Here is a 57,671-nt window from a genome sequence, read left to right on the forward strand (position 1 = left end):
AGACAGCCCTGCCAGGCGTCAGATACGCAGACGAGTCAGAACCCCGCGACACACCAAGGCAATCACCGATACGCCCGTTGCGCGGGCTACTCGATCAGCAGGGGACGCGGTGCCGCTGCGCAGGTGTGGGGGGGGTGGTGATCATGCTGGTCGAGTAGCCCGCAGGGCGTATCGAGACCCGCCATCGCCAGGCCGAGGGTCCTCCGCTTCATGCGGGTCGAGTAGCCCCGCAGGGGCGTATCGAGACCTTCCCCGTCGGCGCAGTGCCTCCTCCACAGCCCCAGTTCGGCCCCCGATCGTCCCTTTGCGCCCTTGAGCCGGCCCGCGTGTCGGTAGTCCTTGATTCAATACTCGTATGACGGATTTCGGATCGACAGAGGCAGTGCTCGCGCACCTGCGCGTGCTCAGCGACCGTGCCGCCGCGAACGCCCGCGCCGCAGCCCAGCCGCGTCTCGCCGAGGCCCGATACCTCTACGACTTCCATCGCACTGCACTCGCCCATCCCGACGCCTTCGCCCGCGGCGCGACCCCCAGCGAGACCCGCGACCTCGTCGAGCGCTCCATCCGCGCGGAGCTCGCCGTCGCGGAGGGCTTGTCGGAGCAGGTGATCGCCCGGCGTCTCGAGAACGCGCAGCTGCTCTTCGAGCACCTGCCACTCATGCGCGCCCTGCTCGCGCAGGCGCGCCTGCACTGGGAGGAAGGGGAGGCGATCTGCTCGACCGCCAGCAGCCTCCCCGAGGGGTCCCGCGCCACTCTCGATGAGCGCGTCGCGGAAGCGGCGCCGTCGATGACGCTCACGCAGCTGCGCCGAGCCCTGCGCCGCTGGCGGGAGGAGCTGCACCAGGAGTCCCTCGCGGCGCGGCACGCCCGCGCCCGGACGGACCGGGCCGTGTGGGTCACGCCGGACGTGGACGGAATGGCGACGCTGTGCGTGTACGGGCCAGCCCCTGCGGTGATGGGGGCTTACGACCGCGCCGACCGGATGGCCCGTTCTCTGCGCGATGCGGGAGATGAGCGCACGCTCTCGCAGCTTCGCGCGGACGTCGCCGTGGATCTCCTCTGCGACGGCGACATCATCGGCACCACTCCCGACGCCGAGGACCGCCCCGACCCGACGTTCGTTCCCGGTGTCCGGGCGGAGGTGCGGCTCACGCTCGCGGCGTCCACGGCCGTGGATCTCGATGACGAGCCCGCTGAGTTGGACGGCTACGGCCCCGTCCCTGCCGACGTCGCGCGGGAGCTGATCCGGACGGCGGCGTCGTTCACCCGGGTGCTCACCGAACGGGACACCGGTGCCGTCGTCTCCGTCGGCCGGACCCAGCGCGTCCCGCCGTCACGGATGCGGCTGCACCTGCAGCTGCGGGATCAGACCTGCCGCTTCGCCGGCTGCTTGCGCACCGCCGCACGCAGCGAGGCCGACCACACCCTCGAGTGGCGCAACGGCGGCGAGACCTCCCTCGAGAACCTCGTCTCGCTCTGCACGGCGCATCATCACCTCCGGCACGGCGACCGATGGACCTACACGAAAGGTGACGACGGAACGATCGTGTGGACGACGCCGACCGGGCGGCGCGTCAGCAACCGGCCGCCCCCGCTGCCGGGGCGGCCGCCGGACCTGCGGCCGCGACCGCATTTCGTCGACACACCGCCGCCGTTCTCACGGTGGTGGATCTCGATACGCCCGCGATGCGGGCTACTCGATCAGCATGCAGCTCGCGCAGACCACTTCGGGCGGTTCGGCACGGGCTCGCGCTTGCTGGTCGAGTAGCCAGCGGGGCGTACGAGGCCCACCGCGATCGGGCGCGCCTCCGCCGAGGCGCACAGGGGAACCCCAGAAAGGTGCCAGGCGGCGCATCGGGTCGGAGCCGTAGGCTCGGTGCGTTCTGAAACCGCTCCCACACCCCGGGGCGGCGACCCCCACGACGCCAAGGACGACGCCGATGAACCGCATGCCGAGCAACCGCACCACCGTGATCACCGCGCTGGCCTGCGGCCTGCTGCTCTCGACCGGAGTGGCCGCCCAGGGCGCCGCCGCCGACACGGCCGCCGCGTCGCTCGAGGACCACCTCGGCCCGGACAGCGCCGCGGGCGACACGCTGCTGGTGAACGGGCGCGCGTACCCGCTGCAGTAGCGCGGACCACGGGGCGATCCGGCTCATCGTCGCGCCGCCCAGGACGAGAAGCGATCGCTCGCGGGCGGGGGCGACGGAGACCTGATGTCTCTTCGCTGTCGGATCCTCCCGCTGTGCGCAGCTCCGTGTCCCCGGGGCAAGGACGCGGGGCGAGATCAGGGCGAGTAGTTCCGCTCTGATTCCTCCGAGAGGCCATCCGGTTCACCGCGGAACCGGGGGTTGGTCGGGGGGCACACCCCAGTAACGGCGCGGAAACAGCGGCGACCGTCCTCGAGAAGAGGACAAAACGGACCCCCCGAAGTGGGTCATTTGCGGACCCTGTGAATCTCATCACACTGAGCTGCCTTCGCAGGACCGCAGATCCATGGACGACCAGCAGGCGCAGCACCATCACCCGAATCGCCGCTCGTCTTGGAGTCCCCATGCCCTCACCTCAGCCTGCCCGTTCGCGCCTCCTGGCGCCCTTGACCGCCCTCGCCGTGGGCCTCGGACTGCTGGTCGCGCCGGCAGCCGCAGCATCGGCGGAGGAGCAGCCGCAGACGACCATCGCGGGGACGTGGCACACGGAGGGGCCTGTCGTCGCGACTCCTCCGAGCTCGTCCGCTCGCCAGACCGGCGCCGCAGCAGCTCCTCCGGTCAACGACGACCGGGCGAACGCGACGAACATCCCGTCGCTGCCCTACTCGTCCTCGGGGGCCCCCTACGACGGCGCGACTCTCGAGCCGGGCGAGGAAGCGAACTGCCGCACGACCGATCCGGACAACTCCGAGTACCCGACCGACGGCTACGACTCGATCTGGTACAAGTACACCTCCGACAAGCGCCAGACGCTGAGCTTCTCGGCCGCGATCACCGGGCAGTACAGCCTCGTCAGCGCCTACGTCGACGGACCCGTCACGCCGGCCACCCGCCTCAGCTGCAGCGAGACCGACTACCGCCGCACGAACTACCTGCAGGCTCAGGCCGGGGTGACCTACTACTTCCAGGTCAGCGCGCGCGAGTCGTGGGACGGCGATGCTCCCTCGGGCACGGCGAGCCTCACCGTCACCTCGAGCGCCGCGATCCCGAACACGACCTACTCCACTGCGACGGCCGTCACCGCTCTGCCCGCCACCATCACCACCACGAACGCGAAGGTCGACTTCAACTGGTACCAGCCCTACTCCGGCTGCGACTACAACGCGTTCATGGGGTCGCTTTGGTACAAGTACACGCCGACCAGCACGGCGTCCGTCCGCGCCGACGTCGGCAGCAGCGCCATCGAGGCGAACGTCGGGGTCTACTCCTCCGACGGCACGACTCCCGGACAGCTCCTCGAGTGCCCGGTGGGCCAGTCGGTGGAGCCGGAGGGCTACAGCTTCTCGCGGGACCGCGCGAACACGCACTTCGTCGCCCAGGCCGGCAAGACCTACTTCATCCAGGTGTCCGGCTTCGAGTTCAATTCGGGCCCCATCACGCTCCAGCTCACCAAGGTCGGGACACTGACGTCGGCAGCTCCGACGGTGACCGGGTCCGGCGCGGTCGGCGACACTCTCACCGCGGTCCCCGGCACCTGGGGACCCCAGCCCGTCGAGCTCAGCTACCAGTGGCTGAGCGGGACCTCTCCCATCAACGGGGCGACCGAACCGCAGTTCGTCGTGCGCGACAACGAGCTCTACAACGGTGAGGTCAGCGTCCGCGTCACCGGCACGAAGGCCGGGTACGCCCCGTCCGCGCGGGTCAGCGCTCCGGTACCCGTCACCGAAGGCTCGCTCACGAACTCGGTGCCGACCGTGACCGGGTCCGCTGCGATCGGCGGGACGCTCACCGCGAACCCCGGCAACTGGGGCCCCGAGCCCGTCAACCTGGCGTACCAGTGGAAACGCAACGGCACCGCGATCGCGGGCGCGACGGGGAGCAGCTACGTCGTCACCTCCGCCGACTCCGGCACCGCGCTGACCGTCAGCGTCACCGGCACGAAGTACGGCTACACGACCGCGACCCGCACGAGCTCGGCCACCCAGGTCGGGCTGCCGCTGCAGACGCTGATGCCGACGCCGACGATCACCGGCAGCACCACCGTCGGGTCGACGCTCACCGCGAATCCGGGCACCTGGGACTCGGGCGTGACGCTGAGCTACCAGTGGAAGAAGAACGGCGGCACCTACATCTCCGGTGCCACCGCGAAGACGTACGTCCTCAAGGCGAGTGATGCCGGAGCGACGCTGACCGTGAGCGTCACCGGCACCAAGACCGGGTACTCGCCCGCCACCAAGACCAGCGCGACGACCGCCGCCGTCACCAACGGCGCGGTCATCACGGGAGCCACGCCGACCATCACCGGCACCGCGACCGTCGGGCAGAAGCTGACCGCGGTCCCCGGCACGTGGACGCCCTCGCCCGTCACGCTCGCCTACCAGTGGCAGCGCAACGGCACCGCGATCAGCGGAGCCACCGCGAGCACCTACACGCTCGTCGCGGCCGACGCCGGCGCGGCGATCACCGTCGCCGTCACCGGCACCAAGTCCGGCTACACCGCCGTCACGAAGACCAGCGCCGCGGTCACCGCGAAGGCCGCGCTGCAGACGCTGATGCCGACGCCGACGATCACCGGCACGACGAAGGTCGGCTCGACCCTCACCGCCAACTCCGGGACCTGGGACGCGGGCACGACGCTGACCTACCAGTGGAAGAAGAACGGGGGCACCTACATCTCCGGCGCCACCGCGAAGACCTACGTGCTCAAGGCCTCCGACGCCGGCGCCACGATCACCGTCTCCGTCACCTCCACGAAGACCGGCTACTCCCCCGCCACCAAGACCAGCGCCACCACCGCGCTCGTCACCGGCGGCGTGCTGACCGGCGCGACCCCGACGATCACCGGGACGGCGAAGGTCGGCCAGACCCTCACCGCGGTGCCCGGGACCTGGAGCCCCGCCCCCGTCACGCTGAGCTACCAGTGGAAGCGCGGCGGAACGGCGATCTCGGGCGCGACGTCGGCGACCTACAAGACGGTGTCGGCGGACGCGGGCAAGGCGATCACGGTGACGGTCACCGGCACGAAGGCGGGCTACACGACGCTGAGCAAGACCAGCGCGGCCAAGACGGTCGTGAAGTGAGGCGCCGCGAAGTGAGCACCGACGCGAAGTAATCCCCCGGACACCTGAGGGAGGCGCGGGCGTGCGAGGCTTGATGGTCGCCGCCCGCCCCTCCTCCCTCAGGACACCGTGAACACCCCTCCGCGCACCAGCTCCAGCACCCGCACGACCTCCCCCGCAACCTTCCCCTGGATCGGCCTGCTCACGCTCGCCGGCGCCGTCTTCGTGTCGGTGACCAGCGAGTTCCTGCCGACCGGCCTCATCCCGGACATGTCACGGGACCTCGGCGTGAGCATCCCGCTGACCGGTCAGCTGGTGACGATCTTCGCGGCGACCGTCGTCATCGCGACGACGCCGCTGACGCTGGTGACGCAGCGGTTCTCGCGGAAGAGCCTGCTCCTCGTCGCGCTGTGCACGATCGCGGTCGCGAACGTGCTGGCCGCGCTCGCGCCGACGTTCGCGCTGCTGGTCGGCGCGCGCATCCTCGGCGGACTCGCGCACGGACTGTTCTGGGCGATCGTCGCCGCCTACTCGGCGCACCTCGTCGCTCCGGAGCACCTCGGCCGGGCGACCGCGATCACGGCCGGCGGCGGCTCGGCGGCCTTCGTCCTCGGCGTGCCGGTGGGCACCGCGCTCGGCCACGCGTTCGGCTGGCGTCCGACGTTCGCGATCCTCGGCGCGATCGTGTTGCTGCTGGCGCTGCTCGTCGTGAAGTTCCTGCCGGCGGTCGATCACAGCATCCCGCTGCGCACCGGCGAGATCCGGCTGCCCGCCCGCAAGGACCGCAGCCTGCCGCGCATCATCGGCGTGTGCGTGGTCATCCTGCTGGTGCTGATCGGCCAGAACACGCTCTCGACCTACGTCACGCCGTGGCTCGAGAACGCGTCGTTCTCCCCCGACAGCGTCCCCCTCCTCCTCTTCGCGTTCGGCGGCGCGGGCGCGGTGGGCCTCGTGCTCGCCGGCTTCGCGACCGACCGCTTCCCGCGCTCCGGCTTCGTGGTCGCGGCGATCGCCGTGGTGCTCGCGCTGGTCGCGCTCGGCCTGGCCGCCGGCTCGCAGGCCACGGTCGCGATCGTCGTCGCGGCGATCATCTGGAACATCGCGTTCGGCGGCATCCCGGCGATGCTGCAGACGCGGATGCTGCGCACCTCCTCGTTCCAGCTGCGCAGCCTCGCCGCGGCGCTGCAGACGACCGCGTTCAACATCGGCATCGGCGGCGGCGCGATCGTCGGCGGGCTGACCATCGACCTGAGCGGACTCGATCTGCTGCCGTGGGTGGCGATCGTGATGATCGCGGTCGGGCTCGTGGTGAGCCTGATCGTGGAGGCGCGCTCGTCGGCGGCGGTGCGGCGGGAGCAGGCCGCGGCGGTCCGCTAGGGCGAGGCGTCTCCTCCCCGCGGACGACGACCTGCCCGACGAGTGTGGGATAGCGTGAAGCGCATGAGTCAGAGCACGATCCCCGTTCCCGGGCAGCCGTACTACGGTGCTCCTCCGCTCGCCGCGATCCGGCGCTTCTTCTCGCAGTACGCGCGCTTCCGCGGCAGGGCGAGCCGCGCGGAGTACTGGTGGATCATCCTCGCGGGGACCCTGCTGAACCTCGCGCTGCAGCTGATCGACGGCTCGGAGCCGGGGCTGCAGCTGTCGTTCACGCCGTTCCGCTCGGGCGAGCTGGACTTCGCAACGCCGTGGGTGGCCGTGCTGGCCGGGGCGATCGCGCTCGGCACGCTGGTGCCCTCGCTCGCGCTGATCTGGCGGCGGCTGCACGACGTGAACCGCAGCGGGATGTGGATCTTCGCGCTGTTCATCCCCATCGCGGGCGCGGTGTTCCTGCTGATCCTGTTCGTGCTGCCGCCGCGGCCGGAGGGGACGCGCTTCGACTGATGCTCGCGGTGTCGCTCGCGCCCTCTACGGTGAGGGCGTGACTGCGCGCGGCAACGACTTCGACGCCCTGCGGCTGGTCGCCGCGCTGATGGTCGTCGTCGGGCACGGCGCGGTGCTGCTGGGCGAGCCGGCGCCGCGGCTGCTCGGGCTGCCCGTGCACTCGCTCGGGGTCTCGGTGTTCTTCTGCGTCAGCGGGTTCCTGATCGCGGGGAGCATGGAGCGCGCGCCGAGCGCGGGGCGGTTCGTCTGGCACCGCGTGCTGCGGATCTTCCCGGCGCTGATCGTCGTGGTCGCGCTGAGCATGCTCGTGCTCGGGCCGCTGGTGACGTCGCTGCCGGCCGGGGCGTACTTCTCGTCCGGGCAGACCTGGGCCTACGCGCTCAACGTGCCGCTGCTGGCGCAGTACGAGCTGCCGGGCGTCTTCGACTCGGCGGTGCACGCGCGGCCGGCGGTGAACGGCTCGCTCTGGACGCTCGGGGTGGAGTTCTGCTGCTACCTCGGGGTGCTGGCGCTGCGGTGGGTGCCGGGGCGGGGGCGGGCTCGCGGGGTGCTCGCGGTGCTGGCGCTCGTGGGGCTCGCGGTGGTGACGGAGCTGGGCGGAGCGCTCGGGTCCTCCGCGGAGCTGTGCGCGTTCTTCGCGGCGGCCGCGGCGGTGCGGCTGCTGGTGCCGGCCGCGTGGCTGCGCTGGCCGGCCGGCGTCGTGGCGCTCGCGGTGCTGCTCCTCGCGGCCGGGACTCCGCTGCAGCAGGTGGCGCTGTGGGTCGCGCTGCCGGTGCTCGTGATCGTGGTGGGCACCGGATCGCTGCCGGTGCTGCGGCGGGCGGCGCGGTTCGGCGACTTCTCCTACGGGCTGTACCTGTGGAGCTATCCGGTGCAGCAGCTCGTGCTGGAGGTGCTGGGGCGGCTGCCGATGGCGGCGGACCTGGCGCTCGTCGTGGCGGTGACGCTCCTGCTCGCGGTGGCCTCGTGGTGGCTGGTCGAGCGGCCGGCGCTGCGCTGGAAGGACCTGCGGTGGAAGGACGCGCGGCTGTCGGGGCGCTCCATGCTGATCGAGTAGCCCGCGCAGCGGGCGTATCGAGATCCGCCGGTGCCAGGACGTGAGTCTGCAGACCCGACCTGCTGACGAGGGCGGGTCTCGATACGCCCCTTCGGGGCTACTCGACCAGCATGAATTCGGCGCTGCCGTATCTTGCGCCCATCGCCCTGCGGAGCTGCTCGATCAGCGCGGAGGGCCGCCGGTGCAGGGTCGGTTCATGCTGATCGAGTAGCCCGCGGAGCGGGCGTATCGAGATCCGTCGGTGCCGGGACGTGAGTCTGCAGACCCGGCCTGCTGACGACGGTGGGTCTCGATACGCCCCTCCGGGGCTGCTCGGCCAGCAGAGAGGGCAGCCCTGCAGGGGCTACGCGCACCAGTCGCGGGAGACGCCGTTCACGCTGCGGGAGGTGTCGCCGGTGCCGAGGTCGACGAGGACGGTGGAGGTGGCGCTGAAGCCGGGGACGTCGGGGTAGTCGTCGGGGACGCCCTCGGCGGAGACGGCCTCGACGGCGGCGAACTGGCCGTTGGGCGAGAGGCAGACGCCGCGGATGCGGCCGGTCGGCGAGGTGCGGAAGATCTCGGTGGTGCCGCTCGCGTCGACGCGGACGACGGAGTACTGGGCGGTGCCGGTCTCGGGCGAGTAGTCGGCCTCGAGCTCGAGGTAGCTGGAGGAGTCCAGGAGCAGCAGCTGCACGGGCGAGGTGGTCGGGCCGACGTCGGCGGGCGGCAGGGCGAGCGTCTCGACGGAGCCGTCGGCGAGGTCGATCACGGAGCCGGAGTCGGGGTCGGCGACGACCAGCCGGTTCGCTCCGGGGACGAAGCCGCGCAGCTCGGCGTGCTGGCCGAGCGGGCTGATGGTCCCGGGGGTGAGCAGGTCGACGAGCAGCACGGTGTCGTCGAGCGAGTGGGTGACGACGGAGGTGGTGCCGGGCACGAACATCCAGTCGGTCGCGCGCAGCGGGCCGCCGTCGATGCCGGTGATCGGCACGGCCTCCGCCTTCTGGTCGGTGAGGTCGTAGGCGTAGAGCGCGCGGTCGAGCGGGCCGGTGGGCGCGGAGCCGGTGAAGGTCCAGCCGAGCACGCCCTTCTCGGGCGAGGCGTGCAGCTCGCGGACGACGCCGGGGCCGGGCAGCGGGATGACGCCCTCGGAGCCGGTGTCCAGGGTCAGCGTGCGGATGAGGGTCGTGTCGTCGGGCTCGAGCGTCACGACGACGAGCACGGGGCCGACGACGGCGTAGTCCTGGATCCGGTCCGCCGTGTAGAGGACGCGGGTGTCGCCGCCGGAGAGCGGGCGGACGCGGATCGCGTCGGGCTGGGCGGGATCGTCCGCGGTGCGGTCGAGCGTGTAGAGGTCGGGGTCCTTGGTGGTGAACGCGGCGGAGAGGTCGGACTCGGCGCCGGTCGCGGTGCCCTGCGCGTCGTCGATCGCGATCTCGTACTCGGTGGCGTAGCGGAGGGTGTCGTCGAAGGTGACGGTGAGCACGCCGCCCTCGAGCTCGGCGGTGTGCGGGGTCTCCGGAGTGATGCGCACCCGGTCGAGGGCGTCGGGCTCGATCGCCTGGTCGAGGTGCACGCGGGCGCGGCCGCCGTCGCGCTCGACGACGCCGGAGGTGCTGACCTCGAGCGAGGCGACGCGCGGGCCCTTGGCGATCGTGGCGGCGGTGAGGCCGCCGACGGCGAGGACGAGGACGGCGGTGACGCTCCAGAAGACGCGGGAGAACGCGCGCTCAGTAGACATAGGGCATCGCCGGCTCGTCGATCGGCGTCACGACGTCGGGCTCGAGGACGACCGCCTCGGCGCTGGTGACGCTCGGGTTCGCGCCGAAGCCGCCGGTCACCTCCAGCCACTCGCCCTCGGTGTACGTGTCGGCCCAGCCCGGCTGGTGGATCGGCACGCCGACCGGCTGCGCGTCGACGGCGCAGCAGGTGACGATGAAGCGGGCGACGTAGAAGACGTTCTCCGGGTCGCTCGCGTCGGGGGTGACGAAGCCGCTGACCGTCGCGGTGCGGCCGGCCAGGAACTGCTCGCTCGCGCCCTGGCGCAGGAGCGTCGCCCAGTCGCGGACGGTGAAGGACGCGGTGTCGCCGGTGGGCGCCTGCGCGGTGACCGAGGCGTCGACCGCACTGGTGTTGACCTCGCGCTGGGTCGCGGTCGAGGCGGTCAGCGCGGCGGGCGGCACGACGAGCAGCGCGACGGCGGCGCAGGCGATCACCGCGAGGCTCCCGAGCGCGGCGAGGCCGGCCCGCCAGCGGCGGCGCGGGGCGTGCTCGTGGAGGTGGTCCTCCGCATGCCCGTCGTCCTCCTCCGCCCCCGGCACGATCGCGAAGGCGCAGATCAGCAGCACCGCCGCGACGGTGGCGAGGATCACCGAGAACTCGAAGTAGCGCGGATGGATGTAGAGGCCGAGGCGGCCGGTCGCCGCGAGCCAGAGCGTCGAGACGACGCCGATCAGGCTGAGGACGACGCCCTTCCAGCGGGCGAGCAGGCGCTCAGAGCGCATGGTTCACCGCCAGGCCGAGGACGGCGGCGCAGAGGCCGACCAGCGCGGTGATCTGCACGAGGGTGCGCGCGGAGAAGGTGGTGCGCAGCAGCGCGAGCATCTTGATGTCGATCATCGGGCCGAAGACGAGGAAGGCGATGATGCCGCCGGGCAGGAACGTCGAGCCGAAGGAGAGGACGAAGAACGCGTCGACGTTGGAGCAGATCGAGATCACGAAGGCGAGCACCATCAGCGCGAGCACCGACCAGAGCGGGTCGCCGCCGAGAGTGGTCAGCACGTCGCGCGAGACGCCGACCTGGATCAAGCCGGCGATCGCGGCGCCGACGAACAGCGCCGGCAGCATCGCGCCGGTCTCCTCCGCGAAGAGCAGCACGCTGCGGCGGGCCTTGGCGCGGACGGTGCGGGAGGGCCGCTCGCCCGCCTCGCAGGCCGCGCGGAACCGCGGGGTCAGCAGCGCCATCGGGTCGGTGTGCCGGCTGAAGATCCAGCCGACCAGGTTCGCGATCACGAAGCCGCCGACGATGCGCCAGACCAGGATCCCGTCGGCCCAGCCGAAGGCCTGGTAGGTCGTGACGATGGTGATCGGATTCACGATCGGCGCCGCGAGCAGGAAGGTCATCGACTCCGAGACGGACAGCCCCTTCACGATCAGCCCGCGCGCGAGCGGCACGTTGCCGCACTCGCAGACCGGCAGCAGCACGCCGAGCAGCGAGATCACCAGGCGGCGCGGCAGGGCGCGCTTCGGCAGGATCCTCAGCAGCACCGCCTCCGGCACCCAGAGCTGCACGGCGATCGAGAGCACGATGCCGAGGAAGACGAACGGCAGCGACTCGATGACGACGCTGATCGCCAGGGTGAGGAAGTCGCGCACGGCGTCGGAGAGGACGTCGCCCGCGGCGTCGGGCGAGAGGACGCGGAGGAGCGCGGCGGCCGCGACGAGCGCGAGGCCGAGGCCGACCCGGCGGAGGAGGACAGCGCGGCGGGCGAGGACGGAGCGGTCGCTTCCGGGCGGAGTCGTTCCGCGCTCGGAGGTGGCGGTCGCCCTGTCGATCGTCATCCGGACCATCGTAGGCGGGCGGCACTCACCGCGCGCCGGGCACCGGACGCCCCGGCAGCCAGCACCGCACGGCGTCGCGGTAGCGCCGGAACTCGGCGCCGAACCGCGCCTCGAGGTCCGCCTCCTCGAGCGGGCGCACCGCGAGATTCCACACCAACGCGCCCAGCAGCGCGTAGACCACGACCAGCCAGGAGGACAGCAGCAGCCCGACCGCGACGCCCTGGCCGATCCCCGCGACCGCCATCGGGTTGCGCACCCAGCGGTAGGGGCCGGCGATCACGAGGCGGTTCGTCATCGCGACAGGCAGCGGGGTGCCGTCGCCGAGCAGCGACATCGTCGCCCCCGACCACAGCCCGAGCGCGCTCGCGAGCACGAGCAGCGCGAGGCCGACCGCGCGCAGCGGCTCCGGGAACGCGACGGCGAGCCCCCAGCGCGACTCCAGCGCCGCGACGACCAGCGGGATCACGACGAGCGCGCCGCCCCAGAACACCGCGATCTGCCCGAGCGTCGCCGCGAGGTGCGCGAGCGGCGTCCGGCCGCGGGCGGCGAGCCGGAAGGCGAACGGCCCGGAGGCGAGCCAGCGCGTCGGGATGCGCCCGAGCGTCAGCAGGCAGAGCGCCGCGACCGAGCCGCCGGACGCGGCGAGCATCAGGAGGACGCCCCGGCCGGCCTCGCCGGTGACCGTCGCGACGACGGCGAGCGCGACGGTGACGAGCAGGGTCCAGACGGTCGCGGTCCACGCCGCCCAGCGGAGTCCGAGCGCCGCGACGGCGGAGGCGCCGACGAAGAGCGGCAGATCGAGCACGGCGACCGGCACCGGATCCAGCGGCCCGAGCGTCGCCAGCCGCACCGCCGGGACGAGCGCGACCGCCAGCCACCAGGCCGCCCCGCCGAGCGCCTGCACGGTGAAGTAGACGCGCCCCCACCGCACGGCCGCCCCTCGATGCATGGCAGCAGAGTACGGCAGCGCGGTGGCGGGGCACGCGGGTGCAGGATGAGCGCATGACCCTCCTCCGCGTCCGGATGCGCCCGCGCGCCGTCGACGAGCCGCACCGGGTGTCGTCGCCGCTCGAGCTGCTCGTGGACCTGACCTTCGTCGTCGCGATCGCGCAGATCGCCGCGCAGCTCGCACACGCGACGGAGGAGGGGCACCTCGGCGAGACGGTGCTCCCCTTCGCGATGGTGTTCTTCGCGATCTGGTGGGCCTGGATGAACTTCACCTGGTTCGCCTCCGGCTACGACACCGACGACGTGCCCTACCGGCTGCTCACGCTCGCGCAGATGGGCGGGGTGCTCGTGCTCGCGGCGGGGGTGCCGACGGCGTTCGAGGAGGGCGACTTCACGGCGATCACCGTCGGCTACGCGATCATGCGGTTCGCGCTGGTCAGCCAGTGGCTGCGGGTCGCGGTGTCGACGCCGAGCCAGCGGGTCTCGGCGCTGCGCAGCGCGGGCGGGTTCTCGCTCGTGCAGGTCGGCTGGCTGTTGCGGCTCCTCCTGCCCGAGCAGTACGGAGTGGTGAGCTTCGTCGTGCTGGCGGCGCTCGAGCTGGCGGTGCCGCTGTGGGCGCTGCGGGCGGGCGAGTCGAGCTGGCATCCGCACCACATCGCCGAGCGCTACGGGCTGTTCACGATCATCCTGCTCGGCGAGGGCGTGCTCGCGGCCGTGACCGGGGTGCAGCAGGCGGTGACGGAGTCGGGGGTGAGCCTCTCGCTCGTGGTCGTCGCGGCCTGCGCGCTGGTGATCGTCTTCACGCTGTGGTGGCTGTCGTTCCTGCACCCCTCGGGCGAGCTGCTCGAGCGGCGGCGCGACCTCTCCTTCCGCTGGGGGTACGCGCACTTCGTGATCTTCGCGGCGCTCGGCGGTCTGGGCGCCGGCCTCGAGTCGGCGGTCGCGGCGACGGCCGGGCACCTGGAGGCGAGCGACACCGTGATCGGCGCCGCGGTCGCCGTGCCGGTCGCCGCCTTCCTGGTGATGCTGTGGGCCGTGCACCTGCCGCTCGCCGAGGGCCGCCCGCTCCGCGCCGCCCTCGTCCTGCCCGCCGCCCTCGCGGTGCTGGCGACCCCCCTCCTGGCCGCGCCCCTCGGCGTCGCCGCCGCCCTGACGGCGATCGCCCTCCTCTGCGCCGCCCTGGTGGCCACCGCCCTGACGCCCACGCGGGTCTGACCCCCGCCGCGCGATGCCACTTGTGCACGCGACACGCCGTGAAAGGCGTGCACAAGTGGCATCTCGATGGCCGGAGAACGAAGTCGACCCCGGATGTTCATCCACCCCCTCTAGGGTGACGTCACTCAGGACCGGTCCGCCGGCGATGGACCGGATCCGGTTGCCGCGATCCCGCGAGGGGTGCCGGCCGGCAGTCGCCTCGCCCGTTCGCGGTCGCTCCCCCGAGGCCGCACGACCGCGGCTGGAGTCAGCATGGCGCACCCCCTCACCCCCACGCAGCACCTCCCCTTCGCGCACGGCGGCGGCGCCGTCGTCGGGATGCTCTCGACCTTCCCGCCGACCCGCTGCGGCCTCGCCACCTTCGCCCAGTCGCTCGGCGACGCGCTGGCCGCGGAGCACGGCGCGACGATCCACACCGTCCGGGTGATGGACGAGCTCGCCGTGCCCGGCTCGGCCGTCGGCCGGAGTGTCGTCGCCGAGCTCGTCGCGGGCGACCCGGCGAGCATCGCGCACGCCGCGGCGGAGCTCAGCCGCAGCGATGTCGCCGTGATCCAGCACGAGTACGGCATCTACGGCGGCCCGGACGGCGACGAGGTCCTCGCGCTGATGGAGCAGCTCACGGTCCCCGCGATCGTCGTGCTGCACACCGTCCTCGAGACCCCCAGCGACTCGCAGCGCTCGGTGCTGGAGCGGGTCGCCGCCCTCGCCGACGCGGTCGTGGTGATGACGGCCGTCGCCGCCGAGATCCTCGAGCGCCGCTACTCCGTCGACACCCGCAAGGTCGGCGTCGTCGCCCACGGCGTGCCGGTCTGGACGGGCGGCGCCGAGCGCACCGCGCCGCGCGCCGACTCCGGCGACACCCCGCAGATCATCACCTGGGGCCTGATCGGCCCCGGCAAGGGCATCGAGTGGGGGATCCGCGCCACGGCGCTCCTCCGCGACGCCGGCGTCGACGCCCGCTACACGGTGTTCGGGCAGACGCACCCGAAGGTCGTGGCCTCGCACGGGGAGGCGTACCGCGAGTCGCTCGCCGCGCTCGTCGCCGAGCTCGGTCTCGGCGACCGGGTCGTCCTCGACGGCCGCTACCTCGACCCGGCCCAGCTCGCCGCCGCGGTCGCGGAGGCCGACGCGGTGCTGCTCCCCTACGACTCCCGCAACCAGGTCACCTCCGGCGTGCTGGTGGAGGCGCTCGCCGCGGGGCGCCCCGTCGTCGCGACCGCGTTCCCGCACGCACTCGAGCTGCTGACCGCGCCGCGCGGCCGCACCGTCGCGCACGAGGACCCAGCGGCGATGGCCGACGCGCTGCGGGAGGTGCTCGACGGCGTCGCGGGGGCCGCGTCCGACGCCACGGGGCCGTCCGCCACGGAGCTGCCCGCCACAGGCCTGTCCTCGGAGGCGCTGTCCTGGCCCGCCGCGGCCGGCCGCTACCTGGACCTGGTCGAGCGCCTCCGGGTGGAGCGCGCGGCGTGACCTCCCGAGCGGACGGCGCAGCGCCGGTCCTCTCGACCGCACTCCCCTACTCCCACCTCGACGCGCTCACCGACGCGGGCGGGCTCTTCGAGCACGCGCTGCTCGACGTGCCGCGGCGCGAGCACGGCTACTGCGTCGACGACGTGGCGCGCGCGCTGATCGTGGTGGCGCAGGAGCCGGAGCAGTCCGAGGTGACGCGGCGGCTGACCGAGCAGTACCTGCGCTTCCTCGAGCGCGCGACTGCCGCGGACGGCACGGTGCGCAACCGCGTCTCGGCCGAGGGCGACTCCCCGGAGGAGCCGTCGCTCGGCGACTGGTGGGGCCGCGCCGTCTGGGCCGCGGGCGTCGTCGCGGCGCGGGCGGAGCTGCCGCTCAGCCGGCACCGCGGGATGCGGCTGTTCCAGCGCCTCGCCGCCCAGCGCTCGCCGCACCTGCGCGCGATGACCTCCGCCGTGCTCGGCGCCGTCGAGGTACTCGAGGCGCATCCGGAGAGCGCTGCCGCCGCGCAGCTCGTCGCGGACGGCTCGTCGCTGCTGCACCACGCGGCCGAGGCCGACTGGCCCTGGCCCGAGCCGCGGCTGCGCTACGCGAACGGCTGTCTCCCGGAGGCGCTGCTCGCGGCCGGCGCGGCTCTCGGCGATCCCGTGCTGCTCACCCGCGGCTTCCACCAGCTGGCGTTCCTGCTCGCGCTCGAGTCCGGCGAGAACGGCCTGTCGGTCTGCGGAGTCGCCGGCCGCGGCCCCGGCGAGACCGGCGCGCTCTTCGACCAGCAGCCGATCGAGGTCGCGGCGCTCGCGGCCGCCTGCGCCCGCGCGCTGACGATCGAGGAGGACCCGCTCTGGCGCGACGGCCTGGCCGCGTGCTGGGCCTGGTTCCGCGGGGTCAACGACTCCGGGACCGTGATGATCGACCCGGTCACCGGCGCCGGCTACGACGGCCTGACGCCGACCGGCCGCAACGAGAACCGGGGCGCGGAATCGACCATCGCCGCCCTGCACACCTCGCTCGTCGTCCGCCGCGCGGAGCCCGCGCAGGCGGCCGCGGCGTGACGCCCGTCCTGGGCACTCTGCGCGTCGGGATGCTCGCGCCCGTCGCCTGGCGCACGCCGCCGCGGCACTACGGGCCGTGGGAGCGGGTGGCGAGCCTGCTCACCGAGGGCCTGGTGCGCCGCGGGGTGGACGTGACGCTGTTCGCGACCGGCGACTCCGCCACCGCGGGCCGGCTCTCGAGCGTCGTGCCGGAGGGCTACGCCGAGTCCGGTGCCGACGGGCGGGTCCAGGAGTCGCTGCACATCGCGCACGCGCTCGCCCGCTCGCGGGAGTTCGACCTCGTGCACAACCACCTCGACTGGCTGCCGCTCGCGCTCGCCGCGCAGTGGCCGGTGCCGCTGGTGACGACGGTGCACGGCTTCTCCGGCCCGGGCATCCTGCCCGCGTACCGCGAGGCGCTGCGGCACCCGCTGACCGCGAACCTGGTCTCGATCTCGGAGAGCGACCGCTCGCCCGAGCTGGACTACGTCGCCACGGTGCACCACGGGATCGACCTGTCGGAGCTGCCGTACTCAGCGCAGCCCGGCTCCGACGACCTGGTGGTCCTCGGCCGCATCCACCCCGACAAGGGCACGGCAGAGGCGGTGCGCATCGCCGCCGGCGCGGGCCTGCGCCTCGTGATCGCGGGCATCGTGCAGGACGAGCGCTACTGGCGCGAGGAGGTCGAGCCGCACGTCGACGGCGACCGCGTGGTCTACGCCGGCTCGGTCGGGCCGGCCGAGCGCGCGGCGCTGCTCGGCTCGGCGGTCGCGCTGCTGCACTCGATCGGCTTCGACGAGCCGTTCGGCCTGTCGGTGGTCGAGGCGATGGCCTGCGGCACCCCCGTGATCGCGTACCGGCGCGGATCGATGCCCGAGATCGTCGACGAGGGCGTGAGCGGCTTCGTCGTCGACTCGGCGGCGGAGGCGGTCGCCGCGGTGCCGCGCGCCCGCCGGCTCGACCGCGCGCGGGTCCGCGAGACGGCCGTCCGCCGCTTCGCCGTCGAGCGGATGGTCGACGACTACCTCCGCGTGTACGCACGGGTGCTGGGACGCTGACCCCCGCGCCCCCCGCGAGATGCCACTTGTGACGCGATTCCTCGGCGTGTCGGGCTCATAAGTGGCATCTCGCGCGGAGGGTGTCGAGGTGCCTCCGATCGCGATCCGCCCCTACGCCGAGTCCGACGCCGCCGGTACCCTGGCCGTCTTCCTCGCCGCCGTCAACGAGACGGCCGCCGCCGACTACTCCCCCGAGCAGATCGGCGCCTGGGCCGGCGAGCGCGATGTCCCGACGTGGCACGCCGCGATGCTGGCGCGGAACGCCTTCGTCGCCACCGTCGACGGCGAGCTCGCCGGCTTCTCGGACGTCAGCGCCGACGGCTGGATCGACATGATGTTCGTCGCCCCGCGCTTCCTCCGCCGCGGCGTCGCGACCCGCCTGCTCGCCGAGGCGGAGTCGCAGGCACGGGACGCGCCGGAGCTGTCGGCGGACGTGAGCATCACCGCGCGCCCCTTCTTCGAGCACCACGGCTTCGTCGCGGTCACCGAGCAGCACCCGGTGCGCGCGGGCGTGGAGCTGGTGAACTGGCGGATGGTGAAGCAGCGCGGGTGAGGCGCGGCGCGGATCAGGCGCCACCGGCCTCCGGTCGGACATCGACGCGTCTATCGTCCGTCCATGCGAGTGGGCGTCTACATCGATGGGTTCAACCTCTACTACGGAGCGCGCCGGATCTGCGGCCGCGGCACACCGGGGTGGCGCTGGCTCGACCTGCGCGCACTCGCCGCGGGCCTCCTCACCGGTCCCGGCGCAGGATGGGGTGCGGTATCGAGCACGCGCATCGTCTTCTGCACCGCACGCGTCAGCGGGGCCTCTCATCCGCAGGGGCAACGCGATCAGGACACCTACCTCCGTGCACTGCAGCGGCATGGATCCATCGACGTCCTCGCTCTCGGGAGCTACGTCTCGCGGGTAGCGACCGCTCCACTCGCGACGCCGGACCGACGCGGGCGACCGGTCCTCAGCACCCCCTCCTGGCCGCTGATGATCAGGGACCGGGACGGAGCCGACGCCCCAGGAGCCACCTTCATGGCCTCGATCGCCCGACGGGAGGAGAAGGGATCCGACGTGAACGTCGCCTCGCACCTCCTGATCGATGTGCTGGAACGCTCGGTCGACGCCGCCGTCGTCATCAGCAACGACAGCGATCTCGAGTTCCCCATCCGCGAAGCGCGTCGTCGAGTGCCGGTCGGGGTGGTCAACCCCACTCCCGCCTACCGCGCCGGCGCGCTCGCGGGAGAACCCGGCGAGGGTGCGGGCGGTCACTGGTGGTACGAGCTGACCGACCACGACCTTCGGAGTTCGCAGCTTCCCGAGCGGATCGACAGGCTCTCCCGACCAGACGGTTGGTGACAATCCGGCGCCACGTCGCCGCCCGCAGGCGGCGTTCGGCTATGCTTTTCGAATACCACCCGGCCCCTCTGGGGCCGGGTTTTCTCTTTGTCTCGAGCGGAGGACGCCGGGTCAGGCCGTCTCGGGCGCCCGCAGCGTCGGCGGCACCAGGCCCTCGGCCGCCAGCAGGCGGGCCGCGCCGAGGGTTGCGAGGTCGTCGCCGTGCGCGCCGATCAGCTGCGCGGCCAGCGGCAGGCCGGACGTCGCGCCGAGACCGATCGGGAGCACCGTCGACGGGCCCATGGCGAGGTTCGCCAGGCAGCTCCAGCGGCCGATCGCCCGGCGGTCGGCCTCGGCGAGCGGGAACGCGGGCGCCGCGAACGGCACCACCGGCGCGAGCACGACGTCCACCCCGGCGATGGCCCGCTCCCACTCCGCGCGCAGCCGCAGCTGCTCGTCCCAGTCGGCCCACACCTGCGCCACAGGGGCGCCCGGGCCCCCGGGGTAGCTGATCTCGTGCAGGACCAGCCGGTCGAACAGCGCCTCGGCCTCCGCGGTGCCGAGCACGGACGGCCCGAGATCGACCACCGTCGCGCCGGCGGCGCGCAGTCGCTCGGCGAGAGCGGCGAGCGCCGCCGTCGTCTCGTCGTCGACCGGTGCGCTCTCCTCCGCGAGCCACAGCCCCACGGTCAGCTCGCTCAGCCGGGAGAACCGCGGCTCGGGCAGCGCCAGCCGCCACGGTCCGGAGGAGACCGACCCGGCGAGCACCGCGAAGAGCGCCGCGGTGTCGTCGGCGCTCCGGGCGATCGGCCCGGCGGCGGACGCAGAGGGCTCGAGCCGGGTGCCGACCGGCGAGGGCAGGTGCCCGCGCTTGGAGATCACTCCGCTGCTCGGCCGGTGCCCGCAGACGCCGTTCCAGGCGGCCGGCACGCGGATCGACCCGGTCAGGTCGCTGCCGAGGTCGCCCCAGGACAGGCCGGACGCGACCGCGGCGGCGGACCCGCCGGAGGAGCCGCCCGCCGTCAGCTGCGCGCCCCACGGATTGACCGCCCGGCCGTGCAGCGCGCTCGCGGTGTCGAACGAGTCGAGGAACGGCGGCACCGCCGTCTTGCCGAGGATCACGGCGTCGGCGGCCCGCAGCGCGGCGACCGCCGGGGCGTCCGCGACGGAGCGGTGCACGCTCTCGGCGGTGCCGACGCTGCCGTCGAGCCCGGCGACGTCGAACGAGTCCTTCACCGTGAGCGGGACGCCCGCGAGCGGCCCGAGCGGCTCCCCCCGCCGGCGGCGCTCGTCGACCGCGGCGGCGGCGCGGAGGACCGCCTCCTCGTCCCACGCCACGACCGTGCCCGACTGCGCGGCGACCGCGGCGAGCCGATCGGCGGCGACCTCGACGGCCGACACGGCCCCGACGGCGAGCGCGGCGCGCAGCTCGGCGATGCTCCCGACGCTCACGCCCCGGTGCTCACGACCGCTGCCCGCTTCAGCAGGTGCCCCGCCGCCGCGTCCGCCGCGAGCCGCGCGACGCACGCCTCGAAGTCGCCGAGGACGACGGTGCTCGACGAGGACAGCATCAGGTTGAACGGCGCGCCGAAGTTCTCGACCGTGAAGCCGTCCGCGTCGGTGAAGCCGCCCGCGCCGTCGGGGGTGACCGGTCCGAAGAAGTCGCGGGTGCGCTCGACCGCGGTCGCCCCGTCGGAGGCGTAGACGTAGCTGGCCTTGCCGCGCGCGACCGCGTAGCCGACCTCGAAGCAGGTGCCCGCGTCGGGGTCCGGCCCCCGGAAGTGGTTGAGGTTGGCGAGGATCGCGTCGGCGCGCTCGATCATCGCGATGTTGTTCGCGTAGATCAGATCGGCGAGCGCCTCGCCCTCGAGCGCGGGCCCCTGGTCGGCGTCGGCCTGATCGGCGTCGGCGCCCTTGTCCAGCGGCGAGATCGGCTCGAGCCCGTAGCGGCGGCAGGTGGCGCGCATCCGCTCGGCGAGGGCCGGCCCGTCGGGTGCGAAGACCTCGAAGCCGGCGAGGTAGACGCCGACAGTGGGCGTGGCGGTGGGCGTGGTGGTGGCGGGGGTGGTCATGGCGGTGCCTCTTCCGTGATCGCGACAGCAGGATCGGGAATGTCGCGATGACGAGGAGCCCCGCCTGTCGTTTTTCCCGTGCCCGTCGACACTATGCGGCGACGGATCACCGACTCGTTTCGCCAGGTTTCGGGCGCGTAAACCTTCCGTCGTCGGTTCGTCGGGGCGCGCAGGGGCCGCATAGGGTCCTTCGGAAACGGTCCCCCTGATCCGTCGCCCGCGGCCGTCCCGCCGCTGCCCCGCCGCTGCCCCGCCCCGCCCGAGGAGTCCCGCCGTGCCCGAGTCCACGCCCCTGCACCGCCTCAGCGGTGCCTGGCGTCTGGGCACCTGGCGGCTCTCGAACTCGCGCGCGCCCGCCGCGGGCTGAGCCGGCACCACCCCTCCTCCGCGCACCGACGGCTCCGTCGTGCGCGCTCCCGACCGCGCCCTGCCGCGGTCCGTCGCGGACGCCTCCAGCGCGCCCGCACCTCCTCTCGAGCGCCCCGCGCTCCCCTCCCCGTGAAGGTCGTCATGCCCGCACCCCTGCTCCGCCGCGCTCCCCGCGCCGTCCTCGCCCTCCTCGCCGGCGCCTGCACCGTCGGCCTCCTCGCCGGCTGCGCCGGCTCCGACAGCTCCGCGTCCGAGGGCGGCGGCACCCAGGCCGCCACCCTCCAGCTGGGCTGGATCGCCAACGTCGAGAACATGGGCCCGTTCATCGGCGAGCGCGACGGCGACTACGCCGACGCCGGCGTCGACATCACGATCACGCCCGGCGGCCCGAGCACGACCGTCGAGCCGCTCGTCGCCAGCGGCAAGGCGCTCGTCGGCCTCTCCTCCGCCGACGTCGTCGCCCGTGCCCGCAACGAGGGCGCACCGCTGGTCATCGTCGGCGCGACCCTCCAGGTCAACCCGATGAGCATCATGTCGCTCGCCTCGTCGCCCGTGAACACGCTCGACGACCTGGTCGGCTCGCGCCTGTGCATCCAGACCTCGGGCGTCTCGATCATGGACGGCATCCTCACCGCCAACGACATCGAGCCCTCGGACGTCGAGTACGTGACGGCCGACTTCGACCCGTCGCCGCTCGTCGCGGGCGACTGCGACGCGTTCGTCTCCTTCCTCAACAACCAGCCGGTCACCCTGAAGCTGCAGGGCATCGACACCGTCGCCTTCCCGCTGAGCGACTACGGCTACGAGGCGTGGGGCAACGTGCTCTTCACCACGGAGGAGGCGCTCGCCGACGAGACGCAGCGCGCCGCCGTGAAGGCCGTCGTCGAGGGCACCATCGCCGGCTGGACCACCGCGCTCGCCGACCCCGACGACGCGGCCGCCTACGTCGTCGACGGACCCGGCAAGAGCCAGAACCTCGACCTCGAGCAGCAGAAGCTCGCCGCGGAGGCGTTCGTCCCGCTCGTGCAGACCGCCGAGACCGAGCAGAACGGCCTCCTCACGATGAGCCCCGAGGGCATCGCCGCGAACATCGCGACCCTCGAGGGCCAGGGCGTCGAGGGCGACCTCGACTCGCTCTTCGACACCTCGATCCTCGACGAGATCCACGCCGGCTGACGCCGCGCCCACCCTTCTCCACCGACACGCTCCTCCTGAAAGCGAGACCTCCCATGCCCGTGCACTTCTCCGAAGACCCCTGGACCCGCGTCACCTCCGTCCGCGGCTACCCCGCCGACGAGCTCATCTCGACCCTGCAGAAGTCGATCCGCCGCGGCGACACCCAGCTCGCGCTGCTCGTCGGCCGCGAGATGTTCGAGTCCAGCGCCGACCTCGAGGAGATGATGTGGGCCCGCCTCAACGTCGTCTCCTGCGAGGACGTCGGCGACGGCAGCTACTCCGAGCCCGTCGTCGTCAACAGCCTCTACCTGATGCACCAGCGCCTCGACCGCTCGTTCGGCGACCGCTGGCTGTTCGCGACCCACGCCATCCGCTTCCTCTCCGAGCGCACCAAGGACCGCACCTCGGACGAGCTCGCGAACCTGACCATGCACCTCATCAACGCGTCCGAGAAGCCGTTCGAGATCCCGGAGTACGCGCTCGACGTGCACACCCGGCGCGGCCAGCTCGCCGGCCGCTCTGTCGACGACTTCTGGGGCGATGGCGGCGGCTCGGAGCTGGTCAACGAGGTCGCGGGCCGCGACAGCGCGCTGAAGGACGAGATCCTCCGCCTCCGCGCCGCCGGGGAGTGGAAGGCGTGACCCTCGGCCTCTCCGCCGCGGGCGTCGTCAAGGAGTTCGACGTCGGCCGCGGCACGGTGCGCGCGCTCGACGGCGTCGACCTGGAGACCCGGGAGGGCGAGTTCACCGCCCTCCTGGGGCCCTCGGGCTGCGGCAAGTCGACGCTCCTGCGGATCTTCGCCGGTCTCGAGGGCGTGAGCGGGGGCGTCGCGCAGCTGCACGGCGCCGACCCGGAGCGCGCCCGGATCGACCACCGCGTCGGAGTGGCGTTCCAGGACTCGGCGCTGCTGCCCTGGCGCAGCGCCGCGTCCAACATCGCGCTCGCCTACGAGGTGTCGGGGCGGCGCACCGACCGCGCCGCGATCGCCGCGCTGATCGAGCTGGTCGGCCTGACCGGCTTCGAGAAGGCCAAGCCCGCGCAGCTCTCGGGCGGCATGCGCCAGCGGGTGTCCCTCGCCCGCGCGCTGGCCATGGAGCCGGACGCGCTGCTGCTCGACGAGCCGTTCGGCGCCCTCGACGAGGTCACCCGGCACCGGCTGAACCTCGAGCTGCAGCGGATCTGGACCGAGCGCGCCACCACGACGCTGCTCGTGACCCACAGCATCAGCGAGGCCGTGTTCCTGGCCGACCGCGTCGTGCTGATGGCGGCGCGACCGGGCCGGATCGTCGAGATCGTCGACATCGACCTGCCGCGCCCGCGCACCGCGGAGCTGCAGCAGACACCGGAGTTCCACGCCTACTGCGACCGGCTCTCCCGCGGCCTGTTCGGCGAGACGATCGCGGCGGGAGTGCCGCGGTGACGGCGCTCGCCCCGCCGGAGCAGCCGAGCACCCGCACCAGCGCCGTGCTGATCCGACGTCGGCCGCGCGGCCTCGCCGGCCGCGTGGTCCCGATCCTCGGGCTGATCGCGCTGTGGTGGCTCGTCGCGCTCGCCGCCGCTCCCCTGCGCGTCGTCCCGACGCCGTGGGCCGTGGTGGCGGCGTTCGTCGACGACCTGTCCGTGCTGCCGATGAACGTCGGCGCGACCCTCGCGAACGCGGGCATCGGCTACGTCGTCGGCAACGCGGTCGCCGTGCTCGCCGCGATCCTGTTCGTCCAGGTCCCGTGGACCGAGCGGGTGCTGCTCCGGATCGCCGTGATGAGCTTCTGCGTGCCGCTGGTGGCGATCACGCCGATCCTGGTCGTGGTCTTCCCGGGCGACATGCCCAAGCAGATCCTGGCCGGGCTGTCGGTGCTGTTCACCACGCTCGTGTCCTGCCTGCTGGGCCTGCGCTCGGTGAACGGCGCGACGGTCGACCTCGTCCGCTCGATGGGCGGCTCGGACCGCGTGGTGCTGCGGAAGGCGCGGCTGACGGCGATGCTCCCCGGCCTCTTCGCCGGCCTGCAGATCGCCGCGCCCGCCGCGATCCTCGGCACCATCCTCGGCGAGTACCTCGGCGCCTCCCGCGGCCTCGGCGTGATGCTGGTGCAGGCGCAGTCGTCGTTCCAGGTGCCGCGGACCTGGGCGGTCGCGCTGACGATGTCGGCGCTGGCCGGGCTCGTCTACTTCGCGGCGGGACTGATCGGCCGCGCCGCCACTCCGTGGGTCTCGCGCGACGTCTCGACCGCGGTCGGCCAGAGCATCGCGACCGCGTCGGGACTGCGCGGCGGCCGGAGCGCCGTGACGGCGCTCCTCGGGCTGCTCGGCTCGATCGCGGTGGTCGTCGCGGTCTGGTGGGGCGCGATCCTGGCGTTCGGCCTGTCGCCGTACTTCGCGAAGACGCCGCTGGACGTGCTGACCCACCTCTTCGCGGATCCCGACGCCGCTGCGAACCGCGGGATCGTCCTCGACGGCCTGGCGATCACGCTCCGCGACGCCGGGGTCGGCTACGTCATCGGCACCGCGCTCGCCTGCCTCGTCGCGGTGGGGATCGTGCTGTCGCGCTGGGTCGAGCGCACGGTGCTGCCCGCCGCCGTGGTGATGCGCTCGATCCCGCTGGTCGCGATGACCCCGCTGCTCGCCCTCGTCTTCGGGCGCGGGCTGCTCGGCGTGACGGTGATCGTCTCGCTGGTGACCTTCTTCCCGACGCTGGTGAGCGTCGCGGCCGCCCTGCGCGCCGCGCCGGTCCTCGCCTGCGACCTCGTCGTCTCGATGGGCGGCTCGACCGCGATGGTGACCCGCAAGGTCCGCCTGCTCTACGCCCTGCCCGCGATCTTCGCCTCGGCCCGCATCGCCGTCCCGGGCGCCTTCGCCGGTGCGACGCTGGCGGAGTGGCTCGCGACCGGCGAGGGTCTCGGCAGCATGCTCGTCCGCGACTACGCGGCCTCGCGCTTCAGCGCGCTGTGGTCGGAGACGGTGGTCGTCGTCGCGGTCGCCGTCGCGCTGTACGCGCTGGTGAGCGTGGTGGAGCGGCCCGTGGTGCGGCGCTTCGCGGCCGGGCAGGGGTGAGGGGCCGGGGGCGGATCGGGTGAGGGCCTGACGCCCCCCAACAGGGGGACCCTCTGCCGGTGCCCATTGCCGAGGCGGTGGCCGTCTCGCTAGCTTTCGAGCACCGATCCGTTCCCCTGTCGACCCCGACACCCCGCCCGCGACGCCGCGGCCGCGAGGGAGGAGGGATCGCGACGAGGGACCGGAGCGGCCCGATCCGCCCTCTCGAGAAAGGCGACACGATGTCGTCATCGCTCCACCTCTCCTGCACGCCGACCGCCGCGGTGGTGGCACTGTGAGGGCCCCGCGCCGCTCACGGGTCGCCCTGATCGCCGCCGCGGTGATCGCCGGCACCGTCGGCCTCACGCCCGCCCTCAGCGCCGCCGCCGCCCCGACCGCCTCGACGGACGTCACCTGCACCGACGGCGCTCCCGTCAGCGCCGTCGTCGCCGGCGACACCGGCGGCCCGGTCGCCGGCACGGGGGCCACGAACCTCGGACTGGCCGTCAACGGCACGACCGCCACCCAGACGACCGTCCCGGCCACCGGCGGACCCTTCGCCTTCGCCCCGGTGCCCGTCAAGACGGGCGACCGCCTCGTGGTCTGGGCCGGCAGCTCGGCCAACGTGCAGTACACCTACGACGTCACCGCCGCGTCCTGCGACGACGGGTCGACGCCCACGCCGACCCCGACCGCCACCGGCACCCCGACGGCCACGCCGACCGCGACGCCCACGGCCACTCCGACCGCGACTCCGACGGCCACGCCGACCGCGACCCCCACCGCCACGCCCACGGCGACCCCGACCGCCACGCCGACCGCGACTCCCACGCCCGGTAGCCCCGTGGTCGTCACCCGCATCGCCGGCGTCGACCGTCAGGACACCGCCGCGAAGGTCTCGGCCGCGACGTTCAAGGCGAACGTGCCGGTCGTCTTCATCGCCACCGGCGGCAACTTCCCCGACGCCCTCGCCGCGGCACCCGCCGCCGCGAAGCAGAACGGCCCGCTGCTGCTGGTCGACCAGGACTCGATGTCGCAGCCGGTCCGCGACGAGCTGCGCCGCCTCAAGCCGAGCAAGATCGTCGTCGTCGGCTCGAACCTGAGCGTCAGCGACCGCCTCGTGACCGAGCTCGCCGCCTACGCGAAGACCGGCGAGGTCCAGCGCATCGGCGGCGTCGACCGCTACGACACCGCGGCGAAGCTCGTCGAAGCGGCGTTCCCGAAGGGCTCCTCGCAGGCGTGGCTCGCCACCGGTGAGAAGTTCCCCGACGCCCTCGCCGCGGCTGCCGCGGCCGGCTCGGTCCGGGCGCCCGTCCTCCTGGTGAACGGCGGACTCAGCGCCGTCGACGACACCACCCGCTCCCTGGTGCAGGGCCTCGGCGTCAAGAAGCTGACCATCGCGGGCGACCCGCTCTCGGTCAGCACCGGCATCGAGAACTCGTTCCGCATCACGCCGATCCGCATCGGCGGCGTCGACCGCTACGACACTTCGGTGCAGCTGAACCGCGCCGCCTTCACGGCCGCGTCGACGGTCTACCTCGCCACCGGCGAGAAGTTCCCCGACGCCCTCTCCGGAGCGGCCGCCGCCGGCTTCACCCGCAACCCGCTCTACACGGTGAAGCCCGACTGCGTCCCCCAGCCCGTCCTCGACGACATCAAGAGCCTCGGCGCCACCAGCGTCGTGCTGCTCGGCGGCACCGGCACCCTGTCCGACGGAGTGGCGAGCCTGACGGCCTGCCGCTAGCCGCCCGCCGCCCACCCGGCCGCTCACTCGCCCGAGAAGGCTCGTTCCCCACCGCGAGAACGAGCCTTCTCGGGCGAGTCACTTCCTGGCGCTGCACAGCTATCGACCCCCTGTCCGCTTCCGGACACGTCCGCAAGCGGCTCTTCCGTCGGCGGCCGCGCGGCGTCAGACTCGACCGATCCCCTCTGCGTCCGCGGCAGCGCCACTCCCGCATCCACTTCAGGAGCCCGCCCGTGAGCACGAGCGCACCCCAGGCCTCCGCCGCGACCGAGGCCGAGACCGAGACCGGGACCGACGGAGCCGAGACCGCAGCCGCCGCCCGCCGCCCGCTCCGCGCCTGGCTGAGCGAGGGCTCCTACGGCCCCACCGATCTCACGCGGCGCGGCGTCCTGCTGGTCGTCGTGTCGGTCCTCGCCGTGCTCGTGCCGGTGGTGACCCTCACCCTGCTCGACGTCGACTCGCACGTCTCGCTCAAGGTCTGGATACTGGCCGTCACCGTGATCGCGCTGCTCGGGGCGCTGCTGCGCGTCGTCGCCGACATGCGGCCGGGCCCCCGCAGCGACCTCGACCGGGCCGGCAAGGCGGTCGGGGCGGTCGCCGCGCTGTTCACCGCGCTCGCGGTCATCATCGACTGGAGCCTGCTGCATCTGTAGCGGGGCACGCTGAGGGATCCGCGCTCAGGACTCGGGCAGGAACCGCACCGGCGGGTCCGCGATGGACAGCCCCGACTCGCGCAGTGCCGCCTCGACGGCGGCGTGCTCGCTCTCGGGGGCGGCGACCTGGACCTTGTCGACGCCGTCCGTCTGCGTGCCGTCGCTGCTGTCGGAGAAGCCCGTCACGCCGTGCCGCTCCAGAGGCTCGGCGAGCAGGGCGGCGTAGCGCTCCTGCTCCCCGGACCGGACCAGCGCGCTGATCGTCCAGCTGAACAGGGTCGCCCCGCCGACCGCGAGACCGGTCGCGGCCACCGCCGCCAGGGAGAGCCGCCATCGCCTGGTCCTGCGACCAGGGTGCCTCGCCGGCGCCCGTCCCGCCAGTGCGGGAAGCCGCGCTCGGGCGAACGCGGGGTGAACGGACGTCGCCGGGCACAATGGGACGGTGCCGCCCACCCCCGCCGACCCGCGTCCGGATCCGCAGCCGGACCCCGCCGCCGACCCGCGCGACGACCTGCCCGGCGACGGCCGCGACGAGACCGAGAACGAGCGGCTCGACCGCAACTGGAGCGAGATCCTGCAGGAGCTGCGGGTCATCCAGACCGGGACGCAGATCCTCACCGGGTTCCTGCTGGCGATCGCCTTCCAGCAGCGCTTCGAGGACCTCGACCTCTTCCAGACCGACGTCTACCTGGTGCTGATCAGCGGCTCGGTGCTCGCGACCCTGCTCGGGCTCGCGCCGGTCAGCCTGCACCGCGAGCTGTTCCGCCGCCGGGCGAAGCGGACGCTGGTGCGCGCGGCCGACGTCCTGCTGCGGCTGACGCTGATGGCGGTGGCGCTGGTGCTCGTGGGGACGGTGCTGCTGATCTTCGACGTCGTCACGACGCGGCCGCTGGCGATCACGATGGCGTCGATCACGGCGGTCCTCATCGCCGGGATCTGGCTGGCGCTGCCGTGGCGGATCCGGCGGCGCGGGTAACCACACGGCGGTTGCAGGGGGGTGGATCTCGAGACGCCCGCTGCGCGGGCTACTCGATCAGCATGAAGGCGCGGATCTACTTGGAAGAGACACGGGCCGGCCGGCATGCCGGTCGAGCAGCGCGCAGCGCGTGTCGAGACCCGTATCGGCGCAGGATGACGGACGCGCGGCGCGCGCCCCGCCCGGGCCGACCGCGCCGTCGCGCCAGTCGTCCGCCCATCGCCGCCAGCGCCGGGGCTTGCGCCCGCCCCGTCGCTCCGCAACGCCACCGCCCCGCCCGCCGCGCGCGGTGGCGGCTCGTCCCCCACCGCTCCCCCGTGCTGACCGCGACGTCACGCTGATCCCGCGGTCCGCCGCCACCACCAGCACCCGCCCGCAGCACGCCGGTCGCGCCACCGCCCCCGCGCACCGCCATCGGCGACCACTCGGCGCTGAGCGCACCCTGCACACCACCTGAGAGCACGTCACCGGATTGGACCCGCGCGTGCCCAATCCGGGGGTCAAGGCGCCTCGACCCGAAACGTATCTTGATGCCTGCTCCACCCGGACCGCCCGCCGGAGCAGCCCGGAGGGATCGGATCATGACGGAAGTGCGCGCGCTCGCCCGCCACCGTCACCCCACTCCGCAGACCCCGACCTCGGCAGCACCGCGCCCGCTCGCCCTGACGCTGATCCTCGTCCTGCTCGCCGCCGTCCTCGTCGTCCTGCCCGCGCCGCGCGCGGAGGCCGCCACCGTCCTGCTCCAGGAGGGCTTCGGCGGCACGAGCGTCGTCGACCCCGCCTGGCAGGCCCTCGACAGCGCCTGCATCACCCGCGCCACGACGGCGCCGCCCGCCGGCACCTCGACCCTCGGCGTCTGCGCCAACCGCACGCAGGCTCCCGCCGCCGCGACCACCCCCGGCTTCCTGCAGCTCACCGACACCCGCACCAACGCCAAAGGCGGCGCGGTCTTCAACCGCCCGATCCCCGCGACCGGCGGCCTCGACGTCCAGTTCGACCAGTACCAGTACCAGGCGGCGCTCGGCCTGCAGGGCGCCGACGGCATCGGCTTCTTCCTCACCGACGGCTCGCGCAGCCTCACCGCGGCGGGCGCTCCCGGCGGCTCGCTCGGCTACGGCCAGTCCACGACCGTCGACGGCGTGAACGGCGGCTACCTCGGCATCGGCCTCGACGTCTTCGGCAACTTCTCCAGCACCGGCGGCGGTCTCGGCGCGGGCTGCGCCACCCCGCCCACTCCTCCGGGCACGACCGCCAACCGCATCGTCGCCCGCGGCCCCGGCCAGGGCAAGACCGGCTACTGCTACATCGCGGGCACCGCCCCGCCCGGAACACTCGCCTCCCTCCGCCCGACCGTCAACCTCAGCGACACGGGCGCCCCCGGCACCGGCGCCGGACGCACCATCCGCGTCACCGTCTCGTCGGCCGCGTTCCCGGTGGTCACCGTCTACTACGGCGCCACCGCCGGCATGGCCGCCGCCTCGCTCACCCAGGCGCTGCAGTTCACGATGACCACCGCCGCCCCCTCCACCTACAAGCTCGGCTTCACCGCGTCGACCGGCGGATCGAGCGACACCCACCTGATCCGCAACGTCTCGGTCTCCTCCATCAACGACCTCGACGACATCTCGCTCGTGAAGCAGATCGACCGCACCACGACCCAGCCCGCCGCCTACAACGAGGGCTCGGTCATCCCCTACCAGTTCGTCGTCACGAACGGCTCGGTCACCGGCACGCTCAGCGGTGTCGCCGTCTCGGACCCGAAGGTGCCGACCGTCACCTGCCCGACGACCACCCTCGCCCCACTCGCGTCGGTGATCTGCACCGGCTCGCACACCGTGACGGCGGCCGAGGCGGTCGCCGGGAACCTCGTCAACACCGCGACGGCCTCGGCCACCAAGACGACTCCGGGCCAGACGACCGTCACCGTCACGAGCCGCACCGCGACCGTCACCGCCCCGATCAGCACGCCCGCCCCCGTCATCACCCTGGTCAAGTCCGGCGCCCTCACCGACACCAACGGCAACCAGCAGGCCGACGTCGGCGAGCAGATCGTCTACACCTTCCGCGCCACCAACACCGGCAACGTCACGCTGCAGAACGTCGCCGTCACCGACACGAAGGTCGCCTCGATCACCCCGGCGACCGCGACGATCGCCCCCAGCGCGCAGGCCGTCTTCACCTCCGCCGCGTACACGGTGACCCAGGCCGACATCAACAGCGGCACCGCGATCCCCAACACGGCCACGGTCACCGGCCGCACCCTCGCGGCGAGCCCCACGACCGTCACGGCGAGCTCGAGCACCACCACGCCCATCCGCTACGCGCCGGCCCTGACGCTGACCAAGAACGGCACGCTCAACGGCGCCGCCGCGATCGGCTCGACGATCTCCTACTCCTTCACCCTCGTGAACACCGGCAACGTGCCGCTGACGTCCGTCGCGATCGCCGACCCCAAGGTCACCGTGGTCTACGGAGCCTGGCCCGGCACCGCCGGCCAGCTCGGCATCGGCCAGCAGGTCACCGCGACCGCCAGCTACCCGCTGACCCAGGCCGACGTCGACGCCGGCTCGGTCGTCAACACCGCCACCGCGACGGGCACCCCGCCCACCGGCGCCGCCGTCACCAGCACCGCCACCCGGACGATCACGCTCACCCGCGCCGCCGACCTCGCCTTCACCAAGACCGCCAACCCCGCCTTCATCAGCACCGCGGGCACCGTCGTCACGTATACCTTCCGCGCCACCAACACCGGCAACACGACCCTCACCAGCGTCGGGATCACCGACCCGAAGTCCGGCCTCTCGGCGCTGACCTTCAGCTGGCCCGGCACCGCCGGCCGGCTCACGCCCGGCCAGGTCGTCAGCGCGACCGCCACCTACACGACCACCGCGGCGGACGTGACGGCCGGCACGATCTCGAACACCGCGACCGCCACCGCGACACCGCCGACCGGCTCCGCGATCACCCGCACCGCCTCCGTCACGATCTCGGTGATCCCCGATCCGCTGCCCGACGCGGCGACGGTCGTCCAGGGCGGCTCGGTCGTCGTCGACGTGCTCGCCAACGACGGCGCCGCGGCGACCGGCGCGACCTTCTCCCGGGCCCAGCTCTCGGCGACCCCCAAGGTCGTCGGAGGCGCCGCCACCCCCGCCCCCGCGACCCCGGTCTCCGGCTCGGTCACCTGCGTCGACAGCGGCGCCACCCGCGGGCAGTGCACCTACCGCCCGATCGCCGCCTTCGTCGGCACCGACGTCTTCGACTACGCGCTCTCGGGCACCTACGGCACCTGGAACGTCCGCGTCACGATCACCGTGACCGCGCTCAACCACGCGCCGATCGCCCGCCCGGACCGCGCCGTCGCGACCGCCGGAGGCCCCGCCGTCACCGTCTCGCCGCTCGCCAACGACACCGACGAGGACGCGGGCACCACGCTGACCCTGAGCGCCGTCGGCACCGCGAGCAGCGGCACCTTCTCCTGCACGGGCGCGACCTGCAGCTACACGCCCGCCGCGGCCTTCACCGGCACCGTGCCGATCGCCTACACCGCGAGCGACGGCGCGCTCACCGCGATCAGCACGATCACCGTGTTCGTCGATCCGGCACCGCTGGTCCCCCGCGGCTTCACCGACACCGACACGACCAGCGGAGCGATCGGCCTCGGCGCCTGGACCCGCTCCTCCGTCGTCGCCACCCCCGTCGCGAGCTGCACCGCGAACCGTCCGAGCACGCTCGTGAGCTGGTCCGCCGCACCCGGCGCCACCGGCTGGACCCTCGAGCGCCGCCTGGCCGGAGCGACGCCCGGCGCCTGGACCGTCGTCGCGACGCCCGCGGCCAGCGCCACCTCCTTCACCGACGACCGACTCGGCGAGGGCCGCAGCTACCAGTGGCGGGTCCGACCCGACCTGCAGCGCTGGCTCGGCACCGCGTCGGCCCCCTCGACCGCCGTCGCGCAGCCGGCCGTCGCCACCGCGAGGGGCTGCTGATGCCGCGGCCGCCTCGCCCCACGAACCCTCCCACCCGTCCTGCACACGCCCGCGTGAGGGAGACCAGGCCCGCACCGGGCACCCATCTGAAAGGAACCGTCATGACCGCCACAGCCTCCACCGAGAACGACTCCCGCAAGCGCGCCCCCTGGAAGAGGATCGCCCTCACCGGCGGTGTCCTCCTCGCTGCGGGCGCCCTCGCCGGCGCCGGCGCCTTCGCCGTCTTCACCGACTCCGGCACCGCGGTCGGCAACGTCGACGCCGGCCAGACCGACATCAACGTCACCGGCGGCTTCACCGTCACCGACATCGCGCCCGGCGACACGATCCAGCGCCCGCTGACCCTCGTGCTCCCGAACGCGACCAACGACGGCGACCTCGTCTCCACCGTGCGCTTCTACCAGGACGTCACCTCGGAGACCGCCGGCACCGACGACCCGCTGCTCGCCGGCCCCGGCGAGTCGCTCGTCACCGGCACGGACGGCCTGAACTACCGCCTGCTGACCTGCACCGTCGCGTGGACGACCGCCGCGACCGCCCCCGCGGTGAACGGCCCGTACACCTGCGCCGGGACCACGACGACGACCGGCAGCGGCAAGCTGTCGACCATCGGCGGAGTCGCCAACGCCGCGAACTTCACGCCGGCGAACTTCGGCCTCACCCCCACGGCGACCGGCACCTTCCCGTCGGACGCCGGCGACGTCTCGCTGAACACGCTGATCGAGCTCGTGCTGCCCACCGCGGCCGACAACGACTACGAGAACGCCGCCGCGCAGATCACCTTCACCGCCGCCGCGATCCAGCGCGCCGGCATCCAGAAGTAGCCGACCGCTCCCGCCCCGGCGCCGTGCCCGCCCGCACGCGCGGCCGGGGCGGGAGCACCTCCTCCTTCTTCCTCCTCCTCCTCCTCTTCTTCCCCTCGGAGCCCCATGCCAGCCCTGCGCGCGATCGGCGCCGTCCTCGCGGCGGTCCTCCTCGCGCCCGCGGTGTCCGCGGCGTCGGTCGCTCCGCCCGCCGCCCTGCTCGACGTGCGCGAGCTGACGGCTCCCGCCGCCCTCACCGGCCTCGCCCCCGGCGACACCACCGAGTGGGCCGCCGAGGTCACCAACGTCGGCTCGTCGGCGCACCAGGTGTCGGTCGCCTTCGCGGTCGACGGCGGCGACGCGCTCGCCACCGATCCGCGCGCCGGTCTCCAGCTGGACGTCGACCTCTGCCCCTCCGCCTTCACGATCGACGACGTCCTCGTCGCCGACGGCCGCTCCGTCGAGCGCTACCTCTGCCCCGAGGGCGTCGAGCCGATGGGCACCGGACCGGCCGCGTCGCTCGGCCGGCTCGACGGGTCCCGGGCGCTCGACCGCGGCGAGACCGTCGGCGTGCGGGTCCGGGTGAGCTTCCCGGCCGGCTCCGGCAACGCGCTCGAGAGCACGTCGGCCGCCCTGCGCGTGCTCGTGCGCGAGACCGGGGCGATCGACGACTCCGGCGCTCCCGGAGGCGGCCCTTCCGGGAACGGCGCGGACGACGAGGGCGCCTCCGGGAACGGCGCCCTCGGGAACGGCGGCCCGGGGAACGGCCTCGCCGTCACCGGCCGCGACGTCGGCGCCGCGCTGCTCGGCGGCCTGCTCGCCCTCGGCGCCGGGCTTCTGCTCGCCGCCACCGGCCGCCGGCGGAAGGAGGCTCGGTCGTGAGCAGCACGGACAGGAGCGACGCAGTCGTGAGCGGACCCGTCGCGAGCAGACCGGTCGTCGCGGGCCTCCGCCGCCTCCTCGGCCTGGTCGTCGCGCTCGTCGCGCTCGCCGGCGTCGCCGTCTTCGTCGCGTCCGCCCTCGGCGTCGTGCGCCTCGTGCCCGTGCTCTCGAACTCGATGGCGCCGGACATGCCCGTCGGCTCGCTCGCCGTCACCCTCCCCGTCGACCAGGCCGCGGTGCGCGCCGGCGACGTGATCGTCTTCACCGACCCCGACGTGCCCGAGCGCCGGGTGATCCACCGCGTCACGCTCGTCTACTCCGACGCCGAGGCCGCCGAGCTGCGCGGCTGGTCGCCGGGGCTCCTCGCGCTGACCACCAAGGGCGACAACAACCCGCAGGCGGACCCGTGGATCGTCACCATCGCGGATCAGCGGATCTGGCGCGAGGAGTCGGTCGTGCCGCTGCTGGGCTGGCCGAGCATCGCGCTCGCGCAGCCCCAGGCGCGCTTCGCGTTCTTCGCGGTCGGCGGCGCGCTCGTGGTCGGCGCCGTGCTCGTCGTGATCTGGCGCCGGCCGACGGAGGTGCGGTCGTGAGCGGCACGGTGGCGATCGGCACGCCCGCGACCCGCGCGCACGGCCGTCGGCGCGCGGTCCCGACCCGCCGCCGCTCCCGCGCACCGCTCGCCCTCGCCGCGGCGATCGCGCTGGTGCTCGGCGCCGGCGCCTCCGCGTCCGCCCTGTTCCTCGACCGCGCGACCGCCGGCGCCCAGGTCGGCGCGGGCACCGTCGTCGCCGAGTTCGACGCCACGGGAGTCACCACCGTGCAGGTCCCCGTCGCCGATCTGCTGCCCGGCGGCACGGCCCGGCGCCTCGTCGACCTCACCAACGCCGGCACCGTCTCGATGGGCGCCCTGCAGCTCGAGTCCGCCGCGACGACCGTCGGCGCGAGCGCCTCCGACGGCCTGCAGCTCGCCCTCGAGCGCTGCTCGGTGGCCTGGTCGTCCGACGCCGCGACCTGCCCCGGCACGACGACCACCGTCGCGGCCGACCGCCCCGCCACGGCCCGCATCGACCTGCCCGCCTCCCCCGCCTTCGCCATCGGAGCGACCGATCACCTCCGCCTCACCCTGCGGCTCCCGGAGTCGTCCCCGTCCGCCGCGCAGAGCACCTCCGGCACCCTGACCCTTGCCGTCCTCGGCATCCAGGCACCGGGCAAGCACCGCTGACGCCGCCGCCGACCATGCTGGTCGAGTAGCCCCGAAGGGGCGTATCGAAACCCGCCCTCCCCAGCACGGCGGGCCCGGCGACCCCACTCCAGGCGTCGCCGGATCTCGATACGCCCGCTCCGCGGGCTACTCGATCAGCATGGAGGGACGCGAGCTCCGCACAACATCAGCTGAGAAGGGGTGCCCTCCGCTGACAGAGGAGGCTCACCCGTCTCAGCTGATGTTCTGCGGCACCCACCACCGCCTGCACGCCCCCTGCCGGTCGAGCAGCCCCGACAGGGGCGTATCGAGACCCACCGCGACCAGGTCGGCAAGCCTGCAGACCTCACCTCTCGGCGCCGCCGGATCTCGGTGCGCCCGCTCCGCGGCCTGCTCGATCAGCAGGGGGGCTGCAGGGTCGCGAGCGCCTCGTCGAAGCTCTCCGCGGAGGCGAGCACGCCCTCCGGGCCGATCGCGATCCAGCGGCCGCGGTCGCGCAGCAGCAGGCCGAGCTCCTCGGACGGCCGGCGGCGGGTGCGGCGCAGCTCGAGGACGAACGCGCCGGGACCGGTCTCGCGGATCTCCGGCGTCCGGCGATCGGGCAGTCTCAGCGGTACACGCTCCACTCCTTCTTCATCACGCGGGTCTCCTGGCCGTCGACCGCGACGATCCAGGCGCCGTCGGTCTTCGCCAGCACGCGGCCGCGCAGATACTGCGGCTCCCAGCCGTCGGCACGGTGCACCCACTTCACGAAGCGGGCGAACCGGCCCGGCATCACATCGTCTCTGGACATCTGGTCCTCCCCGTCGTCGGGGCCGCGCCCGCAGCCGTCGCGGGACGACGGAGTCTCCGGATGCGGCCGGATGACAGGACTGTAGGACGCGCTCAGCGGCCAGGAGGAGACCCTTGACGGAATCGCCGGCGTGGGCAACAGCTGTCGGGAAGCGCCGCACTCAGCGCCCGAGCAGCCCCAGGACGCGCCGCTTGAGCGGGTGCAGGCGGTACGCCGCGTACCGCACCGCCGGGTGGGCCAGCGCGCGCAGCCGCCGCGGCAGCGTGCTCCGCGCGGCCACCGCCTCCGCGTAGATCGCCGCCTGGGTGCGCGCCGCCGCCGCGAGACTGAAGCGCTCGACGACCACCTCGCGCCCGAGCGCTCCGAGCCGCTCCCGCAGCTCCGCGTCGGCCGCGAGCGGCGCGAGGATCCCGGCGAGGCGCCCCGGCCCGTCGACGCCGTCGCCGAGCGAGTACCAGCCGCCGTCGAGGAAGAACGGCAGCGACTCCGGCGTCAGCAGCCGCCAGAACGCCTTCTCGCCCTGCACGACCAGCGGCTTCGCGAACGCCATCCCCCGCAGCGCGCTGCTGCCCATGCCGAGCACGATGTCGGCGACCGCGTACGCGTCGCGCGGGTCGAGCATCTGCCCGGTCAGCGTCACCAGCTCGCGCGAGCGCCCCGCGTTCACCCTGTCCGCCGCGGCCTGCAGCTCGCCGCGGACCGGGCCGTCGCCGACGACGATCAGCCGGAGCCGCGGCCCCTCCTGGCCCCGCTCGGCGTCGAGCCGCCCGACCGCCTCGATCGCCGCGAGGATCCCCTCGCGCTTGAGGTCGACGACCAGCCGCGCCACCGTGACGACCGCGATCTCGCCGTCCTGCACGTCGAAGCGCTCCCGCAGCTCCGCCGTCCGCTCGGCGTCCGCGACCGGCGCGTTCAGCTCGGCGTCCACCGGCGGCTCGATCAGGTGCAGCGTCGGCCGGCGCCGCGACTCCTCCTCGAGCAGCTCGACCACGCCGACGATCATCGGGAAGGCAGCCGGCACGAAGTCGGGCACCTCCGGGGAGAGCACCGTGGTCACCACGGGCACGCCGTCGATCAGGTGCGGCCCGAAGGCGGCGTCCATCGTCGGCGCCCACTCGTAGGCGTGGATCAGGTCGATCCGCCGCTCGTGGACGAGGCGCCGCAGCCGCGCCATGCTCCGGAAGGACAGGCGGGGCCCCTTCTCCGGCGCCTCCTCCCAGTCCAGCCCGAGCTCGGCGACCAGCGGGCGCAGATCGCCGTCCGGCCCGTAGACCACCGCCTCGTGGCCGAGCGCGGCCATCCGCCCGGCGAGCTCGATCCCGTTGATCTGGCTGCCGCCGACCTCCATCGTGTGCAGGCAGGTGAGGATGCGCATCAGACGGCCGGAGCGGGAGACGCGGCCGGGGTGGACGGGGCCGCCTGAGCCTGCGCCTGCGCCGCGACCTGGCGGCGGGCCTCGTCGATCGTCGCCAGCACCGAGACGACCTCGTGGTGCGGGTGCACCGGCGACTCCACGAGCCCCGCGGCGACATAGGAGGCGAACGCCGTCGCCTGGAAGGACAGCGCACCGTAGGGCCACGGCCCCTCGTCGGTCCAGACCTCCGAGTCCTGCCCCGAGCTCATGCTGCCGAGCGTCAGCGTCACGCCGCTCGGGCCGAAGAACGGGCTGTGCACCGCGAGCCGCCCCTCCGAGCCGAGGACCATCGCCTCGACCGGCAGCGACGTCTGGAGCGAGGTCGACAGCAGCGCGCGGGCGCCGGAGCCGGTGGTCAGCAGCAGGTCGGCGCTCGCGTCGACGCCCGTGCCCGGGTCGACGGTCCCGGAGGCGACGACCGAGACGGGCGCGCCGAGCACCGAGGACGCGAACGAGATCGGGTACACCCCGGCGTCGAGCAGCGCGCCGCCCCCGAGCTCCTTCGCCCAGAGCCGCCCGGTCGGATCGACGGGGACGGAGAAGCCGAAGTCGGCGGTGACCAGGCGGAGCTCGCCGAGCACCCCGCTCTCGACGACCTGGCGGATGACGTCGGCCTGGGGCAGGTAGCGCGCCCACATCGCCTCCATCACCAGCAGGCCGGCGGCGCGGCCCGCGTCGGTGATCTCGCGCGCCTCGTCCGCGGACATCGCGATCGGCTTCTCGATCAGCACGTGCTTGCCGGCCGCGATCGCGGCGAGCGCCTGCGCGCGGTGCAGCGGGTGCGGGGTCGCGATGTAGACGGCGTCGATCCCGGCGTCGGCGACCAGCTCCTCGACCGTCGCGTGCACCGTCGCGATGCCGTGCTTGTCCGCGAAGGCGCGCGTCTTCTCGGCGTCCCGGGCGGTGACGGCGACGGCGCGCTGCACCGAGCGCGAGTGGATCGCGGCCACGAAGGCGTCGGCGATGCCCGTGCCGATCACTCCCCAGCGCAGGGCGGGGACGGAGGCGGGGTCGATCGTTCGCGGAGCGGGGAGGGTCACGGGCACCGCTGCATCCTACGGGCGCGGCCCCGCGGGATCGAGGGACGGGGCGGCCCCTGAGGGCTCCGGCCACGGGATCCGCTCGAACAAGGCCCGCAGCCGCGCTCCGCGGCCGGGATGCACCGCGCTCACCCAGGCGATCCGGCCGAGGAGGTGCGCCCGGAGGTCGGGCACGCCCGCCCGGTTCTGCCCGCCCGGCCCGTGCACGGCGCAGTTGTGCAGGATCGCGTGCAGCCGGTCGACATCGGCCCGCCGGACGGCCGGGTGCGCGTTGACCACGATCCCGGTCACGCTCTGCCGCGTCGAGGCGGGCCGCAGCCGCGTCTTCCGCGGGTTCACGGCGTAGCCCGCGTCCTCCACGATCCGCGCCGCCCCGCGCGCGAAGGCCTCCGCCCGCCGGGCGAAGCGCGCGTCGCCACTGAAGGCGAGGTCGTCGGCGTAGCGGGTGTAGCGGGCGCCGGCCGCCTCGGCGTAGCCGGTCAGTCGCGCGTCGAGGCGGCGCAGCGCCAGGTTCGCCAGCGCGGGCGAGGTCGGCGCGCCCTGCGGCAGGTGCGCGAGGGCGAGGGAGCGGCGGAGCGCGGCCCGCTCCTCCGGCTCGCCGCCGGCGGGCATCCGGTGGATCGCGGCGACCGGCACCGCGTGGGTGCACAGCCCGGTCAGCGCGAAGGCGACCGCCTCGGGCAGCCCCTCGCCGCGCAGCAGCCGGAACACCCGCGCCGCGGTGACCTGCGCGAAGAAGCGCTGCAGATCGAGGGTGATCAGCATCGCCGAGCCCGCGTGCACGGCCGCCCCGGTGATCGCGCTGCGCCCCGGGACGAAGCCGTGCACGGCCGGGTGCACCGGCGCCAGGCCGACGATCTCATCGAGGACGCTCCGCTGCACCGCGCGCAGCCGCGAGCGCGGCACCTCGAGCAGCCGCGGTGCCCGGCCCGGGCGCTGCCGCCAGACGTGGTCGTAGTTCTGGAGAGCGCCGGGGTTGGGAGCACCGTGCGGCGTCCGGCGGTTCCACTGCCCGAGGTCGGCGAACCCGTCCAGCTGCGCCGGCGCGAGCCCGAGCAGCCGCGCGAGGTCGTCCCGGCCGTCGATCGCGGGCACCGGCGAGGAGGAGGGCACGGCCCGCGCGGGAACGGGCGCGAGGTGCGCGACCACCGGCTGCGCGCGCTCCGGGAGCAGCCCCGCGACCACCTGCGCGAGCTCGCGCGGCGCGTCGAGCGGCGGATGCGGGAAGGCGACGAGCACGGCGGTGACCAGCGGGCCGATCCAGCGGCGGCGGGCGCCGAGGGAGTCGGCGGCCGCGGCGCGCAGCTCGGCGGGGGTCCACTCCGCGCCGAGGAACGCGTGCGCGAGCGCCTCGACCACCGCGTCCCGTCCGTGCACGACGACCCCCCCGCCTCGTGCGCTCCAGCCTAGGCTGGGCGGCACCGCCCCTCCGGGCGAGGCGGACGGGGCACGCGCTGCTCCGTCCTCTCCGGGGTCACCCCGGGGCACGTGGATCGACCAGGCATCACGCCGCAGGCACCCACCCGCGCTCCGCGCGGCACAGCGCCCGCACAGCTCGACAGGTCGCCCGGAGGGACGGCCTCGCCGCCCCCGACCGGAGTGGTCCCGAAAACGCACTCCCTCGATCCGGGGGTCGACGCGCGCAGGGGCCCGCTCTAGCCTTCAGGCACGTGCACGTCGTGACGACGCCGTGAACGATCACGGAAGGAGCCCGGATGGACACCTGGAGGCACCGTCTCCCGATCGAGGACTGGACCCCGCTGTTCTCCGGCCCCGTCGACTCCGTGCCCGCCGAGGCGCTCGACGCCGCGGCGCGCATCCTCCGCCTCCTCCCGGACATCGAGCGGCTCACCATCGGCACCCCCGACGGCCCGATCATCGCCGAGCGCGGCTCGTCGGCCTCGGCCTGGCAGGCGGCCGACCGGGTCGCGATGGCCCTGCTCGCCTCCTCCCCCGCGGTGACGGGGATCACCGCCTCCGCGTTCGACGCCCGCGACGGCGTCCGGCACGCCACCCCCGCCGACCCGTTCCTCACCCGCGAGGGCGGCCGGGCCGCGGCCCTGCGCGCCTCGATCGACCTCGGCGAGATCTCGGCCGAGGAGGCGGAGCGCCGGCACGCCGAGCTCCTCGCCGGCGAGGACGCCGACGATCCGCTCGAGGCGCTCTGGGACGCGGACTCCGCCTCGCGCCACTGACGCGCGCCGGCGGGGCCGGTCGCCGCGCCGCTCAGGACCCCCGGCGGTCGAGCCGGTCCAGCCGCGCGTTGTACGCCGCGAGCTCGGCCTCGCCGTCCCGGTCGGCGCGGCGGTCGTAGCGCTTGGCCGTCCGCTCCTCCGAGCGCACCCACTGCGCGACGACGACCAGCGCGATCAGCACCATCGGGATCTCGCCCGCCGACCAGGCGATCCCGCCGCCGACGCCCTGGTCCGCGAGCAGTGCCTCCGTGTCGGTGTACCCGAGCGCCGTCCACCAGGGCGCGGCGAGGACGGTGGTCTGCGACATGATCGCCAGGCCGAAGAAGGCGTGGAAGGCCAGCGTCGCCAGCATCACCAGGAGCCGCAGCACGTGCCCCGGGCGGTCCGGCCCCGGGTCGACGCCGATCAGGACCCAGAAGAAGAGGTAGCCGGTCGCGAGGAAGTGCAGGGTCATCAGCACGTGGCCCTGGTGGCTGAACATCGCCCACTCGAACCAGCCGGTGTAGTAGAACGCGACGAGGCTGCCCGCGAAGAGCACCGCGGCGACCGGCGCCTTCGACAGCACGGCGAGGTAGCGCGAGTGCACGACCGCGAGGATCCACTCGCGCAGCCCCCGCCCGCCGTCGCGGCGCACCGGCAGCACCCGCAGCGCGAGCAGCACCGGCCCGCCGAGCACGAGCAGCGGCGGCACGACCATCATCAGCAGCATGTGCTGGATCATGTGCGTGCTGAAGTGCACCTGCCCGTACACGCCCGGCCCGCCGCTGGTCGTGTAGGCGAGGGCGGCGCAGCCGGCCACCCAGACGAGCGTGCGGCCGAGCGGCCAGGCGTCGCCGCGGCGCCGGAGCTTCAGCACCGCGTGCACGTAGAGGGCGGCGCCGACGACGGCGATCCCGAGCCAGACGGCGTCGAGGTGCCACTGGTCGAGCATCCGCGCGGGCGTCACCTCGGGCGGGTAGCGGAAGCCCAGCAGGCTGCGGCGCGCGTCGCCGCTCACCGGGTCCTGCGAGACCGGCGGCGCGCTGTTCGAGAGCGCCACCGAGACGCCGATGGTCAGCGCCATCACCAGCACCTCGCCGACCGCGACCGCGGTGAACGCGCGGCGGTCGGCCGGGTCTGCGCGCAGCCGCGGGATCAGCCGCAGCCGGTGCCAGGCCCCCGCGCCGCCGAGCGCGAGCAGCGCGACGGCCTTCACGATCAGCAGCTGCCCGTAGGGCGTGCCGAGGTCCTCGACCCCCTCGATCCGGAGCGACGCGTTGACGAGCCCGGAGAAGGCGACCGCTCCGAACGCCCAGCCGGCCAGCACCGAGTAGCGCGCGACGACCGTGCCGATCTCGCCGCCGACGGTCCGCCGCAGCAGGATCACCGCGGCGAGCCCGCCCGCCCAGGCCGTCACTCCGATCAGGTGCACCGCGAGGCTGTTCACCGCGTTCGCGTGCTCGTCCGCGCCGGCCGCGTGCCCGGAGAGCGAGAGCGGCAGGAGCGCCAGCACCGCGATCGCGGTCGCCGCCGCCACCCAGCCGAGCCGCCGGGAGAAGAGGGTGAGCAGCAGCACCGCCGTCGCGCACGCCGTCGACGCCACGAGCGTCTGCCCCAGCTCGAGCTGCGTGGCGTAGAAGACCAGCTGGGTCCGGAAGCCCGGCGCGTCCAGCGGCTGCCCGATCGCGTTCGCCGCTGTGAAGACGAGCACGGCGAGCGCCGACGCCACCCAGACGGCCGCCGACCAAGTCGCCCAGCGCAGCGCCCGGTTCTGCGAGTACGAGACGATCCCGGGCGCGATCCGCTGCCCGGGCAGGAGGAAGGTCGCGGCCGTGAGCAGGCCGATCGTCAGCGACGCGGCGGTGTCGTGCACGACCCGCGCGATGGGCAGGCCGCGGGTCACCAGCTCGCCGGGGTCGATCAGGCGGGTCTCGGTCGAGAACGCGCCGGTGTACGTCAGCCCGGCGAGCGCGACGGCGATCGCCGCGGGGACGGCGAGCAGCAGGGTCGCCTCCGCCGCGCGGAGCGGAGCGGCGGCCGGCCGCCCGGGCGGGAGGAGGTCGTCGTCGTCGGGGCCGTCGTGGCCGAGGGGCGTGGAGGACGGTGCGTGCGCCACAGCAGTGGCTCCCTTCGCGCGGCCGGTCCGGAGGGACGGGGCATCGCGCACAGACCCCGCCCGCGGGCAGGGGTCGATGAGGACGCGCAGCGCGCGTCGAGGATCAGGAGGCGGGGGCGGCGGGCGGCCCGCGGCGGGGCACGGCGTCGGCGAGCACGTCCGCCACGACCGGGAGGATCGCGCGCGGCGCGGTCGACGAGCGGCGCCCGGTCGCCGCCGCGAGGACGGGGACGGCCGGCACCCGCACGAGTCGCGCGGCCGCGTGGGCCGTCGTCGCGGCGACCGCGATCAGCAGCGCCTCGCCCCGGTGCAGGACGGCGATCGTGACGACCGCCGCGAGCAGGTGCGCGATCCCCATCGAGGAGTCGTGCCCGCCCGCGTGGGCCGTCGCGGCGCTGACGTCGATCGGGCCGCCGTGGGCGTGCGCCCCACCAACCGGCCCGGCCGCGGCGCCGATCTCGAAGAGCGCGTGGAAGAGCAGCTGGCTCACTCCGACCGAGGCGGCCAGGCGCGCGAGCGAGAGCCCGCGGCCGGCGAGCGCGACGCAGACCGGCACCGACAGCACGAGCGGCACCGCGAGTCCGAGGAGACCCGGCACCTCGCCGCCGCCCGCGACGTGCGAGAACAGGGCCGTGAGGGTCGCCACCGTCGCCGCCACGACACCGCGGAGGGTGCGGAGCGAGCGGGAGGACGACACCACTCCAGTGTCGCAGGCGGATCGGCGCGGGCACCCTTCGCATCCGAGCCCATATGCGCAAGAGTGTGCATACGACAATACGTCCGCGGTCGTCGCGGCGAGCGGAGCGCAGGGAGTCGCATGGGACACGACCACGGGCACGCCGGCTCCGCCGCCGCCCGCCACCGGCGCCCCCTCGTCATCGCCTTCGTGCTCACCGCCGCCTTCGCGGTCGTCGAGTTCGTCGTCGGCCTCACCACCGGCTCGCTCGCGCTGATCTCCGACGCCGCGCACATGGGCACCGACGTGATCGCGCTCGGGATGTCGATCGCCGCGATCTCGCTCGCCGCCCGCCCCGCCGCGAAGGCGCGCACCTACGGCTCCTACCGGCTCGAGGTGCTCGCCGCACTCGCCAACGGCGCGCTGCTCTTCGGCGTCGCCGGCTTCGTGATCGTGGAGGCGGTCCGCCGCTTCGCCGAGCCGCCCGCGGTGCCCGGCGCGCCGCTCCTGATCACCGCGATCATCGGCCTGGCGGTCAACCTGGTCAGCCTGCGCCTGCTCTCGGCCGGCGCGACGGAGAGCATCACCCTGCGCGGGGCCTCGCTCGAGGTCCTCGGCGACGCCCTCGGCTCGATCGGCGTGATCCTCGCCGCGATCGTGCTGCTGACCACCGGCTGGGCCTGGGCCGACCCGATCGTCGGCGTGCTGATCGGCCTGCTGATCCTGCCGCGCACCTGGTCGCTGACCCGCCAGGCCCTCGGGATCCTGATGGAGTCGGCCCCCGCACACGTCGACCTCGCCGCCGTCGAGCGCGACGTCCGCGCGGTCCCCGGCGTGCTCGCGCTGCACGACCTGCACGTCTGGACCATCACCTCCGGCATGGAGAGCGCAACCGGCCACATCGTCGTCGCCCCCGACGCCGACTACCGCGAGGCGCTCGCCGGCGTGCTCGCCGTCCTGCGCGAGGACCACGGCATCGACCACGCCACCATCCAGTGCGAGCCCGAGGCGTTCCCGGAGCGCCCGCACGCGATCTGAGCGCCGCCCCGCCGCTGCTCCTCCCCACTCCTCCGCAAGAGTTGTCGTACTCGACGCCCCACTACGACAACTTCTGCGGAGTCGCGAGCACGCCGACCGCCCTTCCGCCTGTTGACGTCAACATGTACAGTCGGAGGCCACGGGCGTGTTCACGTGAACAGCTCCCCTTTCAGAGTTGAAAGAGAGACGCATCGATGTCGATGTCCACTGCCAGACGCACTCGCCGGAAGGCGGGCCGGATCGCCGCGCTCGCCACGAGCGCCGCCCTCGCCGCCGGAGCGCTGCTCGCGCTCCCCGCGGCCGCCGCCCCCGCGCAGGCCGCTGACGCCTTCCGCATCACCCCCAACCCCGCCGCGGCGGGCGAGTCGTTCGAGGGCTGGGGCACGAGCCTGGTCTGGTTCGCGAACGCCACCGGGAACTACCCCGAGGCCCTCCGCGAGGAGCTGTATCAGAAGGTCTTCGGCGACGACGGCCTCGACCTCAACATCGCCCGCTACAACATCGGCGGCGGCAACGCCTCCGACGTGAAGGACTACCTCCGCCCCGGCGGCGCCGTCGAGGGCTGGTGGAAGCAGAACCCGGCCGGTGACGCCGCGACCTACGGCGGCACGAGCACGAACTACGCCGACCGCGACGCGCTCCTGGCGAAGTGGAACGCCGGCGACGCCTCCTCCTACGACTGGACGAGCGACGAGACGCAGCGCTGGTGGGTCGAGAAGCTCGCCGAGGAGAAGCAGATCTCGCATTGGGAGGCGTTCGCCAACTCCGCCCCCTACTTCATGACCGAGAGCGGCTACGTCTCCGGCGGCTTCAACGCCTCGAGCGAGCAGCTGAAGCCCGCCGCGGAGGCGAAGTTCGCCCAGTACCTCGCGACCGTCACCGCGCACATGGAGGACGAGTACGGCATCGAGTTCGACACCCTCGACCCGTTCAACGAGCCGAACACCAACTACTGGGGCACCCAGCTCACCAACGGCGTCCCGACCGGCGGACGGCAGGAGGGCATGCACATGGGCCCGACCCGCCAGGCCGACCTGATCCCCGACGTCGCCGCCGCCCTGGACGCCTCGTCGAGCGACGCCGGCATCGCCGCGATGGACGAGACCAACCCCAGCATCTTCAAGACCAACTGGGCCGCCTACTCCGCCGCCGTCCGCGCCGAGGTGGACCGGATGAACGTGCACACCTACGGCACCTCGGACCGCCTCGCCGTCCGCGACCTCGCCAAGCAGGCCGACAAGGACCTCTGGATGAGCGAGATCGAGGGCAACTGGGTCGCCGGCTACGACCCGGTCAACATCGAGAACGGCCTCGGCATCGCGGGCCGCATCAACGACGACCTCCGCGAGCTCGAGCCGAAGGCCTGGGTGCTCTGGCAGCCGGTCGAGGACCTCTACAACATGAGCCCGAAGGGCGAGAACCTCAACTGGGGCTCGATCTTCATCGACCTCGACTGCAAGCCGTACCAGGAGGCGGGCGCCGAGGTCTGGAAGTCCGCGCGCCGCGTCGCGGACGCCGGCGGCGACTCCACCAAGGCCCCGGTCTGCGGCGTCGAGACGAACTCGAAGTTCAACACGATCCGCAACTTCACCAAGTTCGTCCACGAGGGCGACCACCTGATGCCCACGAACGACACCTCCTCCACCGCCGCCGTCCGCGGTGACGGCAGCGGCGCGACCGTGGTGCACACCAACACCGGCGCGACGGCGAAGACCGTCGTGCTCGACCTCTCCCGCTTCGGCAGCATCGCCGCCGGCGCGACGGTCACCCCGTACGTGACGACCCAGGCCGCCTCGGCCGCCGCGCCCACCGGCAACGCGCTCGTCGCGAAGCCCGCGGTCGCCATCGACCGGGAGTCGCGCACCGCGACCGTCACGGTGCCCGCCAAGTCGGTCACGTCCTTCTCGATCGACGGCGTCTCCGGCGTCGCCGACTCCGCCCCGGCCCTCCGCGACGGCCACCGCTACCAGCTGGTCGGCACGCAGAGCGGCAAGGCGCTGACCGGCAACCCCACCGGCGCCGCGACCACGATCACCACCCTCGCCACCGACTCCACCGCCGCCGCGAAGCAGAGCTGGACCGTCCGCGAGGTCGCCCCCGGCGAGCGCGAGGCCACCCGCCGCGTCGTGCTGCAGAACGCCGACGGCCGCGTGCTCGGCGCCACGAGCGCCGGCACCGACCTGCGCACGCTCTCGGTCGACGCCGCGAAGGCCGACGCCGCGACCCGCTGGATCGTCAGCACCACCGACGGCACCGCCTACACACTGGTCAACGAGTCGATCGGGCTCTCGCTCGACGTCAACGGCCAGTCCAGCACCGAGAACACCACGGTCGGCGTCTACGGCTCGAACGGCGGAGCGAACCAGTCCTGGACGCTGCGCGACCTCGCCCCGTCCGCCGCGCAGGCGGTCGCCGTCCGCACCACCGTCGGCGTCGCGCCGACCCTGCCCGCCTCGATCGCCCCGCAGTACGCCTGGGGCACCGGCGCACCGGTCGCCGTCACCTGGCAGCGCCCGGCCGACTCGGCCTACGCCGCCGCCGGCCGCGTCGAGGTGACCGGCACCGCGACCGACCTCTTCGGCCAGTCGATCCCCGTCACCGCGCTCGTCGACGTCGGCGGCCTCACCGCCACCGACCCGGCGTCCCTCACCGTCGCCGCCGGAGCCTCCGTCGCCGCGGTGCAGGCCGCGGCCCCCACGACCGTGCCGGCCCGCGTCGGCGCCTCGACGAGCACCTTCGCGGTGCCGGTCACCTGGGACTGGACGCCGCTGACCACCGCCTCGCTCGCGGCTCCCGGATCGGTGACGATCTCCGGCACCGCGACGGCGGACGGCCAGACCCTCCCCGCCACGCTCACGGTGCTGGTCACCGCGGGCACGCTCCGCAACTTCAACCCCGATGCGGGCATCGTCGCCACCGCGACCTCGTCCGAGTCGGGCTACGGACCGGAGCGCACCCGCAACGGTGTCGACGGCGACAAGGGCTGGTCCAACTGGACGAGCGGCACCAAGGCCGCGCAGAGCAGCCTGACCTACACCTTCCCCGCCACCCGCCAGGTGCAGCAGGTGTCGGTGCAGTTCCAGCGCGACGGCGGCACCAGCTGGGCGCAGAGCTACCAGCTGCAGTACCAGGGCGCCTCGAGCAGCACGTGGACCGCGGTCCCCGGCTACGAGTCCGCGGTCGCCCTGGCCGCGCCCGCCGACGGCACCGCGCCGACGCTGAACGCGACCTTCGCGCCGGTGACGGCCAAGGCCTTCCGCGTCGTGATGAACGCCTACGCCAACACGCACCTGATCGTGTCGGAGACGAAGCTGTACGAGTCGGTGGCGTCGCCCGCCGCGGTCGCCACCCTCGGCGCCCTGCGCGTGAACGGGATCGGCGTCGCCGGCTTCGAGCCGGCCCGCGGCTCCTACGCCGTGACCGTCGACGGCACGACGATGCCGATGCTCACCGCGGTGGCCACCGACTCGGCGGCCCGGGTGCGCGTGACGCAGCCGACCACCGCGAACGGCGGAGTGGGCACGATCGCGGTCACCTCGGCCGACGGCACCGTCTCGCAGACGACGACCGTGACCGTGACGCTGAAGGCGCCCGCCGCCCTCGCCGTCGCGGTGACGGCCACGACCCGCTGCATCGCCGGCAAGGTCACCCTGACGGTCACGGCGCAGAACAACGCGACCGTCCCCGTCTCGATGACCGTCGCCTCCGCCTACGGCTCGAAGGAGTTCACCGGCGTCCTGCCCGGCAAGAACGCCTCCGCCGCCTTCTCGACGCGCGCCGCCTCGGTGCCCGCCGGCCAGGCCACCGTCACCGCGACCGCCACCGTCGACGGCGCCCCCGTCACCACGGTGATCCCGGCCGCGTACTCCGCACGCAGCTGCTGACGCCCTGCATGCTGGTCGAGTAGCCGCGCAGCGGCCCCCATGCCGGCCACGTAGCCGCGCAGCGGCCCCCGTGCTGGTCGAGTAGCCGCGCAGCGGGCGTATCGAGACCCACCCTCCGAACACGTGGATCTCGATACGTCCGCTCCGCGCGCTACTCGATCAGCATGCTTCCGCGAGCGGACCCGGAACGGGCCCAGCGCCCCCAGCAGGCCCCCGCACGCGTCCACTCGTCCACCCCACTTCCCGCGAACGGACCCGCATCGGGCCCCGTAACTCCGCCAGACCCCCTCCCACGTCCACTCGCCGGCGCCCCCTCCCTGCTGGTCGAGTAGCCGCGCAGGGGCCCCCTCATGCTGGTCGAGTAGCCCCGCAGGGGCGTATCGAGACCCACCGTCCTCAGCGCAGCGGGTCTGCAGACCCGTCCTTCTGACGGGGCGGATCTCGATAGGCCCGCTCCACGCGCTACTCGATCAGCACGAAGGCGCGAGCGGAGCCGGAACGGGCCGCGCGCCTCCTGCAGAGCCCCGCACGCGTCCACTCGCACGCCCCGCCTCCCGCGAACGGACCCGCATCGGGCTCCGCAGCTCCGCCAGACCCCCTCCCACGTCCGCTCGCCGGCGCCCCCTGCATGCCGGTCGAGCAGCCGCGCAGGGGCGTATCGAGACCCACCCGCCGAACACGTGGATCTCGATACGCGCGCTACTCGATCAGCATGAAGACGCGGACTCACACGGAACGCGGCGCGCCCCTTCCCTGCTGGTCGAGCAGCCGCGCAGCGGCGTATCGAGACCCGCCGTGGCCAGGACGCCGGCCCGTCAGTCCGTCACCGCGTCGTAGACCGCGAGCAGGCGGTCGAGGAAGGCCTGCACCGTCGCGCGCTCGGCCTCGTCGAGGTCGGCGACGACCGCCTCGACGCCCGCGATCAGCGGGGCGACCCGCTCCTGCGCACGCCGCGCCGACTCCTCCGAGGCCGTGACGATCAGCTTCCGCCCGTCCGTCGGGTGCCGCTCGCGGCGGACGTGGCCGGCCGCCTCGAGGCGGTTCAGCACGAGGGTCGTCGCCGCCGTCGAGACGCCGAGGCGCCCGGCCAGCTCGGTCGGCGTCAGCGGCCCTGCGGACATCAGATGCGTCATCGCGTCGAGCCCGACGGCGTCGACGGAGAGCGCACGGGTCAGCGACTGCTCGAAGAGCCGCTGCCGCTCCGTCACCTGGCGGACGCGGGTCCGGATGCCGAGATCGGGCGCGCTGTCACTCATGCCTCCACGATAACGGCGTAGATTGCCAATCTCATTGATTATCAACGAAGGCGGCAACCATGACCCGTGTCCTGATCTCCGGCGCCAGCATCGCCGGCCCCGCCCTCGCGTTCTGGCTGCACCGCTACGGCGTCGAGTCGACGATCGTCGAGCGAGCGCCCGCACTGCGGCTCGGCGGGCAGAACGTCGACGTCCGCGGCGCCGGACGCGAGGTCGCCCGCCGGATGGGCCTCGAGGACGACATCCGCGCCGCGACGACCGGCGAGGTCGGCACCCGCTTCGTCGGCCGCGGCGGACGCACCCTCGCCGAGTTCCCGGCCGGCACCTCCGACAGCGGCGGCGCGACCGCCGAGCTCGAGATCCTCCGGGGCGACCTCGCGCGGCTCCTCGTCGACCGCACCGTCGAGCACACCGAGTACCGCTACGGCGACCGCATCACCGGCCTCGACGACGACGGTGACGCCATCGGCAGAGCCGGCGTCACCGTCTCCTTCGAGCACGCCCCCGACGAGCGCTTCGACCTCGTCGTCGCCGCCGACGGCATCGGCTCGAGCACCCGCCGGCTCGTCTTCGGCACCGAGCCGGAGATCCGCTCGCTCGGCCTCGAGACCTCCTACGCCACCATCCCCCGCACCGCCGCGGACGACGACTGGTGGCGCTGGTACAGCGCGGCCGGCGGGCGCAGCATCACGCTCCGCCCGGACCCGCACGGCACGCTCCGCGTCGCGCTCTCGCAGGTGATCGACCGCCGGCTCGACCGCGCGAGCACCGAGCGCCGCTCGATCGACGAGCAGCGCGCCCACCTCCGCACGGTCTTCGGCGACGCCGGCTGGGAGGCGCGGCGCGTCCTCCGCGGACTCGACGAGGCCGACGACCTCTACTACGAGCAGATCGGCCAGGTGCACGCCCCGCGCTGGTCGAGCGGACGGGTCGCGCTGGTCGGCGACGCCGCCTACTGCGCCTCCCCGGTCAGCGGGATGGGGACGAGCCTGTCGCTCGCGGGCGCGTACGTGCTCGCCGGCGAGCTCGCGGCGCACGTGGATCCGCGCGACGGCTTCGCGGGGTACGAGCGCATCATGCGGCCCTACGTGACGCAGGCGCAGGCGCTGCCGCCGGGGGTGCCACGGGTCGCGAACCCGGTGTCGAGGCTCGGAGTGGCGGCGTTCGGGCTCGCGGTGAAGGTCGCCGCGACACCGGTGATCGGGCGGACGATGGGGCGGTTCTTCACGCCTCCCGCGGACGCGATCGCGCTGCCGGAGTACTCGCACCTGGAGCGCTGAGGACGCGGGATCTCGATACGCCCCTGCGGGGCTACTCGATCACCATGAAAGGGCGCGGCTGCCGGAGGGCGCAGCATGCAAGAGCTGCGGGCCCATCCAGGCTGGTCGAGTAGCCGCGGAGCGGCGTATCGAGACCCGACCCGTCAGTGGGACGCCGCCGGCTCGTCGCGCTTCAGGACGCGGCGGACGCCCGTGACGGCGGCGACGACGATCAGGCCGAGCACGAGGCCGAAGATCATCGAGACGAAGGTGTCGGCGATCCAGACGACGACCGGGCCGGCGCCCTCGACCGCGTGGGTGACGACGTGCACGAGGTCGTAGGGGCCGTGCCAGAAGGTCTCGGCCAGGTTCGCCGTGACGAGGTGCCCGCCGACCCAGAGCATCGCGAGCGTGCCGATGATGCTGATGGTGCGGAAGACGGCCGGCATCGAGGCGACGATGCGCACGCCGAAGCGCCGGACGCCGCGCGCCGCGTTCTTCATCAGCCGCAGCCCGACGTCGTCGATCTTGACCAGCAGGGCGACCGCGCCGTAGACGAGCAGCGTCATGCCGAGGCCGACCACGGCGAGCGCCCCGAGCGTCCCGCCGAAGCCGAGGTCGGTGTCGAGCCCGTCGAGCGCGATCAGCATGATCTCGGTGCTGAGGATCAGGTCGGTCCGCACGGCGCCGAAGACGAGCTTCTTCTCGTCGCGCGCCTCCGTCTCGCCCGCCGCATGGTGCACGCCGAACCACTCGAGCACCTTCTCCGCACCCTCGAAGCAGAGGAAGGCGCCGCCGACGATCAGCAGGTACGGCAGCACCCAGGGCGCGAACGAGGAGAGCAGCAGCGCGATCGGGATGATGATCACGAACTTGTTGACGAGACTGCCGAGCGCGATCCGCCCGACCACGGGCAGCTCGCGCGCCGGGGTCAGCCCCTGGACGTACTGCGGAGTGACGGCCGCGTCGTCGATGACGACACCGGCCGTCTTCGCGCTCGCCTTCAGGGCGGCGGTGAGGATGTCATCGACGACGGCGAGCAGGCCGACCGACATGGGTGCTCCTTAGCGAGGACGGGTGAGAAGCCTCACAGTATCGCCCGCAGCCGACACCTCCGAGCGACCCGGGCGGCCCCGAGCGCCTCAGCGCGGCGCCGGCCCCGTGCTCTCGCGCACGACGAGCTCCGTCGGCGTCAGGGTCACGCCCGAGCGCTCGCCCGACTCCAGCTCGCGCAGCAGGATGTCGACCGAGCGGCGCCCGGTGTCGCCGAACGACTGGTGCACGGTGGTCAGCGGTGGCCAGAAGCTCGCCGACTCCTCCATGTCGTCGAAGCCGACGACGCTGACCTCGCCCGGCACCGCCCGGCCGGCGTCGTGCAGGGCGCGCAGCACGCCGAGCGCCATCTGGTCGTTCGCGGCGAAGACCGCCGTCACGGCGGGATCCGCGGCCAGCTCCCGGCCGATCCGGTACCCCGACGCGCTCGACCAGTCGCCGACGAGCGCCTCGGGCACCGGGGCGCCCTGCGCGCGCAGCGTCGACTCCCACGCCTCCCGGCGCCGCTCGGCCGAGTAGGAGCGCTCCGGCCCGGCGATGTGGTGGACGGTGCGGTGGCCGAGCCCGAGCAGGTGCTCGACGGCCTGGCGCGCGCCCGAGACCTGGTCGGTGTCGACGACCGGGTAGCGGTCGCCGCCGGCCGAGTCGACGACCACGACGGGCAGGTCGGGCGGCAGCACGATGTCGGCCTCGTCGAGCAGGTGCGCCTCCATCACGATGATGACGCCGTCGACCGCCTCCTCGCTCAGGCGATGGAAGGCGACGGACACCTCGCCCTGGGTCGGGTGCGGCACGGGGATGAGGGTGATCGAGTACCCCGCGTCGGCCGCGGCGACCGCGATGGCGTCGAGGGTGCGCATGTTGCCGAAGGAGGACAGCGTGAACATGATCACGCCGATGCTGTGGAAGCGGCCGGTGCGCAGGGCCCGCGCGGCGCTGTTGGGCCGGTAGCCGAGGGCGCGCATCGCCTCGAGCACGCGCTCGCGCGTCTCGGTGTCGACGTTCTGCTTCCCGTTGGACACCCGAGAGACGGTCTGCCCGGACACGTTCGCGCGTCGCGCGACGTCGGCCATCGACACGCTCCGTCGGCGCGGGACGGCGGTCGCCGCGTTCGTCTCGATGGCCATGCCGTCCCTCCACGAGTCCCGCGCCGGAGGCGGAACATCGTTTCCCCATCGAAACCTAACGGATCGTGCGCGTGTTGACGTGGCCATGCTACGGTGGCGTCCTGCCATGTTGACGTGAACATGTCGGAACCGACCCCGAACGGAATCCCGCCGATGACGACGACGTCTCCCCCTGTCCCGCTGCGCGAGGTCACCCCTCCGGCCGAACCCCTCGCCGTTCCGCGCAGTCGCGCGAAGAGCGAGTGGAAGGGCCTGGCCTTCGTGGCCCCCTTCCTCGTGGTGTTCCTGCTGGTCTTCATCGCGCCGGTGATCTACTCGATCTACCTCAGCCTGTTCCGCGAGCAGCTCATCGGCGGCAACGCCTTCGTGGGCTTCGAGAACTACCTGGCGATCTTCCGCGACCCGAACTTCTGGGAGGGCTTCGGCCGCGTCCTGCTGTTCCTGGTCGTCCAGGTCCCGGTGATGCTCGTGCTCGCGCTCGTCGCCGCCCTCGCGATCGACAGCGGCCGGCTGCACGGCACCGGCTTCTTCCGCATCGTCGTCTTCCTCCCCTACGCGGTCCCCGCGGTCGTCGCGGTCCTGATGTGGGGCTTCATCTACGGCGACAACTTCGGCCTCACCGCCAACGTCAACGACCTGCTCGGCTCCGACCTGATCGCGCCGTTCTCGCGCGACTGGATCCTGGTCTCGATCGGCAACATCGTCACGTGGGAGTTCGTCGGCTACAACATGCTGATCTTCTACTCCGCGCTGAAGACGATCCCCGGCGAGCTCTACGAGGCCGCCGAGATCGACGGCGCCGGCCCGCTGCGGGTCATCCGCTCGATCAAGCTGCCCGCCCTGCGCGGCGCGATCGTCATCGCCTCGATCTTCTCGATCATCGGCAGCTTCCAGCTGTTCAACGAGCCGAACATCCTCCGGACGCTCGCGCCGAACATCATCACCACCTACTTCACGCCGAACATGTACGCCTACAACCTGTCCTTCGCGGGTCAGCAGTACAACGCGTCGGCCACGGTCGCCATCGTCATGGGCGTGATCACCGCGGTGATCGCCTACGTCGTGCAGCTCCGCGGCGCGCGCAAGGAGAACTGATGGCCATCGCAACCGCACCCCGCCCCACGAAGGCCGCCCCGGCCAAGCGCCCCGCCCGCCGCGGCTCCTCGGTCGCCCCGAAGAAGTCGATCGCCTTCACCCTGCTGATGTCGGCGTTCATCCTCTACAGCCTCGTGCCGCTCGCCTGGCTCGTGATCAACGCGACCAAGACCCAGGCCGGCCTGCTCTCGAGCTTCGGCCTCTGGTTCGACGGCGACTTCGTCCTCTTCCAGAACATCGCCGAGACGCTCACCTACCGCGACGGCATCTTTCTCCGCTGGCTCGGCAACACGCTGCTCTACGTGGTGGTCGGCGCGGGCGGAGCGACCCTGCTCGCCACGCTCGCCGGCTACGGCCTCGCGAAGTTCCGCTTCGCCGGGCGCAAGGCGGTCTTCGCGGTCGTCCTCGGCGCGATCGCCGTCCCCGGCACCGCGCTCGCCGTCCCGACCTTCCTGATGTTCAGCCAGCTCGGCCTCACCAACACCCCGTGGGCGATCATCATCCCCTCGCTGATCAGCCCGTTCGGCCTCTACCTGGTCTGGGTCTACGCGGTCGAGTCGGTCCCGACGGAGCTGCTCGAGGCGGCGCGGATGGACGGCGCGGGCGAGTTCCGCACCTTCTTCACCATCTCGATCCGCCTGCTCGCCCCCGGCATCGTCACCGTGCTGCTGTTCTCGGTCGTCGCGACCTGGAACAACTACTTCCTCCCGCTGATCATGCTGAGCGACCCGCAGTGGTACCCGCTCACCGTCGGCCTCAACCAGTGGAACGCGCAGGCCACCGGCGTCAGCGCCCAGCCGATCTACAACCTGGTGATCACCGGCTCGCTGCTGACGATCATCCCGATCGTCGTCGCGTTCCTCGGCCTGCAGCGCTTCTGGCAGTCCGGCCTGAGCGCCGGCAGCGTCAAGGGCTAGGCCCACCCCACGAACCCGTCCCCCGGTCGGAGCGTCCTGCCCCGCACCACTCCACCCGCACCACCCCACAGCACGAAGAAGTGAAGGGAATCACCATGAAGATCGCCCACTCCGCCCTCCGGCGGACCCTGACGGTCGTCGCGGCCGCAGCACTCGCCGCGGGCTCGCTCGCCGCCTGCTCGTCCGGCGGCACCACCGGCGGCGGCACGACCGCCTCCGGCACCGCGGCCGACCTCGACGCCGCGCTCGAGACCGGCGGGAAGATCACCTACTGGAGCTGGACCCCCAGCGCCGAGGCCCAGGTCGCCGCGTTCGAGAAGGCCTACCCGAAGGTCGATGTCGAGCTGGTCAACGCCGGCACGAACAAGGACGAGTACACCAAGCTCGAGAACGCGATCAAGGCCGGCTCCGGCGCCCCCGACGTCGTCCAGATCGAGTACTACGCCATGCCGCAGTTCGCGCTGTCGGACTCGCTGCTCGACCTCTCCCAGTACGGGATGAGCGACCTCGAGGACAAGTTCTCGGCGTCCACCTGGGGCAGCGTCAACATCGACGGCAAGCTCGTCGGCCTCCCGCAGGACTCGGGCCCCATGGCGATGTTCTACAACAAGACGGTCTTCGACCAGTACGGCATCGCCGTGCCGACCACCTGGGACGAGTACATCGCCGCGGCCAAGGCGCTGCAGGCGGCCGACCCGTCGAAGTTCATCACCGCCGACACCGGCGACGCCGGCTTCGCGACCAGCATGATCTGGCAGGCGGGCGGCGAGCCCTTCACGACCGACGGCACGAACGTCACCGTGAACCTCGAGGACGAGGGCACCGAGAAGTGGACCGGCGTCTGGAACCAGCTCGTCGAGGGCGGCCTCCTCTCCGACACCCCCGCGTGGGGCGACGAGTGGTACAAGGGCCTCGGCGACGGCTCGATCGCCTCGCTGATCACCGGCGCCTGGATGCCCGGCGTGCTCGAGTCCAGCGTCCCCGACGCCTCCGGTGACTGGGCCGTCGCGCCCATCCCGACCTACGACGGCACCGCCGTCAGCGCCGAGAACGGCGGCGGCGGCCAGTCGGTCACCAAGCAGAGCGAGAACCCGGCGCTGGCCGCGGCGTTCCTGCGCTGGCTGAACAGCGACGAGGCCTCGGTCGACGTCTTCCTCGAGAGCGGCGGATTCCCGTCGACCTCGGCCGACCTCAGCAGCCCGGACTTCACCGGCGCCGAGTCCGAGTACTTCGGCGGCCAGAAGATCAACGAGGTGCTGACCCAGGCCTCGACGGACGTCCGTCCCGGCTGGTCGTACCTGCCCTTCCAGGTCTACGCGAACAGCGTCTTCGGCGACACCGTCGGCCAGGCCTACGCCAACAAGTCGAGCCTCGACGACGGCATCGCCGCCTGGCAGAGCAAGCTCGTCGAGTACGGCAACGCTCAGGGCTTCACCGTCTCCGAGTAGCACTGTTCTCAAGTAGCACTGGCGGCGTTCGAGGCCGGTCGGATCGCTCCGGCCGGCCTCGACCCGTCCCACGATCCTGAGGGGGATCCCGCATGACCACCGCTCCCGACTCCGCCGCGCCGGCCGCCGCGCCGACCGGCGCGCCCCAGAGCCGCTTCGCCATCGGCGCGACCGACTTCGAGCTCGACGGCAGGCCGCACCGCATCCTGTCGGGAGCGCTGCACTACTTCCGGATCCACCCGGACCTCTGGGCCGACCGGATCCGCAAGGCCCGCCTGATGGGCCTGAACACCATCGAGACCTACGTCGCCTGGAACGCGCACGAGCCGCAGCGCGGAGCCTGGCGCGAGGACGCCGGGCTCGACCTCGGCCGCTTCCTCGACCTGATCGCCGCCGAGGGCCTGCACGCGATCGTGCGCCCCGGCCCCTACATCTGCGCGGAGTGGGACAACGGCGGCCTGCCCGCCTGGCTGCTCCGCGACCCCGAGGTGGGCGTGCGCCGCTCCGAGCCGCACTACCTCGCCGCCGTCAGCGACTACCTCCGCCGGATCTCCGCGATCGTGGCGCCGCGCCAGATCGACCGCGGCGGGCCCGTCGTCCTCGTGCAGATCGAGAACGAGTACGGCGCGTACGGCTCCGACAAGGAGTACCTCGCCGAGCTGGTCCGGGTCACCCGCGACAGCGGCATCACGGTGCCGCTGACCACGATCGACCAGCCGACCCCGCAGATGCTCGCCGACGGCAGCCTGCCCGGCCTGC

The 57,671-nt window shown here is 73.4% G+C and carries 49 protein-coding genes (1 of these 49 running past the window's edge); 32 read left to right on the forward strand and 17 right to left on the reverse strand.

The window, feature by feature from the left end; translation table 11 throughout:
• Positions 1 to 658 precede the first annotated feature (658 nt).
• From MT353_RS12710 to MT353_RS12735, 6 genes are all read left to right on the forward strand, one after another.
• Complete coding sequence (locus MT353_RS12710; protein ID WP_243624708.1) at positions 659 to 1,768, forward strand: HNH endonuclease signature motif containing protein; 1,110 nt, start codon at positions 659 to 661, stop codon at positions 1,766 to 1,768.
• 172 nt (positions 1,769 to 1,940) lie between these two features.
• On the forward strand, positions 1,941 to 2,132 hold the full coding sequence (locus MT353_RS12715) for a hypothetical protein (RefSeq protein ID WP_123444478.1): 192 nt from the start codon (positions 1,941 to 1,943) through the stop codon (positions 2,130 to 2,132).
• Positions 2,133 to 2,596: 464 nt separating this feature from the next.
• Positions 2,597 to 5,230, forward strand: coding sequence for a hypothetical protein (locus MT353_RS12720; protein ID WP_243624709.1), 2,634 nt, complete (start codon positions 2,597 to 2,599; stop codon positions 5,228 to 5,230).
• Between the two features lie 108 nt (positions 5,231 to 5,338).
• Positions 5,339 to 6,586, forward strand: coding sequence for an MFS transporter (locus tag MT353_RS12725; RefSeq protein ID WP_243624710.1), 1,248 nt, complete (start codon positions 5,339 to 5,341; stop codon positions 6,584 to 6,586).
• A gap of 63 nt (positions 6,587 to 6,649) precedes the next feature.
• A complete protein-coding gene (locus MT353_RS12730; protein WP_243624711.1) occupies positions 6,650 to 7,090 on the forward strand; it encodes a DUF805 domain-containing protein in 441 nt (146 codons plus the stop codon).
• 37 nt (positions 7,091 to 7,127) lie between these two features.
• On the forward strand, positions 7,128 to 8,147 hold the full coding sequence (locus MT353_RS12735) for an acyltransferase (protein ID WP_243624712.1): 1,020 nt from the start codon (positions 7,128 to 7,130) through the stop codon (positions 8,145 to 8,147).
• Positions 8,148 to 8,490: 343 nt separating this feature from the next.
• Here the strand turns inward: MT353_RS12735 and MT353_RS12740 are convergent, their stop codons facing one another.
• Genes MT353_RS12740 through MT353_RS12755 form a run of 4 tightly spaced genes read right to left on the reverse strand, consistent with a single transcriptional unit; the run spans position 8,491 to position 12,633 of the window.
• On the reverse strand, positions 8,491 to 9,864 hold the full coding sequence (locus MT353_RS12740; protein ID WP_243624713.1) for a hypothetical protein: 1,374 nt from the start codon (positions 9,862 to 9,864) through the stop codon (positions 8,491 to 8,493).
• Positions 9,854 to 10,627 carry a TIGR03943 family protein gene (locus MT353_RS12745; protein ID WP_243624714.1) on the reverse strand — a complete coding sequence of 258 codons (774 nt, stop codon included), beginning with the start codon at positions 10,625 to 10,627 and terminating at the stop codon, positions 9,854 to 9,856. Before MT353_RS12745 ends, MT353_RS12740 begins: the two co-directional genes overlap by 11 nt.
• Positions 10,617 to 11,684 (reverse strand): permease, encoded by a 1,068-nt coding sequence (locus MT353_RS12750; protein WP_243624715.1) that lies wholly within the window; start codon positions 11,682 to 11,684, stop codon positions 10,617 to 10,619. The genes MT353_RS12745 and MT353_RS12750 overlap by 11 nt, the downstream gene beginning before the upstream one ends.
• Before the next feature lie 25 nt (positions 11,685 to 11,709).
• Entirely contained in the window at positions 11,710 to 12,633 is a 924-nt protein-coding gene (locus tag MT353_RS12755) for an isoprenylcysteine carboxylmethyltransferase family protein (RefSeq protein WP_243599694.1), read from the reverse strand.
• Positions 12,634 to 12,686: 53 nt separating this feature from the next.
• Here MT353_RS12755 and MT353_RS12760 point away from each other — a divergent pair, with 53 nt between their 5' ends.
• The 6 genes from MT353_RS12760 to MT353_RS12785 all read left to right on the forward strand — a co-directional run bounded on the left by MT353_RS12760 (position 12,687) and on the right by MT353_RS12785 (position 18,754).
• The gene (locus tag MT353_RS12760; RefSeq protein ID WP_243624716.1) at positions 12,687 to 13,847 is read left to right on the forward strand and encodes a low temperature requirement protein A; all 1,161 of its coding nucleotides are present in this window, start codon (positions 12,687 to 12,689) and stop codon (positions 13,845 to 13,847) included.
• A gap of 252 nt (positions 13,848 to 14,099) precedes the next feature.
• Positions 14,100 to 15,317: a glycosyltransferase gene (locus MT353_RS12765; protein WP_243624717.1), complete on the forward strand. Its 1,218-nt coding sequence runs from the start codon at positions 14,100 to 14,102 to the stop codon at positions 15,315 to 15,317.
• On the forward strand, positions 15,314 to 16,366 hold the full coding sequence (locus tag MT353_RS12770; RefSeq protein ID WP_243624718.1) for a glycosyltransferase: 1,053 nt from the start codon (positions 15,314 to 15,316) through the stop codon (positions 16,364 to 16,366). The genes MT353_RS12765 and MT353_RS12770 overlap by 4 nt, the downstream gene beginning before the upstream one ends.
• Positions 16,363 to 17,403 carry a glycosyltransferase family 4 protein gene (locus MT353_RS12775; protein WP_243624719.1) on the forward strand — a complete coding sequence of 347 codons (1,041 nt, stop codon included), beginning with the start codon at positions 16,363 to 16,365 and terminating at the stop codon, positions 17,401 to 17,403. Before MT353_RS12770 ends, MT353_RS12775 begins: the two co-directional genes overlap by 4 nt.
• A gap of 88 nt (positions 17,404 to 17,491) precedes the next feature.
• Positions 17,492 to 17,956, forward strand: a complete 465-nt coding sequence (locus tag MT353_RS12780) for a GNAT family N-acetyltransferase (protein ID WP_243624720.1) — start codon at positions 17,492 to 17,494, stop codon at positions 17,954 to 17,956.
• 474 nt (positions 17,957 to 18,430) lie between these two features.
• On the forward strand, positions 18,431 to 18,754 hold the full coding sequence (locus tag MT353_RS12785; protein WP_243599688.1) for a hypothetical protein: 324 nt from the start codon (positions 18,431 to 18,433) through the stop codon (positions 18,752 to 18,754).
• A 111-nt stretch (positions 18,755 to 18,865) separates the two neighbouring features.
• Here MT353_RS12785 and MT353_RS12790 read toward each other — a convergent pair whose 3' ends face one another.
• Both MT353_RS12790 and MT353_RS12795 read right to left on the reverse strand, forming a co-directional pair.
• The gene (locus MT353_RS12790; RefSeq protein WP_243624721.1) at positions 18,866 to 20,185 is read right to left on the reverse strand and encodes an amidase family protein; all 1,320 of its coding nucleotides are present in this window, start codon (positions 20,183 to 20,185) and stop codon (positions 18,866 to 18,868) included.
• Positions 20,182 to 20,805, reverse strand: coding sequence for a nucleoside 2-deoxyribosyltransferase (locus MT353_RS12795; protein WP_243599686.1), 624 nt, complete (start codon positions 20,803 to 20,805; stop codon positions 20,182 to 20,184). Before MT353_RS12795 ends, MT353_RS12790 begins: the two co-directional genes overlap by 4 nt.
• Positions 20,806 to 21,315: 510 nt before the next feature.
• Here MT353_RS12795 and MT353_RS12800 point away from each other — a divergent pair.
• From MT353_RS12800 to MT353_RS12825, 6 genes are all read left to right on the forward strand, one after another.
• Positions 21,316 to 22,350: an ABC transporter substrate-binding protein gene (locus MT353_RS12800; RefSeq protein WP_243624722.1), complete on the forward strand. Its 1,035-nt coding sequence runs from the start codon at positions 21,316 to 21,318 to the stop codon at positions 22,348 to 22,350.
• Positions 22,351 to 22,403: 53 nt separating this feature from the next.
• The gene (locus tag MT353_RS12805) at positions 22,404 to 22,991 is read left to right on the forward strand and encodes an AAA family ATPase (RefSeq protein WP_123444462.1); all 588 of its coding nucleotides are present in this window, start codon (positions 22,404 to 22,406) and stop codon (positions 22,989 to 22,991) included.
• Positions 22,988 to 23,770 carry an ABC transporter ATP-binding protein gene (locus MT353_RS12810; RefSeq protein ID WP_243581452.1) on the forward strand — a complete coding sequence of 261 codons (783 nt, stop codon included), beginning with the start codon at positions 22,988 to 22,990 and terminating at the stop codon, positions 23,768 to 23,770. The genes MT353_RS12805 and MT353_RS12810 overlap by 4 nt, the downstream gene beginning before the upstream one ends.
• Positions 23,767 to 25,398 carry an ABC transporter permease gene (locus MT353_RS12815; RefSeq protein WP_243624723.1) on the forward strand — a complete coding sequence of 544 codons (1,632 nt, stop codon included), beginning with the start codon at positions 23,767 to 23,769 and terminating at the stop codon, positions 25,396 to 25,398. The genes MT353_RS12810 and MT353_RS12815 overlap by 4 nt, the downstream gene beginning before the upstream one ends.
• A 274-nt stretch (positions 25,399 to 25,672) precedes the next feature.
• The gene (locus MT353_RS12820; protein WP_243624724.1) at positions 25,673 to 27,121 is read left to right on the forward strand and encodes a cell wall-binding repeat-containing protein; all 1,449 of its coding nucleotides are present in this window, start codon (positions 25,673 to 25,675) and stop codon (positions 27,119 to 27,121) included.
• A 233-nt stretch (positions 27,122 to 27,354) separates the two neighbouring features.
• Entirely contained in the window at positions 27,355 to 27,774 is a 420-nt protein-coding gene (locus MT353_RS12825; protein WP_243624725.1) for a hypothetical protein, read from the forward strand.
• A gap of 24 nt (positions 27,775 to 27,798) precedes the next feature.
• Here MT353_RS12825 and MT353_RS12830 read toward each other — a convergent pair whose 3' ends face one another.
• Complete coding sequence (locus MT353_RS12830; RefSeq protein ID WP_243624726.1) at positions 27,799 to 28,086, reverse strand: hypothetical protein; 288 nt, start codon at positions 28,084 to 28,086, stop codon at positions 27,799 to 27,801.
• A gap of 130 nt (positions 28,087 to 28,216) precedes the next feature.
• Here MT353_RS12830 and MT353_RS12835 point away from each other — a divergent pair, with 130 nt between their 5' ends.
• The 6 genes from MT353_RS12835 (at position 28,217) to MT353_RS12860 (ending at position 35,643) form a co-directional block, all read left to right on the forward strand.
• Entirely contained in the window at positions 28,217 to 28,750 is a 534-nt protein-coding gene (locus MT353_RS12835; protein WP_243599675.1) for a DUF6328 family protein, read from the forward strand.
• A 581-nt stretch (positions 28,751 to 29,331) separates the two neighbouring features.
• Positions 29,332 to 32,733, forward strand: coding sequence for an Ig-like domain-containing protein (locus MT353_RS12840; RefSeq protein ID WP_243624727.1), 3,402 nt, complete (start codon positions 29,332 to 29,334; stop codon positions 32,731 to 32,733).
• A 101-nt stretch (positions 32,734 to 32,834) separates the two neighbouring features.
• Complete coding sequence (locus MT353_RS12845) at positions 32,835 to 33,557, forward strand: TasA family protein (protein WP_123731715.1); 723 nt, start codon at positions 32,835 to 32,837, stop codon at positions 33,555 to 33,557.
• A 105-nt stretch (positions 33,558 to 33,662) separates the two neighbouring features.
• Positions 33,663 to 34,418 (forward strand): sortase, encoded by a 756-nt coding sequence (locus MT353_RS12850; RefSeq protein WP_243624728.1) that lies wholly within the window; start codon positions 33,663 to 33,665, stop codon positions 34,416 to 34,418.
• Positions 34,415 to 35,011 carry a signal peptidase I gene (locus tag MT353_RS12855; RefSeq protein WP_243599672.1) on the forward strand — a complete coding sequence of 199 codons (597 nt, stop codon included), beginning with the start codon at positions 34,415 to 34,417 and terminating at the stop codon, positions 35,009 to 35,011. The genes MT353_RS12850 and MT353_RS12855 overlap by 4 nt, the downstream gene beginning before the upstream one ends.
• A complete protein-coding gene (locus MT353_RS12860; RefSeq protein ID WP_243599671.1) occupies positions 35,008 to 35,643 on the forward strand; it encodes a peptidase in 636 nt (211 codons plus the stop codon). Before MT353_RS12855 ends, MT353_RS12860 begins: the two co-directional genes overlap by 4 nt.
• A gap of 377 nt (positions 35,644 to 36,020) precedes the next feature.
• Here MT353_RS12860 and MT353_RS12865 read toward each other — a convergent pair whose 3' ends face one another.
• From MT353_RS12865 to MT353_RS12885, 5 genes are all read right to left on the reverse strand, one after another.
• Positions 36,021 to 36,248 carry a hypothetical protein gene (locus MT353_RS12865; protein WP_123444448.1) on the reverse strand — a complete coding sequence of 76 codons (228 nt, stop codon included), beginning with the start codon at positions 36,246 to 36,248 and terminating at the stop codon, positions 36,021 to 36,023.
• On the reverse strand, positions 36,230 to 36,415 hold the full coding sequence (locus MT353_RS12870; protein WP_123734602.1) for a hypothetical protein: 186 nt from the start codon (positions 36,413 to 36,415) through the stop codon (positions 36,230 to 36,232). Before MT353_RS12870 ends, MT353_RS12865 begins: the two co-directional genes overlap by 19 nt.
• Before the next feature lie 160 nt (positions 36,416 to 36,575).
• Positions 36,576 to 37,790 carry a glycosyltransferase gene (locus MT353_RS12875; protein WP_243624729.1) on the reverse strand — a complete coding sequence of 405 codons (1,215 nt, stop codon included), beginning with the start codon at positions 37,788 to 37,790 and terminating at the stop codon, positions 36,576 to 36,578.
• Positions 37,790 to 38,875, reverse strand: coding sequence for a Gfo/Idh/MocA family protein (locus MT353_RS12880; RefSeq protein ID WP_243624730.1), 1,086 nt, complete (start codon positions 38,873 to 38,875; stop codon positions 37,790 to 37,792). Before MT353_RS12880 ends, MT353_RS12875 begins: the two co-directional genes overlap by 1 nt.
• Before the next feature lie 9 nt (positions 38,876 to 38,884).
• Positions 38,885 to 40,246 (reverse strand): reverse transcriptase family protein, encoded by a 1,362-nt coding sequence (locus MT353_RS12885; RefSeq protein ID WP_243624731.1) that lies wholly within the window; start codon positions 40,244 to 40,246, stop codon positions 38,885 to 38,887.
• Positions 40,247 to 40,584: 338 nt separating this feature from the next.
• Between MT353_RS12885 and MT353_RS12890 the strand changes: the two genes are divergently transcribed.
• Positions 40,585 to 41,064: a hypothetical protein gene (locus MT353_RS12890; RefSeq protein WP_123444444.1), complete on the forward strand. Its 480-nt coding sequence runs from the start codon at positions 40,585 to 40,587 to the stop codon at positions 41,062 to 41,064.
• A 31-nt stretch (positions 41,065 to 41,095) separates the two neighbouring features.
• On the opposite strand, the gene MT353_RS21995 is transcribed toward MT353_RS12890, so the two are convergent.
• Entirely contained in the window at positions 41,096 to 43,159 is a 2,064-nt protein-coding gene (locus MT353_RS21995; protein ID WP_243624732.1) for a cytochrome c oxidase assembly protein, read from the reverse strand.
• Between the two features lie 103 nt (positions 43,160 to 43,262).
• Entirely contained in the window at positions 43,263 to 43,856 is a 594-nt protein-coding gene (locus MT353_RS12900) for a hypothetical protein (protein WP_243624733.1), read from the reverse strand.
• 120 nt (positions 43,857 to 43,976) lie between these two features.
• On the opposite strand from MT353_RS12900, the gene MT353_RS12905 reads away from it, so the two are divergent.
• Both MT353_RS12905 and MT353_RS12910 read left to right on the forward strand, forming a co-directional pair.
• Entirely contained in the window at positions 43,977 to 44,873 is an 897-nt protein-coding gene (locus tag MT353_RS12905; protein ID WP_243624734.1) for a cation diffusion facilitator family transporter, read from the forward strand.
• Between the two features lie 200 nt (positions 44,874 to 45,073).
• Positions 45,074 to 48,757, forward strand: coding sequence for a discoidin domain-containing protein (locus MT353_RS12910; protein ID WP_243624735.1), 3,684 nt, complete (start codon positions 45,074 to 45,076; stop codon positions 48,755 to 48,757).
• 815 nt (positions 48,758 to 49,572) lie between these two features.
• Here the strand turns inward: MT353_RS12910 and MT353_RS12915 are convergent.
• The gene (locus MT353_RS12915; protein WP_243624736.1) at positions 49,573 to 50,013 is read right to left on the reverse strand and encodes a MarR family winged helix-turn-helix transcriptional regulator; all 441 of its coding nucleotides are present in this window, start codon (positions 50,011 to 50,013) and stop codon (positions 49,573 to 49,575) included.
• Positions 50,014 to 50,072: 59 nt separating this feature from the next.
• Between MT353_RS12915 and MT353_RS12920 the strand changes: the two genes are divergently transcribed.
• Positions 50,073 to 51,293: an FAD-dependent monooxygenase gene (locus tag MT353_RS12920; protein ID WP_243624737.1), complete on the forward strand. Its 1,221-nt coding sequence runs from the start codon at positions 50,073 to 50,075 to the stop codon at positions 51,291 to 51,293.
• Positions 51,294 to 51,436: 143 nt separating this feature from the next.
• On the opposite strand, the gene MT353_RS12925 is transcribed toward MT353_RS12920, so the two are convergent.
• Positions 51,437 to 52,327, reverse strand: coding sequence for a DUF808 domain-containing protein (locus tag MT353_RS12925; protein WP_243624738.1), 891 nt, complete (start codon positions 52,325 to 52,327; stop codon positions 51,437 to 51,439).
• Between the two features lie 87 nt (positions 52,328 to 52,414).
• Positions 52,415 to 53,452, reverse strand: coding sequence for a LacI family DNA-binding transcriptional regulator (locus MT353_RS12930; protein WP_127888132.1), 1,038 nt, complete (start codon positions 53,450 to 53,452; stop codon positions 52,415 to 52,417).
• Between the two features lie 153 nt (positions 53,453 to 53,605).
• On the opposite strand from MT353_RS12930, the gene MT353_RS12935 reads away from it, so the two are divergent.
• The 4 genes from MT353_RS12935 to MT353_RS12950 form a co-directional block, all read left to right on the forward strand.
• Positions 53,606 to 54,547 carry a carbohydrate ABC transporter permease gene (locus MT353_RS12935; protein ID WP_243624739.1) on the forward strand — a complete coding sequence of 314 codons (942 nt, stop codon included), beginning with the start codon at positions 53,606 to 53,608 and terminating at the stop codon, positions 54,545 to 54,547.
• Entirely contained in the window at positions 54,547 to 55,464 is a 918-nt protein-coding gene (locus tag MT353_RS12940) for a carbohydrate ABC transporter permease (protein ID WP_243624740.1), read from the forward strand. The genes MT353_RS12935 and MT353_RS12940 overlap by 1 nt, the downstream gene beginning before the upstream one ends.
• Before the next feature lie 95 nt (positions 55,465 to 55,559).
• Positions 55,560 to 56,912 carry a sugar ABC transporter substrate-binding protein gene (locus MT353_RS12945; protein ID WP_123734593.1) on the forward strand — a complete coding sequence of 451 codons (1,353 nt, stop codon included), beginning with the start codon at positions 55,560 to 55,562 and terminating at the stop codon, positions 56,910 to 56,912.
• Positions 56,913 to 57,004: 92 nt separating this feature from the next.
• Positions 57,005 to 57,671: the 5' portion of a beta-galactosidase family protein gene (locus tag MT353_RS12950; protein WP_243624741.1), read on the forward strand. It continues 1,142 nt past the right edge of the window; the window shows 667 of its 1,809 coding nt (coding positions 1-667); the start codon lies at positions 57,005 to 57,007; its stop codon lies off the right edge, out of view.

It is taken from the genome of Rathayibacter sp. VKM Ac-2927 (assembly GCF_022815525.1).
Taxonomy (GTDB): Bacteria; Actinomycetota; Actinomycetes; order Actinomycetales; family Microbacteriaceae; genus Rathayibacter; species Rathayibacter festucae.

Bases quoted from the DNA above. Each gene is read 5' to 3' on its own strand.
- MT353_RS12710 (WP_243624708.1), top strand. From the start codon at position 659: ATGCGCGCCCTGCTCGCGCAGGCGCGCCTGCACTGGGAGGAAGGGGAG.
- MT353_RS12715 (WP_123444478.1), top strand. From the start codon at position 1,941: ATGAACCGCATGCCGAGCAACCGCACCACCGTGATCACCGCGCTGGCC.
- MT353_RS12730 (WP_243624711.1), top strand. From the start codon at position 6,650: ATGAGTCAGAGCACGATCCCCGTTCCCGGGCAGCCGTACTACGGTGCT.
- MT353_RS12740 (WP_243624713.1), bottom strand. From the start codon at position 9,864: ATGTCTACTGAGCGCGCGTTCTCCCGCGTCTTCTGGAGCGTCACCGCC.
- MT353_RS12745 (WP_243624714.1), bottom strand. From the start codon at position 10,627: ATGCGCTCTGAGCGCCTGCTCGCCCGCTGGAAGGGCGTCGTCCTCAGC.
- MT353_RS12750 (WP_243624715.1), bottom strand. From the start codon at position 11,684: ATGACGATCGACAGGGCGACCGCCACCTCCGAGCGCGGAACGACTCCG.
- MT353_RS12755 (WP_243599694.1), bottom strand. From the start codon at position 12,633: ATGCATCGAGGGGCGGCCGTGCGGTGGGGGCGCGTCTACTTCACCGTG.
- MT353_RS12760 (WP_243624716.1), top strand. From the start codon at position 12,687: ATGACCCTCCTCCGCGTCCGGATGCGCCCGCGCGCCGTCGACGAGCCG.
- MT353_RS12765 (WP_243624717.1), top strand. From the start codon at position 14,100: ATGGCGCACCCCCTCACCCCCACGCAGCACCTCCCCTTCGCGCACGGC.
- MT353_RS12785 (WP_243599688.1), top strand. From the start codon at position 18,431: ATGGCCTCGATCGCCCGACGGGAGGAGAAGGGATCCGACGTGAACGTC.
- MT353_RS12795 (WP_243599686.1), bottom strand. From the start codon at position 20,805: ATGACCACCCCCGCCACCACCACGCCCACCGCCACGCCCACTGTCGGC.
- MT353_RS12800 (WP_243624722.1), top strand. From the start codon at position 21,316: ATGCCCGCACCCCTGCTCCGCCGCGCTCCCCGCGCCGTCCTCGCCCTC.
- MT353_RS12805 (WP_123444462.1), top strand. From the start codon at position 22,404: ATGCCCGTGCACTTCTCCGAAGACCCCTGGACCCGCGTCACCTCCGTC.
- MT353_RS12840 (WP_243624727.1), top strand. From the start codon at position 29,332: ATGACGGAAGTGCGCGCGCTCGCCCGCCACCGTCACCCCACTCCGCAG.
- MT353_RS12845 (WP_123731715.1), top strand. From the start codon at position 32,835: ATGACCGCCACAGCCTCCACCGAGAACGACTCCCGCAAGCGCGCCCCC.
- MT353_RS12850 (WP_243624728.1), top strand. From the start codon at position 33,663: ATGCCAGCCCTGCGCGCGATCGGCGCCGTCCTCGCGGCGGTCCTCCTC.
- MT353_RS12870 (WP_123734602.1), bottom strand. From the start codon at position 36,415: ATGTCCAGAGACGATGTGATGCCGGGCCGGTTCGCCCGCTTCGTGAAG.
- MT353_RS12875 (WP_243624729.1), bottom strand. From the start codon at position 37,790: ATGCGCATCCTCACCTGCCTGCACACGATGGAGGTCGGCGGCAGCCAG.
- MT353_RS12890 (WP_123444444.1), top strand. From the start codon at position 40,585: ATGGACACCTGGAGGCACCGTCTCCCGATCGAGGACTGGACCCCGCTG.
- MT353_RS12905 (WP_243624734.1), top strand. From the start codon at position 43,977: ATGGGACACGACCACGGGCACGCCGGCTCCGCCGCCGCCCGCCACCGG.
- MT353_RS12910 (WP_243624735.1), top strand. From the start codon at position 45,074: ATGTCCACTGCCAGACGCACTCGCCGGAAGGCGGGCCGGATCGCCGCG.
- MT353_RS12915 (WP_243624736.1), bottom strand. From the start codon at position 50,013: ATGAGTGACAGCGCGCCCGATCTCGGCATCCGGACCCGCGTCCGCCAG.
- MT353_RS12920 (WP_243624737.1), top strand. From the start codon at position 50,073: ATGACCCGTGTCCTGATCTCCGGCGCCAGCATCGCCGGCCCCGCCCTC.
- MT353_RS12925 (WP_243624738.1), bottom strand. From the start codon at position 52,327: ATGTCGGTCGGCCTGCTCGCCGTCGTCGATGACATCCTCACCGCCGCC.
- MT353_RS12930 (WP_127888132.1), bottom strand. From the start codon at position 53,452: ATGGCCATCGAGACGAACGCGGCGACCGCCGTCCCGCGCCGACGGAGC.
- MT353_RS12935 (WP_243624739.1), top strand. From the start codon at position 53,606: ATGACGACGACGTCTCCCCCTGTCCCGCTGCGCGAGGTCACCCCTCCG.
- MT353_RS12940 (WP_243624740.1), top strand. From the start codon at position 54,547: ATGGCCATCGCAACCGCACCCCGCCCCACGAAGGCCGCCCCGGCCAAG.
- MT353_RS12945 (WP_123734593.1), top strand. From the start codon at position 55,560: ATGAAGATCGCCCACTCCGCCCTCCGGCGGACCCTGACGGTCGTCGCG.